The sequence below is a fragment of the Bacteroidales bacterium genome (assembly GCA_012519055.1).
In the GTDB taxonomy this organism is placed as follows: Bacteria; Bacteroidota; Bacteroidia; order Bacteroidales; family Salinivirgaceae; genus JAAYQU01.
The window spans coordinates 1-57,671 of record JAAYQU010000047.1 but is presented as its reverse complement, the minus strand read 5'-3'; the positions used below and the strand labels follow the sequence as shown (position 1 = coordinate 57,671).

Below are 57,671 nucleotides of genomic sequence, written 5' to 3'. Positions count from 1 at the left end.
GGTGATCGCCTAATGGAATTTTGCTCGATGTTATCGTTTCTGTATTTTTCTCCACAGGAACCGACTCACCGGTAAGGGCTGATTCTTGTATTTTTAGGTTAAATGCCTCTATCAGTCGCATATCAGCGGGGATAATGTCGCCTGTGTCAAGTACAACAATATCGCCGGGAACTATTTCTGTAGAAACAACTTCGTAAACTGAGCCATCACGTAACACCTTTGAGTGTGGGGAACTCATTCGATTCAATGCCTCAAGAGACGACTGCGCCTTTTTCTCTTGCCACGTGCCAATTATGGCGTTTACAAATAGGATAGCTAAAATTATAACGGCTTCGGTAATTCCTTCTCCCTCTTTTATCCCGATAAACGCAGAAACTATAGCGGCAATAATCAGAATAAGAACCATACTACTCTTAAATTGACTTAAGAATATGATAGTAAGAGACTTTTGTTTTTTTGAAACTAATTGATTTGGTCCTTTTTCTTTGAGGATTCTTTGGGCTTCGGACAAAGATAGCCCACTGTCGGTAGTTACGTTAAATTGTGCTAACGTTTCTTCCGCACTTTGGTTGAAAAATGGTTTCATCTACTATATTTTACTCGTGTTAATGTTGAATTAATTGTGGCTTTGGAAATCAGATTTTAAGGAGAACTGATTGTTTATTGAGCCATTCCTGGATCAACACCTGGAAGCCACATCAGTTTGTAGAGCCGTCTTATAGAATACATCTCTTTGAACTGTATATTCATTGTTTTGTAAAATAATATTGATTTCAACCAAAGTTGTTTTTTCTATTGTTATCAACTGTTATCAACAACTTTCAAGTTGATACAATGTTGAGGATTTTGTCAAAAAATATGCCAATGGTTATCAGCAAAATTACAATAAAATTAATAAAATGTATATACAATTACGTTTTATCTGAAAATATAATTTATGATTGAATTTATAAGATTTTTTTTTGAAGTTGTTTGTTTATTGCATAATATTTGCGCTAACGGATTGTAAAAATGATTAAATGCAGGATTCTTTAGCAGCATTGTGTAAAATTAACACAACGTTAAATTCGCTAAAAAATCCTGCAATAATAGTTTATAAAGTTTTAGGCTGATTTTTTATTCTGTAAATTCAATTACATGCCCTGAAACAGTCACCTTATAAAGTCTTATTACTGGGAAAAGTGAGTGTTTGATTTCAACAGTTTCGTTAATTATTGCCCTTGACCCTCCAATAATGTCGGCTTTTGACAACATATCAGCTTTTGCTTCTGCTATCAATGCCTCTTTTAAAAATCCACCAATTCCAAAAACATATATTGCTTCAGACTCTCCTCTTACACTATCAATAACCACGTAATTATTTTTTGATAACACAACTTGAGTTACATGATTGTTCGTATTAAACGTCAATCCTGAATGGACAGCACAACCTGAAAAAAGGAATGCAGTCCCGATTAATAATAAAAGAAGTTTTCTCATATAATTTGTTTTAATTTTCCTACTCATCTGGCTTTTCGGTTTCGCCCCGTTTCTAAGAAATGGTTTCTGGTCTCCATTTAAATTAGTTGTAATTATTTGTTTTTCAACACTTTAACATCAATTATTTGTCAGTTAATTTGCATATCCAAATATGAATGTTATTTTTATAATTTTAGCCTAAAAAGCTCTTTTTAACATTTTTTTAGGTTTAATCACTAGGTGGTGCAATAAAATTATTACTAGCCCTATTATTCTTATCGATAAAAGGGTTATTTTTACAGAATAAAGTTTATACATAAAAATTAGTTCAATTGCTAGTTGGTAAGCTTGATAAAAGCTTTAATATTGTTTAATGATAAATATAAAATCAAAAAAGTGAACTATATAGAAACTTCGATATCGCTTAGTAATCTTAAAGGGCTTGATCACGAAATAGTTATCGCTGAATTAGCAGAATGTGGCTATGAAAGTTTTATTACCGAAGAGGGTTATGTAAAATCCTATATTCCTGAGACAGAATTCGATGAAGCTACTGTTTTTAACGTGCTTGGAGCACTTAAAATAGATAGAACAGTTATAATTAATAAATTAATAGAACATCAAAATTGGAATCAGCAATGGGAAGCTGATTACGAGCCAATATCTATTGACGATTTTTGCCATATCAGGGCACCTTTCCACAATAAAACACAAGGGTTTGAGCATGAATTAGTTATAATGCCCAAAATGTCGTTCGGGACAGGACATCACCAAACCACAAGACTTATGATTCAGGCAATGCGTAAAATAGAATTCAAAGAACGTTTGGTGCTTGATATAGGCTCTGGTACGGGGGTTTTAAGTATATTAGCTAAAAAGTTGGGAGCTAAAAATGTTGTTGCTATTGATATTGACCCAAATGCAACCGAAAACTGTAAAGAGAACATTGAAATAAATCAAGTTAATCAGATAATTTGCAAGACAAGCGACAGTTCTGCTATAGAAGGAAATTTTGATATTATTCTTGCTAATATCAACAGGAATGTTTTGCTAAAAGATATGTCTATATATGCCAACCACTTGAATAATAACGGATTTTTGTTAATGAGTGGTTTTTTCCAATCTGATAATGAATTTATTTGTATCGAAGCAGACAAACACGCTTTGAAAGAGAGCTTTAGATTAGAGTGTCAACAATGGTCGTGTTTAGTTTTTAATAAATAACAAATTTTTAATAAGTAAATTGTTTTATATGAACTTGTTTAGAAAGCTTATTTTATTGCTGTTAGTTATACTTTCAATCAATGAAATGTTACTATCTCAAACAAATGATATGGTTGTATGCGATAGTTTGTTTTTAGTAAAAGTTAACGAATTGATTACTAATAATGAGGAGTCTAGAAGAGTAGGACGCGATTATTACTCTTTATTTCATAGCACTTGGAACAGTGGGTATTATAATCAACAAGCTCAAGCTGACATTTGTGCAATAAGCTATAATTTACTTGAAGTTAGAAAAGTCTCTTATGCGGCATTTAAAAATTATCTTGATGCTTTAATTCTTTTTACAAATAAGGTTGAACACCGAAAAAATTACAATGTTTTTAATAGCTTGTTAAAAGGGTATTGCGAAGATAGTGAGACAACACAAACTAAAATCAGTGCTTTTATATCTGATATCAGAAATCTAATAGGCATGGGGTTTCTGTTCGACACTCCACAGACAAGATGGTTAGCAACAAACACAAATTTTCAGTTTGAGATAAACGATGAGAACAATATAACTGTTGTTTTTCCGCAAACAACATTAATTTGTTATGCTCAGGACGACAGTATAAAAATTTTTGAAACAGCAGGCAGTTACGATTTAAACAATCGTAAGTTTTATGGTAATAGCGGTAAGGTAACATGGGAGCGGGCAGGATTTCCAAGTGATTCTGTCTATGCGACTTTTAAAAATTATAGTTTTGAAACTAGCCGTTCGTTAGTATTGGTCGATACAGTTTTATTTTATAATTATTACTATTTTGATAAGCCCTTGCAAGGCTCTTTACGTCATCAAGCTTCTAAAGTGGCGAATGTTGCGGCAGTTCGTTTCCCAAAATTTGAATCGTTTCAAAAGTGGTTTGTTATCAAAAATTTATACGAAAAGGTAGATTATAATGGAGGATACGTACAACACGGCAGCCAGTTTATTGGTGCAGGAACAAAAAGGGAGCCGGCCACACTTAACTTTTGGAAGGAGATGAAAATTGTTGAAAAAGGTGACACAGTACTTAGAGATATTGTTGTTATGAGAGCTGCAAGCGAGGAATATACCTTTACCAAGGAAAAAGTTGCTACCAATAATGCAGTTATATCAATATATCTCGATAAAGACTCAATTTATCATCCAGGTTTAAATCTTCAATATTTTGTGAAATCGAGAGAGGTTAACCTGTTGCGCAACAACGATTTGTCTAATATGTCTCGTAGCCCATATTTCGACTCGTATCACATGGTAGAAATTGAAGCTGAGTTGTTGAAATGGAATATGAATGACACAAGAATACATTTCTCTCGCATGTTAGGTTCCGAAGCAAGTGAAGCAGTATTTGAATCCTATAACTATTTCTCATCAGAGCGATTTTATAGGCTTCAAGGTATTTCGACAACAAATCCACTATTTCAAATTCGTGACTTCGCTGTAAAGATAGACTCAGAAGAGTTTTATGCCGAAGAATTAGCCAGATATATGATGTTTGCAGAATATAAAGTTCGTCAAATGTTAATAACGATGTCCTTTGAAGGATATGTTTACTATGACAAAGAAACTCAATTAGTTACAATACGGCAAAAATTATATGATTATATCATGGCTGTGACGCGAAGCAAAGATTACGATGTGATATCAATAAAGTCGAAAGCTTCGGGTATGCTCGATAACGCCGTGCTAGAACTGAGAAACCTTGATTTAATGGTAAATGGTATTGATTATTTTGAATTTTCTAAGGCAAACAGGGTTGCAACAAGACCCAGAGGTGGACAAATTATTCTTAAGAAAGATCGCGAAATACAGTTTGATGGTGAATTAAGAGCAGGGTTATATACCTATTTTGGAGAAAAATTCAGGTTTAATTATACAGATTTTAACATTGAATTAGAAAGTGTTGATTCCTTGTTGATGGAAATATCTATAGGAATTGATCTTACAGGACACCACGATCTTAGAACAGTCCGCAGCAAAATTGAAAATATTTCAGGTATTATTCATATTGATAATCCGGGCAATAAATCAGGTATTTATCTTATTAGTCGTTTCCCGGTTTTTGAGTCAACAAAAGATTCATATGTATATTACGATGAACCATCAATTCAAGGTGGTGTCTACGATCGTGACAGTATTTATTTTAAAATAGAACCATATACATTAGATAGTTTAAATAATCCAGAAGCGGAAAAAGTAAAATTGGAAGGAACATTCTATTCGGGCAATATTTTTACTGAGATAAAGCAAGAGATTACTGTGCAACAAGATTTAAGCCTTGGTTTTATACACGATCAAACACAAGAGCCGATTCTAACTTATGGAGGGAAGGGATTTACCACAGGATTAATTGGTGTTAGTAATCAGGGGATTAAGGTGCGAGGTAGGGTTGATTATATAAGGTCATCAACTTGGAGTGACGATATTACTTTCTTTTTGGACAGTATGAATACATTGTCAACACGGTTTGTAAACCAATCTACAAAAACTCCCTCATTCCCAATAATGGAGGGTAAAGAGATAAAAATACATTGGGAACCGTATAACGACAAAATGTATGGTCAAACTACATCTACTCCACTTGACATGTACAACGCTCAATCGACACTTAATGGCGGTTTTGTGTTAGAACCGCGAATAATTACCGGCAATGGCTCTATGGCTATAGAGCGAAGCACGCTCAATAGTGAAAGATTCAGATATGCTGAAACGACTATTGATGCAGACACATCGTCTTGGAGCTTGGCTTCAATGGACAAAAAAGGTATTTCAATTAAAACAGATAACGTAAACTCTCATATAGATTTTGAAACACGTACAGGTAAATTCCGTTCCAATGATTTAAATAATGTTATTTATTTCCCTGCTAATCAATATATGGCTTATGCTGATGAGTTAAATTGGAATATTGATAGCGAAAAGCTTTATGTTTCAAGTAGTTCGGTTCATTCATTTGATAATTTTGTTCATTCTATTGAAGCTGAAGCCTCAACCACAAACCCTGCAGGAAGTCTTTTTATTTCAACTCATAGTCAGCAAGATAAACTTAATTTTATCTCTCCAATTACCGATATTGATCTAAAAAATAATGTTCTGTTCACGCACGAGGTAAAATTCGTCAACGTTGCTGATGCTATGATAATTCCAACCGATGGAAATATAACAATCGACACCGATGCCAGGCACCGAGCCATACCGAATGCAGAAGTTATTGCTAGCAGAGACAACAAATATCATAAATTCTACGACGCAACAGTCAATATCTCAAGTCGTAAGTTCTATACAGGTAACGGATATTACGATTACGTAGATTTAGACAAAAATGTTCAAAAAATTAACTTCTTAGTTATTTCGGTTAATACAGATATTAATTCAACGTATGCTACAGGAAAAATACTTGCAGATCAATCTTTTACTCTAAGTCCCGCTTTTGGATTTATGGGAGATGTGAAACTTTTTGCACAAAATAAATATCTGCTGTTTGAAGGTAGTACCAAGTTATTACTATTACCTGAAGGATTGGCTAAAAACTGGGTAAAATTCAGTTCTGAAATTGTTCCAGATAACGTTATTATACCTGTTGACTCTGTTAATGAGAGTGCTAATAATAGGAAGCTGTATCACAGTTTAATAACCAATATGGATTCAGTTGTGACATATCCTGCATTTTATGCCGAAACAACAAAACCGAATTTCCACGCATACTCAGCAACACCAGGATATTTAAAATTTGATCGTAACAGTGAAAAGTATGAGACAAGTACACTAGAAAAGTTTGAGAATAAAGAATTGAAAGATAATTATGTCTCCATAAATACACAAACATCAGATTTCAATAGTACAGGTATTATAAATATAGCTCGCGATTTGGGACAGGTAAAGATTAAAACACGCGGAAATATTATATATACAGCTCAAAGAGAAGAGATATTGACAGATTTATTTATGACTTTCGACTTTTTCTTTAATGATCCCAATTTAACGTATATGGCTGACACTATTAACAAAATTAAATCTCTCGGTCCTGTAAATACACTACTTAGTGATTACGAGCAAGGCATGACAGACTTAATTAGCAATGAAGCATTTAAAACTCTTATAGAAGAGCAAAAACTATTTGGTGTTCCAAAAACAATTCCAGAGGGTTTTGTTCATAGTATAGTTTTTACAGATTTGAATATGATGTGGGATTCTGCAGACAATGCATTCAAGTCGATAGGAAGGATCGGGATAGGTAGTATTCTCGATAAAACAATTAATAAGTTCGTTGCAGGGTATGTTGAGTTTAGATACCTAAAATCGGGGACAGAGTTTTTCATATATATTGAACCAATGCCGAATCACTGGTATTTCTTCAAATACACTTATAATTCGATGCTTACAGTATCAAGCGACCCTGTCTACAATGATATGATTGGAAAAATTAAATTAAAAAATAGAAAACTTAAAACTGACGGACCAAAATATACCTATTATCTAACATACCCAAGGGTAAAAGACGAAACAATATTCTATTTTAAAGGTGGTAAAAAAGAAGATTTAAATCCTAGAGGTAAAAGATCAAGAAGATGATAAACAGCCAGGTTCCATTATTTATTAATGAAAACTTAGAAACCGAAAATTTTATCACAGGCGCTGAAGCACACCATGCAAGTGCTGTTTTGCGTTTGCGTGAAGGAACCAAAATACAGATTACCAATGGAAAAGGCAAGCTTATAAAAGTTGTTGTAACAAATATCTCTAAAAACAGAATAGATTATTCGGTAAATGAAATTTGTGAATTACCTAAACTCCCGTACAATCTGCATTTAGCTGTTGCTCCAACTAAAAATATTGAACGATACGAGTTTATGATAGAAAAATGCACCGAGTTTGGCTTTAGTGCGTTAACCCCCGTTATTTGCGAACATTCAGAGAGAAGTATTGTAAAAGCTGATAGGTTAAACAGAATTGTAATTGCAGCAGCAAAGCAATCGCTAAAAGCCTATTTTCCAGTAATTAACGAGTCCTGCAAACTTAAAGAGTTTATCTTGCAACATAAAAATATTGAGAAAAAATATATAGCAGTTTGTAATTTTGACGATAGGATTTCCGTTAATGAAGTTGCAGAGTTACACAAAGATACAATTGTGTTAATTGGACCAGAGGGAGATTTTTCTAATTCTGAGGTTGATTTTGCAATAGAGAGTGGTTTTATACCTGTAACGCTCGGTAGCAGTCGCCTTAGAACTGAAACAGCAGGAATAGCAGTTTGCCATTCCTTTTATTTGAAAAGTTGCTAACTATTTAAAAGTGAACTACTTATTATGAGAAATCTGTTTTTGATACTTATTTTAATTACAACATATTCATATAGTCAGGATTATCCTTTAAAAATTGCACTATTGAAGTATGGCGGAGGAGGAGACTGGTACGCTGACCCTACCGCCTTGCCAAATCTAATTGATTTTTGTAACAAAAATTTAGGTACAAATATTAATCCGCAACATGATGAGGTTGAGGTGGGTAGCTCTCAAATTTTCGAATATCCATTTGTTCACATGACAGGTCACGGCAATGTGGTTTTTTCTCCTTCCGATGTTAAAAATCTAAGGTTATATTTGGAATCTGGAGGTTTTTTGCACGTTGATGATAATTATGGACTCGACCCATTTTTTAGGCGCGAGATAGTAAAAGTTTTTCCAGACAATCCTTTAGTTGAACTGCCCATAAGTCACCCGATATACAATCAAAAGTATAAGTTTCCAAAAGGCTTGCCAAAAATTCACGAGCACGATAACAAACCTCCGCAAGGATTTGGTATATTTGTAAACAATAGATTAGTTGTATATTACACATATGAATCAGATATTAGTGATGGTTGGGAATCACCCGAAGTTCACAATAACTCTCCCGAAACGCGCGAAAAGGCTCTTAAAATGGGAGCAAATATTATTCAATATGTTTTTAATCATTAGAATATGAGGAAAAATTTCAATAAAATATTGATTATTCAGACAGCTTTTATCGGCGATGCAATATTAGCAACAGCTTTGATTGAAAAATTAAAATCTTTTTACCCAACAACAAAGATTGATGTTTTAGTACGGAAAGGAAATGAATCAATTTTCAATACCAATCCAAACGTAGGCAGAGTTCTTATGTGGAATAAAGCAAAGAAAAAATACAGGTCGCTTTTTACTGTTATTCGCAAAGTTAGGAGAAGAAAATATGACATTGTAGTAAATGTACAGCGTTTTTTTAGCACAGGTCTGATAACAACTATGTCAAGTGCACCAATAAAAAGCGGATTTAAGAAAAATCCATTGTCATTTTTCTTTCAAAACAAAGCTGAGCACGAGATTGCAGGAGAACATGAGATTGATAGAAACCAAAAACTTATCGAGTTTATTACTGATGGTCACGCTGCCAAACCTAAGCTTTATATAACTGAAAAAGCTGATTATAACGTTAGAAAATATAAAAATCAAAAATATATTTGTATAGCTCCAGCATCTGTTTGGTTTACAAAACAATTTCCCGAAAACAAATGGATTGAATTGATAAACAGCTTAAACAAGGATATTCGCGTTTATCTGATTGGTAGTAGCGGTGATTTTGAACTATGTCAAAAAATCGTTGAAAAAACTAATAGCAACGTTGTTAATTTATGCGGTCAACTATCATTGATAGAGTCGGCGGCGTTAGTTAAAGATGCTGTTATGAATTTTGTTAACGATTCGGCACCGTTGCATATTTGCAGCGCAACAAATGCACCTGTTACAGCTGTTTTTTGTAGTACTGTACCCTATTTTGGTTTTGGTCCGGTCGGTAACAACGGTAAAGTTGTCGAGGTTACCGAAAATCTTTCTTGTCGTCCTTGTGGACTTCATGGACGAAAGCAGTGTCCAGAAAAGCACTTTGATTGCGCTCAAAAAATATCAATCAAGCAGTTGCTTGATTGTGTTCCCGACAGTTAGGACTTAATTGATAATACTGTAAGACTATGTTTGATAATATTATAGAAAATTTACCAAATTTTTGGTCAAACATAGGCAATGTTATCACTTTAGTTTATGTAATTACAGTTATTGCTACGGCAATCATTATTATAAGTCAAAATCGTTCGCCACACAAAACAATGTCGTGGATACTGGTTTTAATTCTAGTCCCCGTTGTGGGAATAGTTTTTTACTTAGTGTTCGGACAAAACTACAGAAAACAGAAAATTTTTAGTCGAAAAGGATTGGTTGACTTTATTAAGCTCGAAGAACTCAGCGCTGAACAATTAAGCGACTTGGCTGAGAAAACCTATATTCACGATCCATATATTGAAGATAAAACCAAGATAGTTAGACTGTTACTTCGTAATAGCAAGGCGATTTTAACAAATATTAACAAGGTTTCGATTCTTAATAACGGGGACGAAAAGTTCAGGGCTATGTTTAAAGCAATGAAAAAAGCTAAACATCATATACACCTTGAGTATTACATACTGGAGTCCGACAATATTGGAAAAGAGCTTGGTAATATTCTAATAAAAAAAGCAGACGAGGGTGTGAAAGTAAAAATAATATATGATGATGTTGGTAGTTGGAAACTTAAAAAGCAGTTTATCAGAGAGTTGGAGAAGCATGGTATTGAGTTTGCCTGTTTTATGCCTGTAAGTTTCCCAATTCTTACAAGAAAAATCAATTACCGTAATCATAGAAAAATTACAGTTGTCGATGGTAGAGTGGGTTTTGTTGGTGGGATAAATATTGCCGACCACTATATACATGGCAATAGCAAAATACCATTTTGGCGCGATACACATATGATGACAGAGGGTCAGGCTGCTGTCGCACTGCAAATAATTTTTGCTACAGATTGGTATTTCTTGAAAAAAGAGCTGTTAGACGACCCTATCTATTTCCCCGAACCCTTGATAGACGACAAAACATTAGTTCAAATAGTTGCGTCAGGACCCGACTCTGACTGGGCTAGCATTATGCAGGCTTATTTTACTTCAATCACTTTGGCGCGAAAAAACGTATATATATCAACGCCATATTTTATTCCAAATGAAAGTATTTTAACTGCACTTAAAACAGCTGCTCTTAGTGGCATAGATGTTAAAATTTTAATACCAGGAATAAGTGATTCTAAGTTTGTCTATTTTGCAACACTCTCTTTTGTAAATGAGTTGCTTGAGGCTGGAATAGAGGTTTATATATACCGTAAAGGATTTAATCACAGTAAGATAATTATGGTGGACGACGCGTTTTGTTCAATCGGAACAGCCAATATGGATTATAGAAGCTTTAGCCAAAATTTCGAAGTTAATGCGTTGATTTACGATCCTGTTGTTACCTCAGAATTAACTTATTGGTTTTTTGAAGATTTGAAAGATAGCGAGTTGATATATCTTGATGAGTGGACTAAGAGACCAGTTATGAATAAGTTTAAGGCCAATATTGCTCGTATTGCCAGCCCGTTATTGTAACAATTATCAATTAACAATTAGCAATTAGCAATTAATGAGGTGATTGTCAGATTAATAGCAACGACTTTTAAGTTGTGGAATGGGTTGATGTATGTCCTGACTTGTATTTTTTGGTGTGGTTAAATGATATACCCCAATTAAGATAAAGGGCAATAAAACCCCGAAGGGGTGACAAAGGCAGGTGGAAGCAATTAACAATTATAAGACACCGCCATTAATTTTCTGTAATTTTAAACCTCAATCTTAAAATACCATTTTCCCACGAATATGTTGTAATTGTGAACGTTCTTATTTCGGAGGTGTTTGATACATGCGGTCCAATGCAGGCACAATGGTCGTAATCGCCGATAGATACTATTCTAATTGTCTCGCCAACATCTTCGGGAAGTTTTGATGTATCGACAAACTTTTTCGCCTCTTCAAGTGTTACGAACTGTTCGGTAACAGAGTGGTTTTTACTTAACTCCTCGTTTACAACTCGCTCTATCTCTTTAACTTGCTTATCTGTAATGGGAGAGGAGAGGCGATAATCGCATTTCGATTTTTTTCGCTCTATGTGTGCATTAAATGACCTACCACAATTAAACATTCTAACCATGGTTTGATTTAAAACATGCTCGACAGTATGCATTGGGGGATAATAGTTTTTCTCGCTCATAAATTGATAATTGTTAATTGCACATTGTTAATTGCTAATTGCCTATTAGTCTCTCTTTCAAAAAATGTCCCGTATATGATTTGTCACACATCGCAACCTGTTCAGGAGTACCACAAACAACAATATTCCCGCCCTTTTCGCCACCCTCGGGACCTAAATCAATAACCCAATCAGATGATTTAATTACTTCTAAATTATGCTCAACTACAACAATTGAGTGTCCGTGTTTTATAAGTGCGTCGAACGATGCTAACAGTTTGCTAATATCGTGAAAATGAAGACCCGTAGTGGGTTCGTCAAAAACAAATATTATGGTGTCGGAACCGTCTCCCAAATCTTTTGAAAGATACGAAGCTAGCTTAACTCGCTGACTCTCACCACCCGAAAGCGTCGATGATGATTGTCCTAAATGCACATAATCGAGACCAACATCGGCTAATGGTTGTAGGTTTTTTGCAATTTTTTTAGCTAATGAACTTTTTCCTTGACTGAAAAAATCAATTGCTTCGCTAACAGTCATTTCAAGTACATCGTAAATTGATTTACCTCTGTATTTAACGCTCAAAACGTCGTCTTTAAAACGTTTACCGCCACACTCCTCGCAAACTAGTTGGACGTCTGCCATAAATTGCATACTAACAGTAGTAATACCTTCTCCTTGACAGGCTTCGCATCGACCACCATCGGTATTGAATGAGAAATGTGAAGGTTTAAAGCGCATTTGTACAGCCAACTGTTGGTCCGAAAATAGTTTTCTTATATCATCGTAGGCTTTTATATAAGTAACTGGGTTTGAGCGCGATGAGCGTCCAATCGGGTTTTGGTCAATAAACTCAACCCTTTTATGAGTTTTAATATCTCCCTCAATTTTAATATGTTGTCCAACAAAGTCGGAGTGCCCGTTATATGCAATTTGCAGGGCAGGAACAAAAATACCTTTTATAAGTGATGACTTTCCGGAGCCACTAACACCTGTAATTGTTGTTAATACATTTAGAGGTATATCTACATCAAATCCTTTCAGGTTATTGTGCCTTGCGCCAACAATTTTTATGCTTTTATTAAACGGTCGCCTTTTTGCGGGAATATCAATTTTCAATGTTCTATTTAGATAACCAGCTGTAAGGCTGTTTTCTTGCTTCAAAATATCGGCTTTCTCTCCTGCAAAAATCAAGTTTCCGCCAAAAATACCTGCACCGGGACCAATATCAATTACATAATCAGCTGATTGTATTATCTCCTCGTCATGCTCAACAACTAAGACCGTGTTTCCCAAGTTTCTGAGTTTTTTCAGAACTTTGATTAAACGTTGCGTATCCCTTGAATGCAGCCCAATGCTCGGTTCGTCCAAAATATATAGTGCGCCGACTAAATTAGAACCTAACGATGCCGAAAGCCTTATCCTCTGGGCTTCTCCACCAGATAGTGTGTCTGAACGACGATTTAAGGTCAAGTAACCCAAACCTACTTCTTTAAGAAAACCAATACGGTTTCTAATCTCCAGTAGCACCCTTTCGCTTATTACCTGTTCGTGTTTATCTAGAACTAAATTGTTGAAAATTTTGTCAAGCTCTTCGATAGGTTTTTGTATTAAGTCGGGTAGGGAATAACCTCCAACTTTCACATAATTAACCTCTTTCCGTAGTCGTGAACCCAAACAGTCAGGACAAATTGTTTTTCCACGATAGCGACTTAGCATTACCCGATACTGTATTTTATACAGGTTTCTTTCAAGCATTTCAAAGAAACTGTTAATACCTTCAAAATATTTGTTACCAGTCCAAAGCAGTCGCTTTTGTTCGTCTGTAAGTTCAAAGTATGGTTTGTGAATTGGAAAATTGAATTTTGATGCGTTGCTAATCAACAGATTATTAAACTCTTTCATAACCTCGCCACGCCAGCAGGCAATAGCACCCTGATATATCGACAAGCTTTTGTCGGGTATTACCAAGTTTTCGTCTATTCCGAGTGTTTGTCCGTATCCGTCACAACGTTTGCATGCGCCCATAGGACTGTTATAACTGAAAAGATGTTCGGTTGGAAGTTCAAACTCTATCCCGTCAAGTTCAAATCGGTCTGAAAAATGCTGATAATGAGATGTTTCTGGAATATAGATTGAACATTTGCCGTGTCCCTCGTCGAAAGCTGTTTGAACAGAATCGGCCATGCGCGACATATTGTCCTTTTCTGTTGAAGCAACTACTCTGTCAACTACGACGTAACTATCTGTCTTTTTGTTTATTAGGCTATAATCTGTAAGATCTTCGATATTAATTACCTCATTTGCCGATAAAATTCGCTGGAACCCATGTGCTAAAACCAATTTCAAATCCGCCTCAACATTTTTAATTTGAATAGGAGTGAGTATCATAGCTCTCGTTCCCTCATTCAGAGAGGTTATATAATCGACAACATCAGTAACTGAGTGTCTTGAAACCTCTTTGCCCGAAATAGGGGAGAATGTTCTTCCTATGCGTGCAAACAGAAGTCTTAGATATTCATATATCTCCGTTGATGTCCCAACTGTAGAGCGTGGATTGCTCGAACCAACTTTTTGTTCAATGGCAATTGCGGGCGGAATGCCTTTAATGGAATCAACGGCGGGCTTATTTATCTTTCCAAGGAACTGTCGGGCATAAGCCGATAAAGATTCTACATATCTTCGCTGCCCCTCAGCATAAAGTGTATCGAATGCTAACGATGATTTTCCACTTCCCGAAACGCCTGTAACAACAATAATTTTATCTCTGGGAATTTCGAGGCTTATATTTTTAAGATTGTGAACTTTTGCTCCCGAAATTATTATGTAGTCGTCTTTATGACTCATTAGAAGTTATTGATTTGCAATAAAAAGTAACTCAATATCAAATATCAGATTAGTTTTTGGTTCGATAACAGGGGGATTTCCCTCTTCACCATAAGCCAAATCCCAAGGTATAAGTATTCGAGCTTTTTCGCCAATATGCATCTCTTTTATAGCTTCATTTATCCCTGGAATTACGTGCCCCTCATCAACAACAAACATAATATGTTGATCCCGTAACACACTGGAATCAAATATCTTGCCATCTTCGAAATATCCCGTATAATGAATACCAACAATACTGCCAGTGGTTGGTTGTTTATCGTTAGTTGTGAGAAAAGGGATATATCTTAAACCATTTTCTAATGTAATAGTGTCGTTATCAGATATATATGGAGTGATTATTGGAGGTTGTTTTACTTCAATCATCTCAATATCGTATGTCAAATCTGTATTTGGTGGTATCAGGGTGTAATAACCCTTTTCGCCATAAGCCAATGCTGATGGAATGACAAAACGCGCCTTAGAACCTTGACTCATCAACATAAAGGCTTCATTCAGACCTTTTATTGCTGATATTGTTCCAACTGTAAGTTTTTCAGGTTCTTCAGATAGTATCGATGAGCTAAATATCTTTCCGTTAGGCAGATAGCCAGTGTAATGAAATGTAACAATGTAATTGCTGTCGGGTTTGACACCATCGTTGTTTTCAATAAAGGCGTATTTAATCCCCGATTTGGTAGTCTTAAATTCCTTTTTATCAACTTTAAAAGGTTCAATTGGTGTTTGTGGCACAACTTTAAATAGCTCAATCTCAAAATATAGGGTTGAGTTGGCAGGAATAGGACCGTTGTCACGACTGCCATATCCAATGTGTGGAGGAACAATAATCCACATTTTCGAGCCTTCGTTCATCAATAAAATGGCTTCGTCCCAGCCATCAATAACTTGTCCTACGCCGATGTTAAATTCTAATGGTCTTCCATGATTTGCAGAGTTATCGAACTCCGTGTTGTCTTTGAATAGGCCCTTGTAATTAACAACCACTAAATCACCAGCTTTTGGTGTTTTGCCATCTCCTTGAATAATGGTTTTATGATAAAGCCCGCTTTTTGAACGTTCAAACGTTTTTAACCAACTGCGATACTCTTTTTTGTTTTGTGGAATTGATAGTGTATCTGTTGTTACGTTTGCTTTTGTTAAAATTGGAAGATTGATATTAAGTACTATTATCAACAAAATGAGAATAGGTATAGGTTTGCCATTGATTTTCATAAGCTTTTATTTATTTTCTGTTTTTTGAGACTGAAATAATCTCAATATCAAATACTAAAGTAGAAAACGGTGGTATCATGTCCTTAATACCTGTTGAGCCGTATGCAAGATAAGAGGGGATAACGACGCGTCCTTTACTGTATTCTTGTAATCCTATAAGTGCTATTTCTAGTCCGGGTATAAGAGCCTCATCGCCAACAATGATTGTAAAAGGAGAATTATTGGCATATGTGTTTGCAAATATCTTACCATCAATAAAATAGGCGATGTAATTCATTGTAATCAGGTCGCCCTTTTCGATTTTTGGACCTATCCCGTTGCGTTCGGGCAGATAGTAAAGCATTGAGTCAAGTTCAACTCTGTTTTTTGATACTTTTTCAAGGAAATCCTCTAAAAACTCTCTCTCTTCCAAAAATCCTGATGATAGTTTTGTACGTCGTATCTCTTCAAATTTTTTAACGCTCATAACATCAACCAATCCAATATCAAATCTTAATAAATCTTTTTCTTTAAAGTGCTGTGGTGCAGGGGTTTGCTTAGAATAAGTATAAAAATCTATGGCATTTATAAAAAATGATATAGAATCCCCGCGGTGCATAAACATAAGCGCATCTTCTATTGAGCCACCCTTGTGTGCAGGTTGTTGTACTTGCATTGTTATGTTTGTAGCCTCTTCTAGGATAGAGTCGTTTGGTGCGGTGATTTTTAGATTTAATATTACAATGTCGGTGGGTCTTGGACTTAGCCCATATTCAGATTTTATGTGGTTTATATATTTAAAACCTTTATCGTGAGTTCTTTTTCTATTGCTGTTGTTGCAACCTGCAAAAACCAAAAGTGTTGATAATAAGATAATTAGTGAACGCATAAGCTTATCAATTGATTTATAGTTATTTTAATCTTCTTTCGTTAAGAAATTAACCTACGAAAATACTCATTTTTGATATACATGGAAAATTCAAGCAATACAAATGCATGGATAGGTTGAGCAATATGTAAAAGAGTGTTGTTTATAAACGGTTTGCTCTTTGTTGAACAGATACCAAATCTATTTCATATATAACAGAAGTGAACGGTGGAATAATTCCTGTACTTGAGCCTTTAGACCCCCAAGCTAATCCTGAAGGAAGAATAATTGCTGCTTTATCACCCTCTCTCATCATTCCTATAGCCTCTTCCAAACCTTTGATAACCTGCCATTCAGTACCATATACACACTCAAATGGTTGCTGTCGTTCAACTGTAGAGTCGAAGAAATCACCGTTTAAAAATTTACCTTCATAGTTGACCGTAACAATATCACCGAGTTCAACTTTTTTACCGTTGCCACTTTTTAGTGGAATAAAGTACATGCCCGATTCTGTGGGTTTTATTTTAATATCGCGTTGTTCGATAAAATTCTCTAAAACGGTACGCTCATACTCTCCAAAATCTTTAATCCATGCTAAAAACTCTTCTTTTTCGCGTTTGTATTGATCTTCTGTTCTTTTGATTATCATTTTAATATCAACTTTCAAAACATCTCCGGGGCTTAAAAATGAAGGAAGTTCTCCGCTTAATGTTTTTTCGAATAATCCTTGTGCATCGATTATAAATGAAGCACTATCATGTTCTGAAAGTGCAAAAAAGCAGTAATCTATTGAGCCCGGAAATTCAGGTTCAGATAATTGCAGTGTACGACGACCAATAAAAAATAGACTATCATTCATTGTCCTGTATGCAATGTCAATAGTAACAAAGTCACTTGCTTTAGGAAAACTGCGTTCGTCTCCAAACATTATTAGTTTGTAATAAACATCTCCGTCAATTAAAGAGTAATCTGGATAAGGACTTTTTTTTGTGCAACCTGTAAGTAAAAGGGAATAAATAGTTACTGCAAGAATTGTTGCTATATATTTGTGGATAAATGTTTTAAACATAGCGTTTGATTAAAAGAATTTTTAAATATGTTAACATAATGTTAATTTTACGAAAATAGTAAAATTCTTTTAAAAAATGTTATTTGAAGTAATAAAAGTTTTAGACTAACTTATTTAAAACTATTAAATAGTGGTTGCAAACAGATCGAAAGCGTGTGCATCAACAATTTTCACGTTTATAAAATCGCCAACTTTTATTTTTGTATCGTTTGAGTTTGTGATTAAAACCTCATTGTCCACCTCGGGTGAGTCGTATTGAGTGCGCCCAATAAATATATTATCCTCTTTTCTGTCAATAATAACCCTTTGGATTGTTCCTATTTTACTTTGATTTATTTCGGTTGATATTTTTTCCTGAATGCTCATAATATGTTCAAGTCGCTGTAACTTAACCTTTTCTGATATGTTGTCTTTCAGTTTCTTAGCGGCAGGTGTATTCTCTTCGTGAGAATATGTAAACGCTCCAAGTCTCTCAAAACGAACGGTTTTAACAAATTTGACTAACTCGTCGAAACGTTTGTTAGTTTCGCCAGGAAATCCAACAATTAAAGTTGTTCGGATAGCTATATCAGGAACAGCCTCCCGCAACATCTCAACTATTTTGATATTATCCTCGTAGGAGTGGTGTCGCTCCATTTTTTGAAGTATAACATTGTTGGCATGTTGAAAAGGGATATCAACGTAATGGCAAATTTTGGGATTATTAGCCATTAGTTTTGGCAGTTTTTTTGGGAATCCTTGGGGATATAGATATTGCAATCTAATCCATTCAATTTCAGCGATATCAGACAGTCTATTAATAAGCTCGTAAAGTGTAGTTTTACGAGCTAAATCGCTGCCATATTGGTTTAGGTCTTGTGCTACCAAAATAAGCTCTTTTGTGCCTTGTTCTGCTAAAAAACGTGCCTCTTTTACTAAATCTTCAATTTCCACCGATTTATGTTTTCCCGTTATAAGCGGAATAGCACAAAATGCACATTTTCTGTTACACCCTTCTGAAATTTTTAGGTATGCGTAATGTTTTGGGGTTGTAATAGTTCGTTGATATAGTTTCTCAGATACAGTGCTTTTATCAATGCTTTTAACTATATCGTCAATTGCAAACTTGCCGAAGAAATTATCAACCTCTGGAATCTCTTTAATCAGTTCGTTTTTATAACGTTCACTTAAACAGCCGAAAACAACTATTTTCCCAACTACACCTCTATCTTTTAAATTCACGTAATGAAGTATCGTTTCAATTGACTCCTCTTTAGCATCGTTTATAAATCCGCACGTATTTATGGCAACGATATCAAGATGTTCTGCTGTTTGATTCTCTGCAATTAGTTCAATATCATTAAGTTGTAACTGACGTATGAGGCGTTCACTATCAACAAGGTTTTTGTAACAGCCTAAGGTAACTACTTTTGCTTTTGCTTTCATTTAAGTAGTTCTCAAAAGTTTAATGTCAGTCCAATTCCGTTTTCTGTAAATGATAGTTTTAGCTTATTTTTATCCCAAAACGAACTTGTTCGTAATCCACTGTTATAGGTTTCAACTGCTTGTATTGATTTTTTATTACAACTTTTAACAATTGGTATAGAAACAACAATTATTCCTCCACCAATACCAGCCATTGTCCAGTTTGGTTCTCCGCCACCTAATGCTGCCCCTATAGGCCATCCTATCAAAAAACCACCAACTCCGCACATTATAGTTGCTATGGTATGTTTTGTTTTAGCAGATTTGATTTGTTGGTAGGCTTGTTCATTTGATTGCATTGTGCTTACAAGTTGATTTATATCCAATTTTTTGTCGCCTTGGTAAAACTGATATCCTCCAAATACTTTTTTTACTGAAATCGAATCAGATACAGATTGTCCATAGGTAAGTGAACAGACAACTGTAAGTAAGGTCATAATAATTGTTACTCTTTTCATTTTTAAATCAATTTAAATTATTGTGCATAAATAAATATCTATATGAGGCATAACGCTTGACAAAATGAAACGGTCGTGTTTTCGGAGTTTGCCTGTATCCATCGAGGAAAACGTTGGTATGAGAACCAAAACCACGCAAAACCATTGAATTCCAACTGTTTTATATTGACAGATGTATTTTATTCATCTTGTTTCTCCATTCCTGTCATTATCGATATAACTCTACCCGTTGAATCTATAACTTTAATTTTGAAATCAATGAGATATGGCTCAATTATCGAATCTGATTTTACTTTTAACATCCAACTTTCTTTAACTATTTTTTTTGATAAATTTTCTAAATATGAGGTCTTTGTCCAACCTAGTTTTAAAGAATCTACTGAATACGGAAACATAGAAACTGTGTCAAAATTTTGCTTACAGTCATTAGTCCATGGCAATATCCAATTATTTGTTATTGTCCCAATGCTTTCTTTATATTCTTTTTTCTCTGAATCTGTAAATTGTGTTGAATCAATTGAGTTTTCCATGTTTATATAATTCAATTGGTCAAGGCTTTCAGGAAACTTTTGTTCAGTAAATCGCTTAGCTATTACTAGCGAAATCAAAGTTTGCTCACAACTATCAATTTCCATTTCTTGTGCACAATCCACGAAAGAGTCAGTTATCTGTTCTACAATCGGGTTAATTAAAATTCCACAGCCGGGAATCAAAACAATCAATGCAATTATGTAAAAGTTTTTTTTCATTTATTACATATAGCAATAACTCGATTTATTGAAAGGTTTATCAGTCTTACTATCAGCTTTTAAACAGCGAATCCACAAACTCAGCTTTGTTAAACAGCTGCAAATTTTCAATTCCCTCACCCACACCAATATAGCGTACCGGAATTTTAAATTGGTCAGAGATACCAATAACAACGCCACCTTTTGCTGTTCCGTCTAACTTGGTCAGTGCCAAGTCGGTAACTTTTGTAGCAGCAGTAAACTGTTTTGCTTGTTCAAAAGCGTTCTGTCCTGTGCTACCGTCTAAAACTAACAAAACCTGATGAGGTCCCTCTGGAACAATCTTTTGAATCACTTTCCTTATTTTGGTAAGTTCGTTCATTAGGTTGATTTTGTTGTGCAGTCTTCCTGCAGTATCAATTAAAACAACATCTATATTGTTTGCTACGGCAGATTTAACTGTATCGAAAGCAACAGAAGCAGGATCAGCTCCCATTTGTTGCTTAATAACCGGAACCCCAACACGTTCGCCCCAAATAACAAGCTGTTCAACGGCTGCCGCTCGAAAAGTGTCAGCTGCTCCTAACATAACCGAGTTACCACTCTGTTTGAATTGGTATGCCAACTTCCCGATAGTTGTTGTCTTGCCTACACCATTAACGCCAACAACCAGTATTACGTAAGGTTTTTTGTTTTCCGGTGGATTAAACCCCATTTCATCTTCGTTGTCGTTTTCTTCTAATAGAGCAGCTATCTCTTGCTTTAAGACATTATTCAGCTCATCAGTGTTAACGTACTTATCTCTTTTGATGCGCTTTTCTACTGACTCAATAATTCTCAAAGTGGTGTCGACACCAACATCAGATGAAAGCAGCACTTCTTCGAGATTGTCAAGTACTTCATTATCAACTTTTGATTTGCCGAGTATTGCTCTACCGAGTTTATACAAAACACTTTCTCGTGTTTTATGGAGCCCTTTATCAAGAGTCTCTTTTTTGTCTTTTGAGAAAAAGAACATAGTATTATTTTTAGTGAACTAATTTAGACGAACAAAGTTATATAAAAACATCAAATAAACAACGTGTTTGACAATTTACAAAGTTGCGAGTTGCAAGGAACAAGGTGCAAGGTAAAAGGTACAAGGTAAAAGGTGCGTCTTGCGTGGAACGAGTTGTGTCTTTTTTGAAATAGGCTTCGACTTTTCGTTTTTCTGTCTTCTGACTTCAGACTTCGGTCTTCCGACCATTAAATTAAACCAATTAGGAGTTAAGGAATATTAAGGAAAGACTACGTCTTTAAAATATGATTGATTTTCACCACTTACCATTCACTACTCACCATTCACCATTCACCATTCACCATTCACCATTCACCACTTACCAACCACCAACCACTTTCAACTTTTAACTAAATTGCTAATTGTTCATTGCTCATTGTTAATTGCTTAGTTGTTAATATAACGCAAAAAAGCCTCCCAAGGAAGGCTTAAATGCATAAAAGTATGAACAAAAAACTATTTTTTGCTAAAGAAATTTTTTATCTCTTCTTGTGGTACAACATCTTCTTTAAACTGATAAGATCCAGTTTTTGGAGATTTTACCATTTTAATAACTTTGGCGTAACCTTTTGTGCTGCCACCTTTTCTCAATGTTGCTACTGCTTTCTTTGCCATGACTAATATTTATTTAATTTCGCGATGTAATGTCATGCGTTTTAATATTGGGTTGTATTTTTTTAATTCCATTCTTCCGGTTGTGTTTTTCCGGTTTTTAGTGGTTATATACCTCGATGTTCCAGGCATTCCACTCTCTTTATGCTCAGTGCACTCAAGAATTACTTGTATACGATTGCCTTTTGCTTTCTTTCCCATTGTAATCTAAATTAATAACTTTTAATAAAACCTTTTTTTTGGGCTTCTTTAAGGCTATTTAATAGCCCGTTTTTGTTGATTGTTCTAATTCCATTGGCTGATACTCTTAGAGTAATCCAACGATCTTCTTCAGGAATGTAGAATCTTTTCTTAAATATGTTGGGGTAAAAACGTCTTTTTGTTCTACGGTTTGAGTGCGAAACATTATTACCGACCATCATCTTTTTTCCTGTTATTTGACAAACTCGTGACATCTATAATTATGTTTAAATCTTTTGTTTATTTTTCGGAGTGCAAATATCGGGTAAATTTTTTATTTACACAACTCTTTTGTTGTTTTTTTCGTAAAAAGTTTTAGTTCACAACAATTTGCTGTTTATTTAAATTTAAACTAAAGGTTTATATAAATTCTTTAAAACCTTGTATAACAAATATATTGCACTATTAGTAGTTCGCTCTATGTTTATTTCTCTTGTTTTTCCAAATAGATACTTCTCTGTAAAGAACTTGCCCTTAAAATATACTGATATCCAAACTGTGCCAACTGGTTTCTGTTCAGTTCCACCAGTGGGACCAGCTATACCTGTTGTTGATACTACGATATCGCAATTAAGTATTTTTTGTGCCCCTGCGCTCATCTGTTCCACAACCTCTTGGCTAACAGCACCAAACTTTTCTATAGATTTCTCATCAACTTTTAGGATGTTGGTTTTAATCTCATTCGAATAGGATACAATCGAGCCTTTAAAATAGTCGCTTGCACCGGCTTTTTGGGTAAAGACTCGTGCAATATTTCCTCCGGTGCAACTCTCGGCAGTTCCAATGGTTAATTTATTGGATACTAGTAATTTAGCAACTGTATCAAGAATTGTATCCTGGTCTTTTGCAATTAGTTTTTCACCCAAAAGATTTTTCAAAGTGTCAATGCTCTGTTTATAGTGCTCTGTAACAGGTTGTGGGCGAAAAACTCTCAATTTTATAATTCCTGCGGCGGGCAAGTATGCGGGCTTCCATTCATCGGGCAACTGTTCTTCCCAATCCTCTAACAGATGGGCAAGAGCTGATTCTGAAATACCCATTACATGAAACAGGTCGTAGGTTTGTGGGATTAAGTCGAATTTGGAATTGATTATCTCCTTTAATCTATTTTCATATAACCACTTCATCTCAAAAGGAACTCCCGGCAGAATTGCAAAGATAGTTTTGCTATCATCCTTTGAGAATACCATACCGGGTGCGGTGCCAACTTCATTCCTTAGAACAGTGCAACAGTCGGGAACCATTGCTTGATCGTGATTTCGTTGGTTAAGATTTTTATTTCCGTGTCGTCTAAAATGCATTTCGGAGATATCAGACAAAACATCATGGTTTAAAACCAACTTAGCTCCAAACCAATTGTTTAGTATAACCTTAGTTCTATCGTCATTAGTAGGACCTAAGCCACCTGTAAATACAACAAAATCAAAACGGTTGTTGACATATTCCAAAACTTCGATAAGCTTTTCGGCGATGTCGCCAATGCTTATTATTTCAGCGATAGTGAAGCCTTCAGAAAAAAGATTGTTCGCAAGCCACTGGCTATTAGTGTCTAATATTTGACCTATTAATATTTCATCGCCTATAGTGACAATTACAGCAGAATATTTTGACATGATAATTTTATTTTCCTTTTCTTAATCTATTAAATGGACTTCTATATCTTTTGTTTTTCAATGATGGTGTCGGAAATATTCCATGCTTAACCTGTTTTATATCTTCAATAGAATAAAATGATTGAGGATTGTGAGCTTCGATTATATTTTCAACTTTTGGTAAATCTTTTCTGTTGATTATTACATACACAACATCAACTTTGCCGCTGTGACCTTCACCCCCTAAAACAGTTGCTCCGAAACCAGCGTCGTGGAAATTATTAAGCAGTTGTTTAGTACCCTTTTCGGTAATTACCCTAACAATATGTATTCCCATTGCCAACTTCTCTTCTAAGAGAATACCTATATAATTTCCTGCAGCAAAGCCCGCTGCATAGCCAAGATAGCAACTCCAGTTATTTAGGTTTTTCATTATCTCGCCAATTGCTAAAATCCAGATTAAAACCTCAAAAAAACCCATTATGGGTGCGGTCTTTTTAAATCCTTTTGACAGGAAAATAATCCGTAGCGTACCTATGCTAACATCGATAACGCGTGCCACAAATATAAGAAGTGGCAATACTACATAAGAAAACAGATTTGAGTCGTAAAAAGAGTCCATATCATTAATGATTTATCGTACAGTATCGAAATAATATTCTCGTTTATCAAATTTAAGGTCTTGTAAAATACTTGATTTAACTCCAATTGTAAAGAAGTAGCTTTGTCGCTCTCCAAATGGAACCCACTCGAAGCGCATTATCCAACAGTGTAAATCTCTCGTTATTCCCAAGTTCGTAAGTGAAATTTGTTTCCTTTCGATGTCATAACCAGTTGAATAGCTTATTTTCCATTTGTTTGTTACACTAAAGTCTCCCGAAATGTTAACGTTCTGAATAACACGCTTTTTTGTATCAGGCTTTGCGTATGAATATGTGTACCCAACGCTAATTGACCAGGGGATATCAAAATAGTTATAATAGTAATTGTAGTCATATGGATCTAAACTAACGCGTTCGTTTTTATCGCCAAAAGATGTTGAATTTAGGCTAAAATTAGCGGTAAAGTTAACAGAGGTCAGTCGTCCTAATTTTTTGTCGACTTTGTATTGAAATTTATTGATACGCCGCATAGCAACCTCATCAAATGTGTACCAATCCATGCTTCCGCTTAAATTAAAGTTCAAAAAATCGAATAGTTTAGTTCGGGCATTAAAACTAAGTGGTGACCAGTTTAGACTATCTATAGCTGCGTTGTAGTTTGTTGACAACCCAATAGCATCGAAAATAGTGATTTTTTTTGAATCATTTAGGGAATCTTTTCTGGTTCGAACTTTCATTTCAACATTATTATTAAGGCTGAACGAAATAGACTTTGATTCTCCTACCGACGGAGTTCCAAAAATACTACCTGCATACCTGTTGTAGTTTAAAGCCGCAATAGTGTCATGATTGTAATATCCGTACTTTTGTTCGCCAAAATCGGGCTTATACGATAATGAAATTGATGGTTTATGTACAACTCTTATGGCTTTTACGGGTAGTTTTGGATGAAACTTGAACATACCATATATCATGGTGCTCATGCTTACTGATGTGTTATAATCCCAAACACGGTAAAAACCTTGCGAAGTATCAGCAATAACTGTGTCTCGTATTGGAGGGTCTATCATTAGGCTATCATGCATTGTTCCCTTGATAAATTTCTTGTTAAATTGCTCAAAATACCAACGTTCTTTATACGATGCTTGCGGCGTTATATTAATATGCTTTAACACTTTTAGTGACGCATTTGAGTTTATGTTGTGATTGACACCATATTTGAATTTGTCGTTCATTCTGTTGGTAAAAAAGTCACGCTCGTGCATTTTTGCAGTGTTTTGCAAGTTTGCATTATAGGTTATCCCAATTGTTTCGTACCATTTTTGTTTTCCAATTCTCTCTTTTCGTGCAAAGGGAGTTTGTCGTGTCATATTAAGTGTTGCTGTTGGTAGAGTAAGTGTAACACTTGTATCAATTGTGTTTAAAACGTGCTTAGCATTAGCAGATAGAGAAAAAGGTGTGCCCGAGAATGTTCTCTGGTAAGAGATATCGCTCGACACAGTGTTTTGAATATAGTTATTAAGGTTTGTAGAGTAGATATTAGATGAGGTTGACCTTAAATTAACATTAGCTCCAAAACGTTGGTAGGGGTTAGCCTTAGGGTCTTGGTTATGGTTCCATGTAAATACATATCCATCACGCACTTGTCTGTCAGACGTCCCTTTTTCGCCTATCACTATTTTCTCGGTTTTGAATGCCAAAACACCTCCAAATTTGTAACGTAGTTTGTATCTTGATCTTGCTTCCAAATCCCATGAACCCTTTGTGTAAATTGAGCCTAAAATTCTAAAGTCGAAGTAATCAGTGCCCGCCCAATAATATCCGCCATTAGTAAGGTAAAAGCCTCTTTCACGACTATCACCATAAGATGGAATAATAATTCCAGAGGCTTTTTCTTTAGTAAATGGGAAATAACCGAAAGGAATAGCAACGGGTGTAGGTATGTCTTCGATAACCAAGTAGGCTGGTCCGGCAACTATCTTTTCGTTCTGGATAATTCGAGCTTTTGACAAAGCGATGTAAAAATGTGGATGCTCATTCTCGCAGGTTGTATATTTACCCTTTTTAATATCAATAATATTGGCAGAGTGTTTTTTTGTAGTAGAGCTATGTAAAAACCCCCCATCTTGTTCTGTCACAACATCGTGAATCAAACCTTTCTTTGTGTTGAAATTATATCTAATAGAATAAGCCTCAAATTGGTCCGGACCCTCTTTAAATACCGGAAAACCAGACATTTGCCCTGTGCTGTCGGGTTTGCAAGTTGCAAACACTTCTCCCTTTTCGAAGTCGATTTCAATGTAATCAGCCGTAAGTTCCATATTTTGATATGTTACCTTTGCATTACCTATCAAAACCTCCTTTTTTTTCCTGATAAAAACTTTTATTGTATCTTGAGCCTGATAATCTATTGGCATTTCTAGCATTGATTTGCTTTTTTTCTGTACAGAAGGTTTTGGCTTATCAATAGACTCATCTTGAGACCATAATAATTCTATCGGAAATGTTAATAGTAATAAAAGTAATATGTAAAAATATCGATTCACTTATGAAAAACGATTAATAAATTATACTTTTGTATTCTATAACGTTGGATTTGCAAACTTATCCTAATTTAGCTAACAATAAAAAGTATAATATTGAGTTTCAAATATATACAGTTTACAAAACATTAAAATCAAACGCACATGGAAACATGCTCGTCAAATTTCGTGTCAAAACTAACGAAATTCTCGCTAAGAATATCAACCCTTTCGTTAATGTCTCGATTTTTTTTATTATTAATCGTTTTTTTATTGGGGTTGCAGAGTGCGATTTCTCAAGATAGTAAAATAGGAAAGCAGTCATTTACTGTTGTGATCGATCCCGGACATGGAGGCAAAGACTCAGGTGCTTTAGGGTCTTCTACACAAGAAAAAGATATTGTTCTTAGATTAGCTTTAAAATTAGGAGGACTTATCAACGAAGGATTACCAAATATTAAGGTTATTTATACACGTGATACAGATGTTTTTATTCCATTGGATCAACGCTCAAAAATTGCAAATGAGAATAAGGCAAACCTTTTTATTTCATTACATGCCAATTCATCCAAAAATGTTAAAGCCCATGGAACAGAGACCTTTGTAATGGGGCTACACAAAACCCAGGAGAACTTAGAAGTAGCACAAAAAGAGAACGCAGTTATTGTTCTTGAGCAAGATTATAGCGAGAGATATGAAGGTTACGATCCATCATCTGCTGAATCGTTTATCATTTTTTCATTGATGCAAAATGCGCATCTTGATCAAAGTCTCCAATTTGCAAATCTTGTACAAAACGAATTTACTCAAAATGTTAAAAGGCATAACCGAGGCGTAAAGCAGGCGGGTTTTCTTGTGTTATGGAATACTAGCATGCCCTGTGTATTAGTGGAAGTAGGATTTATTTCAAATAGAGAAGAAGAAGCTTATATCAATAGCCAAAAAGGTATAGAGCAGTTAGCATCAGCTATTTACAGAGCTGTTGATTCATATTTTGAGGAGTTAAGTATAAAATTAGAAAAACTAAGTGAGAGCCAAGATGGTCAGGCTAATGATAATACAACCATAAAGTTACCTCAAAAAGGAATTGTATTTTCTGTTCAGCTAACGGCATCAAAGGCAACACCCGACTTGGGTAAAAAAGAGTTTGTTGAATTAGGAAAAGTCTATTATTTATGGCTAGACGGGTTTAATAAATACTATCACGGTACATTTAGTACGTATGCAGAAGCTAAAAATGCAATAGAAAATTGTAAAATATATTTTCCAGGAGCATTTATTACAGCTTTTGAGGATCAAAAACCAATACCCGTTGATGTAGCTATTAGAAAGAGCTCAAAATAAGTAAATATTTGGCTTACAAAACATAAATTACATAGCCAACTATTGATTTTGAATAATTGAAAAAACAGTATATTTGCATAAAAAATAGAGTATGGCATTAGGTCATAAATCAAAAATTGCCTTAATAGGCTTACTTGTCTCAATTGGTATATTTATACTAATATGGGGGATTAACTTTTTAAAAGGTAGAGACGTATTTTCAAATGAAAATTTTTATAAAGTTACTTATCAACATGTTAGTGGATTATCCGAATCGTCTTCAGTTTTATTTAATGGTTTTAAAGTAGGAACTGTTCATTCAATAAAAATCAATTTTGAACAGATTGGCAATATAGATGTAGTAATAGGAGTTAACCCTAAGATAGATATTCCTGTTGGCACTATTGCGCGTATTGTTAGTATTGATTTAATGGGAACAAAAGCCGTAGAGCTTGAGTTTACCGAAAATAAACAGTTTCATAAATCAGGCGACACGTTGATTTCAGACACGGAAGAGAGCTTAAAAGAGCAAGTAAGTATACAAATGTTACCCCTAAAACATAAGGCAGAAGATTTGTTAAATGAGATGGAGGAAGCTATAAGAATGGTAAGATTGGTTTTTAATGAAGAGACACGAGAAGATATTCAAAAAGCATTTACTCATATTAACTCTTCAACTAAAAACATACACAGTATTACTAATAAACTAGATACTCTACTTGTTAATAAATCTGATGATATACAAGCTACGGTTGTAAATATCAGAAGTTTGACAGACAACCTAAATAAAAGCAATAAAGAGATACGACAAATAATTAACAATTTAGATAAAACCACAGACTCTATATCAAACATCTCATTTGTAAGTTTAACCGATAATATCAATAAAACAACGGCTTCTGTTAAATCCACAATGGAAAGAATTGAAAAGGGCGAGGGCACAGTTGGAAAGATGATGCAAAATGACACCTTATACTACTCACTTGTCGAAGCGGTTGAAAACCTGAGCAAACTGTCCGAAGATATAAATAAAAATCCTAAGAGGTATTTTAACTTTAGTATCTTTAGCAGAGAAGTTAAAAAATAAGCTCGGTTAGTAAAAAAATCACACATTTAAGTGTACCAACGTAGCAGCTTCTTATAAATGCGTGTGTTACGTATGTGTCGAAAATATATCTATTGTCCTATATTTACAATATGCGGACTATAATAAATCTGTCCTTAGGGATAATACATGGTTAACCGTAAGTATTATTTTACAAAATTGTAAACTTTTACATGAACAATTGTTATTATAACTTTAATAATAATTTTGAAGTTTTTTTTAATTTAATGTGCAAAAATTTTATAAAAATATCAAAAAAATAACAATAATATAACAACGTTTAAATAAAAATATTAGAACATATAATTAACCATAAAGCAACTATTTACACCAATAAAATTTGCTTGTCACTTGCATGATTTTAATAAATAATTGCAAATCTAGTTAAAAAATATAAATTATAAATTACTGAAATATAGATAAATATATAATATATAAAAAATATTCTTCAAAGCACTTGATAGTGAAGTTCATATCAAAATATCCAAAAAAGCAAGAGGAAATTCATTTTTTTATATAAAAATAATTCACAATATTGCAGGTACAAATGCCATTTTTCTTGTGTACTGATTTTTAAGTGAAAGGAGTTTTTTTTAATGAAATTTAATAGTCATGATCAAATATGGGAGAGGTGTCTTAATATAATTCGAGACAATGTACCAGTACAAGCATTTAAAACTTGGTTCGCTCCAATAAAACCACTACATTTTGAAGGAACAGATTTGCGACTACAAGTCCCATCAATGTTTTATGTAGAGATTTTAGAAGAACACTATATTGGACTATTAAAATCAACACTACGCCGAGTTATTGGACCCGGTGCTAAATTATCATACGAGCCAGTTATGGTCCAAGATTTAACCAACGAAAACTCTAAAACTATTGCTATGCCCGCACAAGGAAAAGTAAACACTGTGAACAAGCTTGTTGAAATACCAATTAGTGTCGACAGAAGGCACGAAATAAAAAACCCTTTCGTAATACCTGGTTTACAAAAGCTTAAAATAGATTCACAATTAAATCCACAATACACATTTGATAATTTTATAGAAGGCGATTGCAATAAATTAGCTCGCTCGGCAGGATTAAATATAGCTGCAAATCCGGGCAAAACAGCATTTAATCCGTTGTTTATTCACGGTGGCAGTGGATATGGAAAGAGTCACCTTGCTCATGCCATAGGTCTTCAGGTTAAAGAACAGCACCCTGACAAAATGGTTTTATATGTTCATGCACATCAATTTCAACAACAATTTGTTGATGCAGTACAAGCTAATGAGACTAACGATTTTATCAACTTTTATAGAATGATAGATGTATTGATAATTGATGATATACACTCATTTGCACAAGGAAACAAGCCCAAAACGCAGGAAGCATTCTTTCATATTTTCAACTATTTGCATCAAAACTTTAAGCAACTTGTGTTAACATGTGATAAGTCGCCAGCCGAACTACAAGGTTTAGAACAACGACTTTTATCGCGCTTTAAATGGGGATTAATTGCCGAGCTACAAGCACCCGATTACGAAACACGATTAGCTATATTAAAACATCGTTTATATAGAGATGGAGTTGAACTTAACCCAGAAATACAAAAGTATATTGCTAAAAACGTAACTACAAACGTTAGGGAAATGGAGGGTGCTTTAGTTTCACTCTTAGCACATTCTACTTTAAATAAAAATGAAATAACTTTAAGTTTAGCTCAAGATTTAATAGATAAACTTGTTAAAAACACGCGTAAATCAATTACAGTTGATTTAATACAAAACACAATATGTAGCTATTATAAAGTTTCTCTCGAACAACTTAACAGTAAAACACGCCGTAGAGAAATTGTCCAAGCGCGACAAGTTGCAATGTATTTTGCTAAAGCGTTGACTAAGGAGTCATTAGCCTCAATTGGCACATCAATAGGAGGGAAAGATCACGCAACTGTCCTTCACGCCTGTAAAACAGTCAGAAATTTAATGGAAACTGACAGGAGCTTTAGAGAGGATGTGTTAGAGTTGGAGAAAATATTTAAAGGTTAATTACTTTTTTTAATGGCAATAGTTTCCAAAGCGATGTTTAATTGTTAGCTTTGGAAACTATTTCATTTTGTGAATTTAAACAATATTTGTAATGTCCATAATAATTAAAACACCCGAACAAATTGAGGGTATTCGTAAAAGCTCTCGTTTAGCAGCTAATGTTCTGAAATACATTGAACCTTACGTAGTTGCAGGCGTTTCCACAGAGCATTTAGACAACTTAATATTAAAGTATATAGAAGATAACGGCGCAATATCAGCAACGTTGGGTTACAACGGTTTCCCAAAAGCTTCGTGCATATCTCTTAATGAAGTTGTTTGTCATGGAATTCCTTCAGAATCAATTATCCTAAAAGAAGGTGATATTGTAAATATAGATGTAACCACAATTTTGAACGGATATTATGGCGATACAAGCACAATGTTTTTGATAGGCAATGTATCAGATGAGGCAATGAAATTGGTTGAAGCAACCAAACATTGTTTGAACTTAGGGATTCAACAAGTAAAGCCTGGTGCATATTTTGGTGATATTGGATTTGTTATTGCACGTTATGCACACAGCAAAGGATACAGCGTCGTTTACGAGTTTTGTGGTCACGGAGTTGGAATTGATTTTCATGAAGAGCCGCAGGTTGAACATATTGCACGCAGAGGCTCCGGAAAAAAGATGCGCGAAGGAATGATTTTTACAGTAGAGCCAATGATAAATATAGGAAAACCAAGAGTAACAATAGACACCAAAGATGGTTGGACTGCCAGAACAATTGACGGAAAGCTCTCTGCACAATTCGAACACACGGTTTTAGTTACCCCAACAGGCTACGAAATATTAACCTTACCCGATTAACATCAGAGAGTTTGGACATAATTTTGAAAAATCAATCTCCTTTTGTAAATTTGACACGAAAAGGTCAATATACTTTGTATTGATATTATAACAGATAAAATTGTAATTTATGAAACTATTAGAAGGTAAAACAGCAATTATTACAGGAGCTGCACGAGGAATAGGAAAAGCGGTTGCGCTCCGTTTAGCATCAGAGGGATGTAATATAGCATTTACAGACCTTGTTATCAACGATGTAGCTCTTGAAACCGAAAAAGAGATAAAAGCTCTAAATGTCAAGGCAAAAGGCTATGCTTCAAATGCAGCAGACTATGAGCAAACGCAAAAAGTTGTTGAAGAGATAGCAAAGGACTTTGGACGCGTTGATATTTTAGTTAACAACGCAGGAATAACAAAAGACGGTGCTCTAAAGCGCATGACCGAAGATCAGTGGGATGCAGTTATTACCGTAAACTTAAAATCAGCGTTTAACTTTACCAAAGCTGTTCAGCCAATTATGTGGAAACAGGCCTCCGGAAGTATTATCAACATGAGTTCTGTTGTTGGAGTAGGCGGAAATGCCAATCAATGTAACTATTCGGCATCAAAAGCCGGAATGATTGGTTTTACAAAATCAATTGCCAAAGAGCTTGGTGTACGTAATATTCGTTGTAACGCTGTTGCACCTGGATTTATCATTACCGACATGACAGGACAACTGCCAGAGGAGATAGTTAAAGGTTGGTACGAAAAAATTCCACTAAGACGTGGTGGAGAACCTGACGAGGTTGCTAAGGTGTGTCTATTCCTAGCATCAGACTTATCTTCGTATGTTAGCGGACAAGTAATTAGCGTTTGCGGAGCAATGCAAACCTGATTGTAAAAATAGAACTGAAAATATACAATCATAAACCATTAGAGCTTTACATATATTTGTAAGGCTCTTTTGTTATAATATTGTATCTAAAAACACCGAAAAATCTCGTATTTTTGACAATTAAAACATGGTAATTACGACATGAGTAGCACACTTCAATTTATATTCTATTTTTTATTGGCTTTAGCCGCTGGAGCTTTAGTTTCATACTATTTTTACTATAAAAAATCATCTAATCAGTTTTCTAAATCAGTAACTTTTTATCTTTTTGCGTTAAGAGCATTAACTATCGCGCTGTTAGTTTTTATTTTGCTAAATCCTCGCATATCATTTACACTTACAGAAATTCAAAAACCAAAACTTATTTTCGCCTACGATAATTCAGAATCAATAAAATACTTGAACGATTCCATCAGACTACAACAGAATATTGATATTATAAATAATCAAGCCGAACAGTTAAGCAAAAAGTTTGATATACAGAACATTACATTTGGCGAAAGAGTTTGTGATACTTGCCCGTTGCAACACAGTGAGAATGAGACAAATATATCGGCACTGTTCGACCATATTGATAGCTATTATCAGGTAAATAAGCCCAACGCTATTGTTTTAATTACAGACGGATTGGTTAATACAGGCGAGTATCCTACAAGAAAAGCTGAAAAGAGTGGCATACCTGTACTATCGGTTGTAATGGCTGATACTGTGGCAGTTATTGATTATTGGATAGCTTCAATTCAAAATAACCCAATGGTATATTCCAACAATAAATTTCAAGTTGATATTGAGGTCAGAAGAACTGATAATAATATAGTTAACTCGGAAATTGAGATTTACCGCAAAGGAACTCTTGTTGAAAAAATCCCAATCAATTTTCAAAAAGATGAACAGAGAATAAAAACTACTGTAATGCTTAACGCTCCAAAAGCTGGTGTTTATCAATACGAAGTAAGATTAAAAGCCGACCAAAGAGAGAAAAATATTGAAAACAATAAAGCCTATTTTGCGATAGAAGTTATTGATGCAGAAACAGATATACTGCTACTTTATAATGCACCTTCTCCAGATATTGGTTTTTTACGACAAAGCATTGAGCAAAATAAGGCTTATAGACTTGATGTGCAGCATGTTAGTTCGTTTTCTGGAGATTTTAATAAGTATTCTGCTATAATTTTCATGCACCTTCCCGATGGTGATTTCGGTGCTGATAGGTTTGTTGTAGAGGCAGTTAAGCAAAATCGTTCGATATGGTTTTTCGTTGGCTCCAAAACAAATACAACAATATTGAACCAACTAAATTTGGGGTGGAACTTTAGTCGTACAGGCAAAAAGTTAGATTTGGTATATCCTGTTGAAAACCAATTCTATAATTACTTTATTATACCTCAGTTGCTTCTTTCAGTGATCGATAAATTGCCACCGTTATATGCTCAATTTGGACGTTGGAATGTAGTAAATAGTTCTGAAATTGCTATATTTCAGCGTATTGGGTCAGTTGAAACAGAAAACCCGTTGTTACTAACTACAATTGTAGGAAACAGACGTATAGCCCTGACAACAGGAGAGGGATTGTGGCGTTGGAATATATTTTTAAATAAAAACTACGGAAACGCCTCGGCTCTAAACGATTTAATTGGACAAGTAATTCAGTTCCTGTCAGTTAAGCCGGCAACATCGCCACTAAAAATTAGCGTAAAACCTATATGGGCAAAAACAACAAATATATACGTTGATGCGTTTGTATATAATATGAACTTTCAGCTTATCAACGATAAAAAAGTCGATTTACTGATTGAGGGCGAAGACACTCAAAACATAAGTTTTAGTATGAAACCTTATGAGCAGTACTATCGAACATATATTGGGACTTTGCCGGTTGGAACATATTCTGTAACAGGATATTATAAAACAGATAGTGCTACATATACAGATAAAAAGACATTTGCAGTTGCCGATATCAACATAGAAAAGCAAGTTTCAATTCCTGATATCACGTTCTTGAAAAACATTTCAGGAAATTCAGATGAAAATATCTTTTATAATACCGATTTAGACGAACTTTCCGACAGGATTGGCAAGCTCATAGATTCAAAACCGCGTCAAATATCAAATCGCACAATATCAGACATTGTTGTTTATACATTTTTACTATTTTTGGTTATTAGTTTCGCAACAATTGAATGGTTTTTGCGTAAATATCATGGTCAACGTTAATAAATTTAACCAGTAAAACAGGAGGATTTCAATCATGCAATCGAAAAGTTTAATATTTGTTTTTGGTACCTTACTGTCAACACTAATATTTTTCAACTCTTGTACAGTGGTTGACAGAGTATATTTTGAAGTGCTAAGACCTGCCGACACAGTTATAAATCTTAATGTTAGAAATGTTGATTTAGTAAATAAGCACTTTATTACTAATCCAAAGCCTGTTTCAAACAAGCAATATGAGAAATGGCAGTTAGATAGTTTACTCTCTTTTGAGTGTGTTAGAGCAGCTTATAATATTTTAGCAGAATCGGAAAGATTTGAATTTGCCCGTGTTGATACAACTTTCAATTCAAATCTCAGCAACAATAATCGCATAGAGCTAAAATTGGTGGATTTAAAAACAGAAGTACTTCAAGAACCTACACGCGACTATTATACAAGACTTTACGTATCGGCTGTAATGGTTGAATATAAGGTTGCATGGGAAATATTGAATAGTAATAACCAAACAGTTTACCAACGCTACTATCACGATACCGTATGGGTTGAAGGTGTAAAAACTTCTTATAACTCTTTGTATGATCTTGTTGATTTTCACAAGGCTGTAAATCATATAGTTAACAGGTGTGGCAAACAATTTGCTAAAACTATTTCTCCGCATTGGAATCAAACCTATCGTTATATTTTCACTTCGGGAAATAATGATTTTGTTGTGGCAAAAAGCTATGTTAGTTCAAATCAATGGGATAAAGCCGAGGACTTATGGAGTAGGTACTCGGATAGTGGAAATAAAAATCTTGCAGGAAAAGCAAATTACAATTTAGCAGTGAAATGCGAAAGAGAGGGAGTTTTACTCCAAGCCCTTGAATTTGCTCAAAAATCTAAAGAGATAGGATTTGCCCCAGCTTTAGAGTATATACAAATTTTGCAAGCACGAATTAGCAATATAGCAATAATTGAGAGTCAAATTCCGTGATAGAATATCAATTGCCGTGCCTTTTAAGGCACGGATAATAAATGAATTAAAAATGGCTTTAGCCTAAATCTATAAAAAACGGCTTACATGGTCAATCAGGAAGAGCATCAAAAAAGAAAAACTTTTGCAGATGAATACAATGAGTTTATTAAGGCTTATGACTTTCAAAACCTGAAAATAAAGTAAGTTTGGGCTAAAGCCTATTTTCTGTGTGTAACCTATTCCACGACTTAAAAGTCGTGGCAATTGAGTGAAAATCAGCCATTTAATTATTCATTGCTAATTGCACATTGTTAATTGCTAAAGTCAGAATCTATACAAATAGTAAAATCCGCTGTTTGTAACTCGCTAGTATCAACAGAGTTTATATCCAAAACCGTAATTGTGCTAATAGTTGTAATTTTCACCCCTTTTAGTTGATTGTTAATATACCACAAAATACCCTCGTTGTTTTTCGTATGGTAAATGCCGTTGATATGGAAAAACAAGCCTCTGTCTTTGAGGTTTTTAAGTATAAAATGCGCCATAGTTGCATCTTTCAATGCCTGAGCTTTAGCTAAGTTCTCTACATTTATTTTCACGCTTTGCATTGGGGACATTTCTGTCATCAATTTATATCCTGGTAGCTCCGCATCAAAAGCAAATGGGAGAGGGACGATTAATTGTTTTGCCTCATCGGTTAGATTATCTAAAGCCTCAAACCCACCACGATTAACCATTGCAGCGTATCTGCGGGGAGTATTTGTTGCAATAACAGGTATTTTATGCTCTTTAGCAACCAAAACTATAGGTTTATAGTCAGTTTTGTAGTTTGACCATAGTTTAGCTTCCTCTTCAAAGTTCCGTTCCGGAATAATACCGTTTAAATACTCATCAATAAGTGTCTGATCATCAGATTCAAACATCTCCATTCCAACAACTATTTGGCGGTCGGTAGCCTCTATGAATGATTTAAGCATTTTTATTTGTAGCCAGTGGGCAATCGAGTTATTATGCAACTCACCAAAGAAAACCAATTCCGATTTAAGGGATACGTTTACCAACTCTTCAAAATCAAGCTCTTTTCCAGTTTTGTCATAAATGGTATATGTCCGCATTTGACACATTAAAATATTTGAGCTTAATAGCATAATTATCAACAATATAGTAGTTCTCATAGTGTGTTTTTTTAGATTGATTGCTAAGTTTTACAATTCAAATAATCTCTTGTGATGCTTATTTAATAAATAAAGCCAACTACGCCATGATATAGTTGGCTTCTTGACAACCCCGTTATATAACAAAACGGGGACAACCAAATAAAAATTTAAAAGCTACCGCAATGTTACAAAAAAATAACAATAATAGCAAAAGAAATATTGTATTTAATTATCGAAATACATTATATTTGACAGTAATAGAACTAATTAAAAATAATTAACAGTGAAACACTTAACTTTTGTAATATTTGCCTTTTTCTTCTCTAATCTTTTCTCGCAGGGACAGCAATTTACGTCTGTTATTCCTAAAAAACATAGTGCTGCTGAAAAATTCTCACTTTTAAATAGTACAAACGATACAATTATTACGTTTGTTAGAGAAGATAATATCAGAAATATTAAAATAAATGAGAATAACTACATTTTAAAGAAAAGTAAAATACTATTTAACAGTAATGAAGATACAGTTGCCTTTTATAAGGGCAAAAGGATATTTTTTCCTTCACAAAATATTGTTGTATCAGAAAAGAAAAAGAAAAACGGTTGGGATTACTATTTAGATAACGATAAGATTCTTGAAATAAACTATACTTATGATAAAAAGGAAAAGAATTATCATATTACAGCTAGTACAGAAGAGCTAAATGAGCTTACAGCAGGTCTATTGCAATTGGGTTTAGGCAGGTTTGATAAACGAGTTTCCATAGAATATGATAACGATGATAATGATTTTACAACAATGTTGATAACTATCTTGGTTTTAACATTATAGCTATAAGACTTAGGCAATTAAAGACTAATAAAACAAAGCCAACTATGCTATTAGTAGTTGGCTTTTTTATTGCATTAATGGGAGTTTATGAAAATATTTTTCTTAAATCACTACAAGACTGCAAAAACTTAATTACAACCAAATAAAAATTAAAATTTTTATTAAAATGTAGTATCTTGATTACTGAATTACGTTTATTAGTTCTATATTTATAAATTAAAAATTTTAAATATAAGAAAATGAGAAAACACTTTTTAAAATCAATTTTAGTAGTTGCCACTTCAGTCTTGTATATTTTGCCGGCCTTCGCGCAAAATTTGTATGTGCGCAACACCGATGATACTCAGGATATTTATACCCTTAGTAGTATCAGCAAGTTGAGTTTTTCTGATGGCAATGTTACTGTACATAAAACAGATAACAGTACTGCTGTACACGCCATTAACGAAATAAGATATATAAGTTTTATCAACTTTATAGGAATTGATATGCCAGATGAACAGGCAAATATGCTAACGGTGTACCCAAATCCGGCAAATAACCTGCTAAACATTATCCTGCCGAGCGATAAACTTGGTGGAGAAATGCAGGTATTTGGCATCGATGGCAAAACGTTGATAAGCCACAAAATTACCAATAGCCAAACGACTCTTGATTTAAACGCTTTGCCACAAGGCATTTACCTCTGCCGTTACGTACACGGCACATATACTGAAACAGTAAAAGTTATTAAACAAAACTAATAACAGGAGAATTAATATGAAAAGAATTATCCCAATAATCAGTTTTTTAATAGCAATTTTTGGCTTATCGTTAAACAGTACTTTTGCTCAGATTGACACAATGTATATCATGAAAAACGGAGCGATTTTGCAACAATACAATATTAACACACAAACAGATAGTATTGTGTTTTATGGAAATAGTGGTTCTGCTTCCAATGATACCCTCTATATTATAAAAAACGGAGTGGTTAATGGTCGATATAGCGTTAATACAGATATAGACAGTATTATTTTTTATAGACCGGAAGTAGAAGACTCAACAGCCGGGACCTTTACAGATCCCAGAGATGGCAATGTATATCAGATAGTACAAATTGGCTCTCAAATATGGATGGCAGAGAACCTAAAATATTTGCCGAGCGTAGTTGGTCCGGAAACAGCCTCAAACAGTGAACCATATTATTATGTCTATGACTATTATGGAACAAGTGTAACAGAAGCCAAAGCTACAGCTAATTACGCCACTTACGGTGTATTATATAACTGGACAGCAGCAATGGCAGGATCGTCAAGTAGTAGCTCTAATCCAAGCGGAGTACAGGGAGTATGTCCTACAGGCTGGCATTTGCCAAGCGATGCAGAATGGGTGCAATTAATAGATTACCTTGGTGGAACAGATATAGCAGGTGGTAAACTTAAAGAAGCCGGAACAGAACACTGGGAAAGTCCAAACGAAGGAGCAACCAACGAATCAGGCTTTACAGCTCTTCCGGCTGGCGACCGATACAATAATGGAAGTTTTATGTACATTGGGTATGTTGGAGACTGGTGGACTACCACAGAGCGTAGTGGCTTTGGTGTACGTAGTTATGGCATGAACTTCTATGCCACTGTAATAGGTGGAGTTTATTACGACAAGGATTGGGGTTTTTCAGTACGCTGTTTGAAGGATTGATTAGGGATGTTTAAAACTTAATAAATATAAGAGGCTGTCTTTACTTTTGAGACAGCCTCTTTTTTAATTGTTCAGTTGTTTATAGAACGTAGTTATATTTAATCTATATCTATCTCATCAATAAAAATAAACGCCTGACCACCAGCACCCAAATGCCAAGATGGAATCTTGCCAAAATTAGTAGCTTTAACCTTTACGTATCGTACAGTTGCATTAACTTTTGCGCTCATATTTTGCGTTTGAATAGTGTAATCGTGAATAGGAACAAGGTTTTTAACTGTAGCCAATTTCTGATACGTTTTACCGTCTTTTGAGCCGTAAAAGGTAACATCCATAGGCATCCAAATCCATGACCTGATATCCTGTACAAATCCTGCGCTTATATACTTTATGGCTTTTACTTTTCCTAAATCAACAATAGCCTCAAAATCAGTACCTTGATAACCTTGCCAATTGCCTAAACGCCAGTTGTCTTGACCCTTTATACCATCAATCAATGCTTCGGCACCGCCTGCATGGTAGCTACTACTCCATTTCGAGAGAATCTCTATCTTTTTATCCAAATCAATCTTTACAAAACCTGCTTCCGTAACAAAGCTGTATCCAAGCTCTTGGTTGTATGCAACAGCCTTTACGGTTGTTGTCTCTTTTAGCGCAAAAGGAGAGGTGTATTCTGTAGAACTTGTATCAGGTTCCGATTCGTCTAAAGTGTAAAATACGTGACAATCCGAAACAACTTTTACAATTTCTACAACCATGCTGTCACGAATTCGTCTATCTTTTGAGTTTACTACAGGAACAGGTAGTATCAGATTATCGGATATATGCGTTACAGGAACATTTTCATCGGCAGTAGCCCATGTTTTATTGGGTTTATCGGTCATGTAAAACTCTAAATGACCGCCAGAAATAATCTCATTATGAGAAATATACGACTTGGGATAATCCACATCATTTAGCTTCACCGAATTGATGTATTTGTTTTTCTCAGTGAGGTTCTTCGCAGTTATTTTAAACCTGTTTCCGTTCTCTAAGTTTATCGACATCTCTGGGAACCATGGTGTACCTATAATATATTCCGGTGCTCCGGGAGTAACAGGATAGAACCCCATAGCACTCATAACAAGCCACGCCGACATTTGACCGCAATCTTCGTTGCCAATCGAGCCATCTGGAGTAGGGGTATAAAACTCGTCCATAATCTTTTTAACGTAGTGTTGAGTCTTCCAAGGTTCGTTTGCGAATACATATAAATAAGCCATATGATGACTCGGTTCGTTGCCGTGTGCATACTGTCCTATAAGACCCGTAATGTCCTTCATATCACGCCCTGAGACATCGGCATTTGTAGTAAATAGTTTATCTAATTGTTCTATCATTCTCTCTTTACCGCCCAAAAGTGAATAAAAACCAGTTATATCGTGAGGCACGTAAAAGCTATATTGCCATGAATTGGCTTCCGTAAAATGCCAATCCACTTTTGTAGGATCAAAAGGCGATAACCAGCCACCGTTAAGTTTGGGGCGCATAAATCCAGTTTCGGGGTCTAAGATATTTTTATAAGACTGTGCACGTTTTATATATTTCTGATAAATATCCTCTTTTCCCATTTTCTTTGACATTACGGCTATACACCAGTCGTTATATGCGTATTCCAATGTTTTGGAGATAGATTCATGCTCCTTATCTCCGGGGATATAACCGTGCTCTCTGTATGGTTTTAGCCCAAAATGGTCTTGTTCGGCACTGTTTATCATTGCTTTTAGAGCCTCCTCGGCATTAAAACCCTCAATCCCTTTCATATAAGCATCGGCAATAACAGAAATAGCGTGATTTCCAATCATACAGTAGGTTTCGTTAGCCGATAGCTCCCAAATTGGCAGCAAACCGCCTAAACGATACATATTTAGCATTGTATTGATAAAATCGGCAGTACGTTTTTGCTCAATTATGGTCATTAGTGGGTGATATGTTCTGTATGTATCCCAAAGTGAGAAAACTGTGTAATTTGTAAAGTCGGTGGCTGTGTGAATATTTTTATCCATTCCCCTGTATCTACCGTCAACATCTTGATAAACATTGGGTTGCAAGTATGTTCTGTAAAGTGCAGTGTAAAAAGCTATATTCTGAGCGATAGAGCCTCCGTTAACCTCTATTTTGCTCAATTCGTTGTTCCACGTGTCGAAAGCCGATTGTTTTACTTTGGCAAAATCCCAATCAGGCAGTTCTGACTCCAAATTTTTCAAAGCACCCGATTCATCAACTGCCGATAATCCTACTTTTATCTCAACAGCTTCGTTATCAGCAATATCAAACTTTATAAAGGCTTTGATATTAGTGCCTTCAACTCTTTTAGTATCAGGTTGTTCTAAGTTGTCTTTAGCTAATATTGCCTGTTCAAATGGTTTAGAGAACTTGATATGAAAATACCAAACCATATCCTTAGCCCAATTAGATGATTGGCGCAAACCTCTGATCTCCGTATCGCTAACAACCTCAATCCATGAGTTAAGGACTTTGTCGCGATGTTCCAAATCGATAATAAACCCCGATTTACCGCCATTTGTAAATGTATATCTATGATAACCTGCTCTTTGCGAGGCTGTAAGCTCAGCCAAAACAGATGGTTTTGTTAGATAAACACTGTAATATCCTGCTTTTGCAACTTCGCTTTTTTTGTCAAATTGTGAGCAATAGTCTTGATTTAAAAACTGCGGTTTCTCTCCCGAAATAGGCATAATCAGAATATCGCCATAATCGCTACATCCAGTGCCGTTTAAGGCAGTGTGCGCAAACCCATAAACAACCGAATCGCTGAAATGATAACCCGAGCAGCCATCCCAACCAGTAAGTCGTGTTTGCGGACTTAACTGAACCATTCCAAACGGCAAACTTGCCCCGGGATACGTGTGCCCATGCGCATCCGTGCCAATAAACGGATTTACATATTCAGCAGGTTGAAGCTTTTCTTTAGTTTTCAGACAAGCGACAAACGTTAACGACAGAGCTGTCAGTAGTGATAATTTTACAAGTGTTTTCATGTTTATTGAGTTAAAAGTTAAAAGTTCATAAAGTTAAAAGTAATTGGAACGCAGATGACACAGATTTAACGGATAATCACAGATTTAACGTAGGGGCGACCCTTGTGGTCGCCCAAAACCTCAATGTTTCTTTTAGTTGAGAGTTCATAAAGTTAAAAAAAATTAATTACCTGAAATTCAAATACATTATAAAGACGAAGTCTTTTCTAAATTTTCTAAACTTTTTAATATTTACTTAGCGCAGTTTAAAAAGTTAAAAAACAATTAATTAACTAAAAATCACCCATATCATAAAGACGAAGTCTTTCCTAAACTATCCTTAACTCCTTAATGGTTATTTAGTTAACGTTCACTAATAACCAACCACAAATCCAAAAATCCGTGTAAATCCGTCTAATCAGTGTGTTCTGTGTTCCAAAAATCCGAAATCCGAAATCACAAATCCGATATCCGTGTAAATCTGTTAAATCTGTGTTTTCTGTGTTCCAATATCCGAAATCAACAAACACTTAACTGTCAACAAACTCTCCACCTCTTCTTTACCCAAATCACATTCCAAAAATACCACAATTTTCTCATTTGGTAAAAGAGTAAAATGGTTTTTGCTAAACTTGCCCTGTTTGTCCCCAAGCGAAAGATGAACATAAGCCATTAAAGTTTTCGCCTCTAACAAAAGTTCGTAACCGTTTTTAATTGGCTTTATATTAATATTATACTCAGCTTTAGGCACTTTTATAGTTCCTAACGGTGCCAAAAACTTCCGATTTGTATATACGTTATCGTCATTTTTAAATGTTGCTTCAAAAAGCGTCGTTTCGGGTGGAAACTTTTCAAACAGATCTGTTGCTGACAAGGAAATAGCATGAACAGAACTGTTAGTCGGAACTGTAATTGTTTTATTAAAAAGAGTCTCTCTTTTCCCCGAAAAGTCAATTGCCGAGAGGGTTACCTCGCCCTTAATATCCGATAATTTATCAGAAACGACAAAAACATCAATGCTGTCATTATGTTTTAGCAATGAAACTATAATGTTGTCAAACAGCTCTTTAATTTTATATTGCAACATTTTGGGAGTGCCGTAAAAATCGGTGCTGCTCCAGCTTGTTACGGACCAACAGTCGTTCAATTGCCAATATAATGTTCCCATACACAGCGGTTTAGCTCTTCGGTGTGCCTCGATAGCCAAGCCAATGCCCTCGGCTTGAATTAGTTGGCTCATATAAATAAAGTCATCAAGCGTTTTAGGATACAGTTTTTCATACTCCAAATATTTTGTAATTGTCTGATAACCAATGCGGTGTTTCTGATGACATAGTAGAGTGGGCGAGAAGAGGCTATCGCATGTTTCCGGCTGAAACGTTCTAATCGTGGATTTAGCTGGCATAGCCTGAAAACCGTATTCGCTCATAAATCGGGGCACTTTATCCAAATATTTACTAAATGGTTGCATTCCCCACCATACGCCCCAGTAGTGCGAATCGTAGTGTGTCATACTCTTGTCGCGCCCCCAACCATAAATGGGCGATGTGGTTGTGTAAAACCTATCCCTGTCGTTTTCTAAAACAAGATTTGGTAAGATATTGTGAAACAGATGTTTATATCCGTTCCAAATATCAGATGAATCGGCTTTTGAAAACTTAAACTCTCTTTGCCAACCCCAATTGTGCCAACCCTCATCAATTTCGTTATTGCCACACCACAGAGCTAACGAGGAATGATTTCGCAACCTTTTTATTTGCTGTTCCGCTTCAACTGATACATTGTCAAAAAACTGAATGTCAATAGGATACATGGCACAAGCAAACATAAAATCTTGCCAAACCATAATTCCGTTTTGGTCGCAGAGGTCGTAAAAAATATCGTTTTCGTATATTCCACCGCCCCAAACACGTAACATATTCATATTCGACTCTTTAGCAAGCGAAATTATATTGGCGTAATCGTTATCGGTTACCTCAGTGACAAAGCTATGTTGTGGTATATAGTTGGCTCCTTTGATAAAAACAGGTGTTCCATTTAGTTTTATATACATCGACTGCCCAATGCTGTCGGGTTCAGACACAACTTCAACTGTCCTGATACCGTATTTTATTTGTTTTGAGTAAATTAGCCCTGCCGTAGAGGTTATTTGCACATCAATATCATAAAGATACGGTTCGCCCAAATCATTACACCACCAGAGTTTTGGCTTATTAATCTCAAGACTAAAGTTATATGTTTTACGCAACGAGTTGATACAGAAATTCGACTGCAAATGCTTTTTGCTATTAACCTTAATTTCAATTTTTGCATCTTCGTTTTTTCTGTTTGCAATATCGAAGCTAATATCAACCGTTGCTTTGTCGGGTGTGACGGACTCTGTTTTGATATAAAAATTTTCGACCAAATTGTTGTCCCAAGCCTTTAAATAAACAGGTTTCCATATACCCGATGTAATAAAAGTAGGACCCCAATCCCAGCCAAAATGATATGCGGCTTTGCGCGCAAAAACATACTTTCCGCCGGGCAATGTTACTCTGTAAGATGCTGAATCACTGTATGTTTGGTTGTAAGCAGATTTAAAAACTATATTTAGCTCATTTTCGCCACTACGAACAATATTACTAATATCGAATGCCCACTCTCTAAACATATTATTTGTGTTTCCTAAAACAGTATTGTTTAGCTTGATTTCAGCGTAAGTATCTAATCCTTCGAATATTAGATAAATATTCTCTTTTTCAAGCAGAGCTTTATCAGCAATAAAAGTTGTTTTATACTCCCAATCTTGTTTATCAATCCACTGTAGTGAATCCTCGTTGCAAGCGTAAAAAGGGTGGGGAATAGCCACATTTTTAAATAAATCGGTGTGAACAATGCCTGGTACAGTAGCAGGAAGCCATTTTTCTTCATTCGCTTGCGAAAATTGCCAATTCTGGTCTAAATTCTTAATTATCAGAGTTTGCTTGTTGTTACTCTTGCACGATATTAATATTACTGCGAGTAGCAAAAAAATAGAAGTAAAGATAGCTGTTTTAATTTTTTTTGAGGGATAATTTGACATATTGCAATAATTTATCAATGGTCGAGGCTATGTGGAGTAGCGGATTTGCAGTATATAACTTTCGATATTTTATTTTAATTTTTGAAAGAACCGTCATTGCATATTTTATGTTAGCGATTAGTTTTATTTCAATTTTTTCATTGTGTTGCTTGCAAGTAATGATTTCATCTGTGTAATAGCCACTTTGTTGAGCTGCATAAGTCTTTCGCTTTGAGACAAACCTTGTCTAATAAGTAAAGCGTTTACACTCTCCATATTGCTCAATACAACAAGTTGTTCCAATGTAGCATAATCCCGTATGTTTCCTGTCTTGTCTGGATTGCTGTCGCGCCACTCTTTCGCCGTAATTCCGAAAAGAGCGACATTCAGCAAATCGGCTTCATTAGCATAAATAAAGTTTATCTGCTGCTTGGTAATTTCTTGCGGGATAAGGTTTTCCTTGATGGCATCAGTGTGAATTTGGTAGTTTACTTTTGCAAGTGTACGTTGCAGGTTCCATTCTAATTTTAGGTGGTCGTTTTCTTCGCTTTTGAGGCGTTGGAACTCTTTCACAAGATATATTTTGAATTGTGGGCTAATCCACATTCCAAATTCAAAGGCGATGTCGGGATGGGCGTATGTTCCGCCATATCTGCCTGCGGTTGCCTTTAGCCCTATTGCATTGGTTTTATCAACCCATTCTTTTACGCTAAGTTTGTAACTATTCAAACCTGCTTGACTTTTAATTATGGCAAATTCGCCATAATTAAAATCAGGGTTATAAACCGATTCCCAAATACCAAGATATTCAATCGTATTTCGATTACGAAGCCAATCGGAAATAAAAAAGTCACCATCTTTAGCTTTCAGCATATCGGTTAACGAAATGTATTCTTGTTCTTTTTCAAGAATAATAGATATCTCTTTACCTTCAACCGTTATTTTTTTTGCCATAGTTCATTGTTGCTTTATATTGCGTGAAATTATAAATTACAAAATTATCATTATTTATTGATAATTTTGTTACTTCGATTCCTCGAATTTAAAAGTAAAGAAAAGGCTGAACGAAGACTCAAAACTGTTGCAAACCACCAAATAACGGCTAACACAACTCTTTATGCCTAAAACAGCTTGTTAAATGGTCGTTAACCATTCCTGTTGCCTGCATAAACGAATATATTATCGTGGCTCCAATAAAAGACATACCTCTGCCTTTTAAATCCTTGCTTATCGCTTCGGAAAGGGGTGTCTTGGCGGGAACCTCATCCATTGTCTTAAAGTGATTGATAATAGGTTTTCCGTCAACCCAATTCCAATAGTAGTTCGAGAATGAACCATATTTTTCAACAATATCAATAAAAACCTTAGCGTTTTTAATGGCAGAGCTTATTTTCAATCTGTTACGAATAATTCCACCTGTTAACATAAGAGTCTCCACGTCATCATTGGTCATTCTCGCAACCTTTTCGGGATTAAATCCAAAGAAACAGCTTCTATACTCGTCGCGTTTGTGAAGAATAGTGCGCCAGCTTAACCCTGCCTGTGCGCCCTCTAATACTAACATCTCAAAAAGTCTGTTGTCATCAAACAGAGGCACACCCCACTCTTTATCGTGGTATTCCACATATTTCTCGTCGCTTAATATAGCCCATGGACAACGTTTTTTGTTCAAATTCATGATTGTTAACTATTTGTTTATAACGCTTTTATAGGTAAAAGGTAAAAGGAGCAAGGTAAAATTTTTTAACGCCTTGAAAGGCGTTATAGTTGTTTATTTCAACAAGTTACGAATTGTTAATAACACTCTTCTGTCTTTTGTCTTTAATTTTCAATCGTTTTTATCGAGCGTTCAAAGTTTTTCATGTAGTGTATCATGTACAAATGATGATTAGCATAACCTGTTCCGCTTTTTGTCTGTTTCATATCGAAAAACATATGGAGAAGTTCCGGTTTGTATTTGTCTAAACAGCATCTAAAGTCCTTACCGTATCTATGAACAGCCCCAATAAAATATTTTGCAATATCGTATCCTTCAAAAGCTCTGTTTGAGGGTTCAGTATTATAAAAAGCTCTGTATTGTCTGACAAAATTAATTACGTTCTCTTTAGTGTAGTCACAATAGGAGAGAGAGAACAGATGTGTGTTTAGATTGTGGAAAAACTCAAGTTTAATATTATCAAATCTGGACCATCTCGGCTGTCCAAATAAAATAATACTCTTTTCTGCAGTTAAAGTATTGAGACGTGCAACAATGTCGCTTACAAAAGCTTTATCTCTTGACGGCATTATTATAACCACCGAATCATTGTTTGTAAACAGATCCATTAATTGGGTCTCCATGCCTTTATGGTACGTAAACTCAGTGTATTTTAACTTCCCAATGGTTTCAGGAGTATATTTATTAAAAATATGTTGCTTAAGAGCAGGAATATACGTTGAGTCATATTGATTACCGTCAAATATTACTACATAACTATCACTTTTAATGTCATTTATATGTTTTATAGATTCGTCATCCTGTATTTTTTGAGATGGACTGACCATAAATGCATTTTCATTATCCTCAAGAAACTTATCATCGGTGGAGAGGGGGCTGACTATAGGAATATTATACTTTTTGGCTTCCTGCGACACGATTTCAATGTTTTTGCTGAATGCAGGTCCAATTATTAAATCTAAATTTTTAAAGTCCTCAGAATTACATATTTGACGGACAACATATTGACTGTTTTGTGTATCAAATACATGCAACTCAGCCAAAAGATTTTTCTCCTTTAAGTCGTTCATTGCTAGCAATAAACCCTGATAAAACTCAACGAATTGTCTCGAGCGCTCAAATATTTGGGGAATAGTTCTTGTTTGTGTCAGAGTGTCGTTAATGTTTGTATAAAACGGCAACATTAATCCAACCTTTACAGTGCGATATATATTTTGCTCTTTACAAGGGCATGGAGCGACAATAGGTTCTTGAGTAGGCTCATGTCGGGTTGTCTCTTCTGACAACTGTTTTATTGGAAGTTTCAACAATTCGCCAGCCATAAGCTCTCGGCTGTTTAGTGCGGGATTAATTGTTTTTATTTCATCAATCGACACCTCGTAAAGCCTTGATATACTGAAAAGTGTCTCTTTAGGTTTTACTTTATGATATTGAAATGTTGTATCGGTTTGTGTTGTGCTAACTTGCGTTATTACTTCCACCATATCGCGAGGAACTCTTATTTTTTCTCCAACACTTATAATGTCATTATCCTTTAGTTTTGAGTTATTTTTTTTCAGGTCTTCAAGTTTAACCCCATATTTTCTTGATATAGCCATCAGTGTCTCTTTCTCTTGCACTGTGTGATATATAAACTGTTTATCTTGTTCTATATCAACAATTTCTACATCATCATTTGCTTGTAGTAATAGTTTCTGACCTACACTAATGCTAACCTCCGAACCCGGATTTAGCTTATAAATATCACTCGGTTTTAAATTATATTTCAGTGATATTCTGTAAATATTTTCACCTTTTTGAACCACATGGTATAGAGGTATAGAGTCTTTAATCTCGGAGGCTGTTTTTTTGTCAGCTTCTAAACAGGGGATTTTCAGTGCAGAGCCAATTTCCAATGATGTTGGTAATACTAACGGATTTGCAGCCGTTAAACTGTCGTATGGGATATTGTATGTTTTTGAAATATTATAGAGGGTTTCGCCACGTTTTACAATGTGGATAATATAGGATTTTCCTGATATAATAACTCTGTTTTGTCTCCCTGCAGGTTGTGCCTGAGCGTAACAGCAAGCTACTGATAACAAGAAGATAATGACAATTGAATAATACCTCATTATGTTATTTTTAGTTTCTGACCTTATTCCAATCATACAAAAATATAACTAATTTTTGATTTTTACAGATTGATATGATATAACATCACAAACTTTTAATTTCAGATTGCATAAAATTGAAAAGCATCCGAAGATTACTCAACGGATGCTTTTACTAAGCAAATAACTGCATATGAAAAATAGCCATGAATCGTTATTAACTGTTCAAATCTCGTGCCATTATTCGTATAAACTGCTATCGAGATAAGTATTTTCAAAATAAAATGAGTTTGTGATATTTAAAATACCTCTTATAGAGGATATTTTCGACTGAGCCTCAACGTTATCTGGTTCTATTTCCAAGACTTTATAAAAAAAGTTCAGCGAATCGCCGTACTTTTGTTGCATCATAGTGATTTTTCCGCCTAAAAGGAGGTTTTTAACACTTTTGTTAGACTCTAAACGGGCATTAAGTGCTTCTAATGCCTCATCTAATCTATGTTCTTCAATCAGTTTTTCTATATTAATATTTTCCATTGTCGCTAATTTTATCACTACTAACACTTAAGTAGCTTATTTGTTTATTGAATTGCTATTGAAACATTGCGACAAACATTGAGCCAAAAGTTATAGAGAGACACCATAAATACAGTGTCTCTGCAATACACTGATATTCAATAGATTAATTAATAATTGCTCATTGCTCATTGCTGAGACGCCATAATATGACGTCTCTACAACACACTGACATTCAGTCAACTAATTGCTCATTGTTCATTGCACATTGCTAATTGCCTTAAACGATTCCCGCAAATCCCATAAACGCCATAGCCAAAATGCTTGCTGTTATCAAAGCAATAGGTATGCCTTTCATACCTTTGGGGATACTTACTAAGTCAAGCTGCTCTCTGATACCTGCAAAGAGTACCAACGCAAATGCAAAGCCTAATGCTATTGAGAATGCGTAAACTGCTCCTTCTAATAACGTGTACCCTTTTTGAATGGTCATAATGGCGATACCAAGTACCGCACAGTTTGTTGAAATTAACGGCAAATAAACACCAAGTGCCTGATAGAGTGGTGGGGCAACCTTTTTCAAAACTATCTCGACCAACTGTACCAATGAGGCGATGATTAATATAAAGACTATTGTTTGAAGATATCCAATTCCAAACGGGTCAAGCGCATACTTTTGAACTAAAAATGTAACTACGGTCGATAGAACCAATACAAAAGTTACAGCACCGCCCATGCCAACTGCTGTGTCAATTTTTTTGGATACTCCCATAAATGGGCAAATTCCAATTATTTGGCTCAACACTATATTGTTGACAAAAATTGACGATATGATTATGGTTATATATATCATGTTGATTCCTCCTTATGCTTTACGTAATCTGTTAATTATTGCAATAACGTATCCTAACACCATAAATGCACCTGGTGCAAGTATAAATATTAGCGTTGTTACGGGGTTTCCCGACTCATCTACAGGGTAAATCGGTACGTTAATACCAAATATCGAACCAGCCCCCAAAAGCTCACGAATTGTGCCTAAAATGGTCAGAGCCATTGCGAAACCAAGTCCCATGCTTATACCGTCAATCATTGAATCAAAAACGCTATTTTTTGATGCGAACGCTTCGGCGCGCGCCAAAATTATACAGTTAACCACAATCAGCGGGATATAAATTCCTAATGCTGCATGCAAGCTGGGCAAATAAGCCGACATAGTTAAATCAACCAAAGTAACGAACGTAGCTATAATAACTATAAACGAGGGTATTCGCACTTTATCGGGGATAAGATTCTTGACTAATGATATAGCCATGTTTGACGACATCAGAACAAACGTTGTTGCGAGTCCCATACCTAATCCGTTTATTGCCGAGTTTGATACGGCAAGGGTAGGACAGAGCCCTAATAGTAGGACAAAAACGGCATTCTCCTTAAAGAAACCTTTTGTTAGATTTTGTTTGAAATTCATTTGTCACCTCCTTCTGTTAAAGTCTTATCTGCTTGTTCTTCTGTATCGTTAGATGCTTGTGAACTTGTTGTGGCTGACGTAGTTCCGTCAACGCAGCCTGTTAAAGCCCTGTGGGCGCGTTCTACCGCATCGCAAAATGCGCGTGAGCTTACTGTGGCTGCGGTTATAGCGTCAACATCGCCACCATCTTTTTTAACTCTTAGTTTAAACGTTTCAGGATTTTTGTTCATAAACTGATCCTTAAAACTTGGATCGCTCATTTTTGTACCCAATCCCGGAGTCTCTTGATGTTCGAGTACCGAAATATTGTATATCGAGCCATCAGGTGTAAAACCAACCATTAGCCAAACTTCGCCGCTAAATCCGTTGTTGGTAAAAGTCTTAACGGCTGTTCCTACTATTGAGTCTCCCATTTTTGCATGATACGCATCTAAAGTAACGCCCTCATCTGTAGTTAGTTGGCATTTGGATTCGTTTAAATCATTATCAAACTCAGGAACGACCTGTTTTACAGCTTCAAGATTTTTATTTTGTTTTGCCAGTTCAATCGGTTCTTTAGTAAGTTCGTAAACATAACCCAAAGCTGTTGCCGACACCAATGTTATTACTAACAACGTGATCAGCATATTTAAAAATGTAGATTCTTTTTTAGCCATGTTTAACCTCCTTTCCAAAGCGTTTAGGTTTTATATATCTGTTGATTAGTGGTACAAATGCATTCATTATCAATATAGCAAATGATACTCCTTCGGGATATGCGCCCCATGTACGAATAATTATCGTAAGTGCGCCAATACCAATACCGAAGATTATCATTCCTTTGCTCGACATGGGCGAAGTTACCATATCCGTTGCCATATAAATTGCTCCCAGGAACAGACCTCCAGTAAGTAAATGAAACATCGGCGAGATATATTGCTCTGGGTTAACCAAATGCAGTATTCCTGAGAAAATAAAAACAGTAGCAAATATTGATACTGGAATATGCCAGGTAATAATTCTACGATAAAGCATATAAAGACCGCCCAATAGGATAAACAGTGCCGAAATCTCACCTATACAACCCTCCATATTTCCTACAAAGTAGTTGAATATATGTCCCATATCAGCCAGGTTTGGCATAACTTCATTCAGGGGTTCGCCACTTTTGAAAGCAGCTTTGGCAAGTCCAAGCGGTGTAGCTCCTGAATATCCATCAATCAAAGTAAATCTGTTGGCGGGCCACGATGTCATCTCAACAGGAAATGAAATCAACATAAAAACCCTACCAACAAGTGCCGGGTTAAACGGATTATTGCCCAATCCACCGAACGACATTTTTGCTACCCCAATAGCTACAAGAGAGCCTATAATTATCATCCAAATTGGAATTGATGATGGTAGGTTGAAAGCTAAAAGCATTCCCGTTATTATTGCAGAGCCATCGAATACAGTGAGCTTGCCCTTTAATATAAACTTCTGAATTAAAAATTCAAACACCATGCACGATACAACAGCAGTGAGCGTTACAATAAGCGCCGATATACCAAAAAAGTAAACCGAAACCGCTAACACCGGTATCAAGCTGAATATCACGCCATACATTATTGACGAGATAGAGTCACTACCTTTGGCATGGGGTGAAGGTGAAACAATTAATTTACGATTCATTAGTACGATATTTAATTGATTATCAATTACTTTCTATTGCGAATGATTTTTCCAACAGTCGATTTTCCAAGTCTAACATAATCCAATAGCGGACGACTAGACGGACACGTAAAACTGCACGAGCCACATTCGATACAATCCATTACTTTATCTTTTTCTGCCTCGCTCCACATCTGTCTCTCGGAGTATGCCATAAGCAGATATGGCTCAAGCCCCATCGGACAAACAGAAACGCAGCGAGCACAACGGATACAGTTGTTTTGTTCTTTTCTGTAGCCCTCTTTTTTGCTTAATACAACTATACCACTTGTGCCTTTCGTTACAGGGATATCTAAATTGCTTATCGCTTTGCCCATCATAGGACCGCCACTTATGACTTTGGTGGCGTTTTCATCAATGCCGCCGGCATAATCGAGCAACTTTTGTACAGGCGTGCCTATTCTAACTAACAGATTTGACGGTTTTTCCAGCGATTTTCCTGTTACGGTTACAACTCTTTCAATCAGTGGTTTGTTCTTTACAACAGCTTCGTAAACTGCAAATGCAGTTCCGATATTCTGTACTACTGCGCCTACCTCTATCGGGAGCTTTCCACTTGGTACTTCACGATTTATGATTGCTTTAATAAGCTGTTTTTCAGCCCCTTGTGGATATTTTACTTTTAGAGGTACAACTTTGATACCCGGGTAGTTCTTAGCCGTTTCGGTCAGTTTTTTAATTGCATCGGGCTTATTGTTCTCTATCCCGATAGCTGCATCGCTGACATTCAGGGCTTTCATAAGTATCGAGGTGCCAATCATTATTTCGTTATCGCGTTCGAGCATCAACCTGTGGTCTGATGTTAAGTAAGGCTCGCACTCAACGCCGTTAATAATCAGAATTTCAGCCTTTTTGCCCTGTGGGACGGTCAGTTTGACGTGTGCGGGAAAGGTTGCACCGCCAAGTCCAACGATACCAGCCTCGGCAATCTTTTGTATAATATCTATTGAAGTGTCGTAATCTTTCTTCAGGTCGGTCGAGCGGTCGATGAACTCTTCCCATTCATCGCCCTCGACTGCGATTGTGATAGCCATTCTGCGGTATCCAGATGTATCGAACACCTCTTCAATTTTTTGCACCGTACCCGATACCGATGAGTGAATATTTGCAGATACAAAGCCGTTCTGTTTGGCAATCAGAGTTCCAACTTTTACTTTATCATTTTTCTGCACTAAAATCTGTGAGGGCACACCAATATGTTGTGATATTGGTATCGTCACAGTCTCAGGTAACGGAAGAACCTCTATTGGAGAGTTTGCCGAAATTTTATTTTCCGGTGGATGAACACCACCCATTTTAAATGTTTTAAGCACAGTATATCTCCTCAATTAAAGTGTGTTAATGTTAATTTTCGTTAGTAACACCGCTTGTTTCAGCGTTTTTATTCTCTTTCCTTGGTGGAAAATTTAATTCTGTAATTGCGTTAGTTGGACAAACCTCAACGCATTTCCTACATAGCTTGCACTTGTTGAAATCAATGTATGCAACATTGTTTTGAATGGTAATTGCTTCGTGGGGGCACTCTTTTGCACATTTGCCACAGCCTATACATGCAACCGCACACGCTTTCTTTGCTATCGCACCCTTGTCGCAGTTAACGCAACTAACATAAATGCGACGGCTTTTAGGTCCTTTCTTGCGCAGTTCGATAATATTCCGCGGACAAGCCTTTACACACGCTCCACAGGCGACACAATGTTCTTCGTCTATCACAGGCAGTCCTGTTGTTGGGTCGATGTGTATTGCATTGAACTTACAAGCGTCAACACAGTCGCCATAGCCGAAACAGCCGTATGCACAGTCAGTTTCTCCTATATAGACTGATTGAGCAATTGCACAGTTCTTTGCTCCTTGAAAAACTGATGTTCTTGGTCTGTTCTCTAGTGTGCCGTTGCATCGTATGACAGCAATCATAGGCTCCGAGGTCTTAACCTCTTGTCCCAAAATCTTAGCAACTGCACTCATAACAGAGTCACCGCCGGCAGGACATTTCAGTTCCGAAATATCGTCAGCCTTGACTAAAGCTTCGGCTAATCCACGACAACCGGGATAACCACATCCTCCGCAGTTTGCCGATGGCAATACGGCTTCAACCTCATCTATCCGAGGATCTTCATATACCTGGAACTTTTTGGCTGCATAATAGAGCATTATGGCTGCAATAGCTCCGATAGCACATAGTGTAATAATTGATAATAAAACTATCTGACTCATAGATGTTTATATATTATTTAACTTCTCAATTTTAAATGTCATAGATTGCGACAGCTGTTTCCCGAACAGTTTAAGCGCAATATAATAAAGGACTGTTACGCAAATCGCTGCTACAGCCGACTTCCACTCTGCGAGACCAAGCGTTTCTCCTAAAACCAATACCGCAATAATCAGTATAAATGGGATTACGTAAGCAATAAAGACAGCTTTATATCCCTGTGTGGTTTTAAGTGTTACCTGAACCTCTTCTCCAACTTCGTAATTTTCGGGGGTAATGTTTGCCGTTATTCGTCTCTCTTTCGTATCTACAGAAAGGCACGACCCTTTTACTTGACACGAAACGCAGGCTGACGTTTGCTGAATCGATATCTCAGCGATGTTTTTATTTATTGAAAGTATAATTCCCTTGTGTTGGATCATTATATTTTAAATAAGGAACAGCAAAGTTAAAATATGTTTTTAAAGATTGTACAGGTTTTTATTAAAATTTATCAACAGAGGGGGGAATTCAATTAGCAATTAGCAATTAACAATTAGCAATTTAGTAAAAAGGTGCAAGGTGAAAGTTAAAAGTGTCGCCCTACGGGCGAAAGTCGAGGGGGCTGGTAATATATATATGTTTTGTAGGCTTTAGCACAAACAGGAAAAGAAGTTAGTAATTGAGTTAATAGCAGAAGGTTAAACATCAAGCACATGTTATAGCTTGTTTGTCATTTTATACAAATTTATTTACTTTATTTTCAATAGTTTGCTTTACAATTTCCCAGTCAGTATCAAGTAAAGTTATTGGGTCAAAATCTTCTTCTGCATCATCAAAATATGTTAGACTTTTTAATATGTGAAAATGTGCGGTGTCTGGATATTTTTTTGAAAACAGCTCGAACATATCAGATAATGAGTATGTTTTCATTAATTCGTAAATATCAAAGAAATCTTTTTTTGCTCCTCTGTTAGCAATTGCAGAAAGTTTCATCGGAATTATATCTTCAACTGATAATAAACGTATTCCGTCTTCATTTTTTAACTCTTTTAAAAGAGGATAGGCGTATTTTACAAAATCCACTTTTACAAATTCATTATTCGTATTTTTCTTTCTGGCATTGATTATCAAAGAGTTTTTCTCTTTCTGTATAATCACTTGCAGTTCTAAATCTTGACGTAATTCCGACAAAATCTCATTTGTATCAAAATCAGTTTCAGAAAACAAATCAATATCGACAGAGATACGATGTCCTAATTGCAAGGCTAATGCAGTTCCTCCGACTAAAAAAGTCTGTCTCAAACTATCATATTTCATCAGAATTTTTAGTAATTCCAAAGTTTCTGGATAGACGGCTCTGTATTGTAACATCTGAATTGTTGTTTGGGTATTTTAAAGTATTTGCTACAAAAATTTAACGTTACTTTGTCTAAATAACGAATTTTCAATGTTTCATTTTTTATACGTTCAAGTCCGTAATATTTTTTAATCTCGAACCAATCATTTAACGTTCCTCGCATTAAAACCCGCTCGATAATAAGCCTTGAATGTTTTTCATAATCAAGTTTATTGATGTCGGTATCCCAAAATAATGTTTTTGATAACTCCATAAACCTTACTTTTTCCCAGTTTTCGCAAATTCAGTGCATTTTTCTTGTTCTGCAATTCTTAGAACAGAGAAACCTAATTTAATTGTTTTACTAAACTTGAGTGTTTTACTTTTGTAAGCTCATATAAAAGCCAGTCAAATATAGCAAATAAATCTGATTAAAAACATTTGCATTTGCGGATGTTTTTTGCTTTACAAAAAGTACTTTTT

The 57,671-nt window shown here is 35.4% G+C and carries 49 protein-coding genes (1 of these 49 running past the window's edge); 16 read left to right on the top strand and 33 right to left on the bottom strand.

Annotated features, from left to right (window positions below):
* Positions 1–586, bottom strand: the 5' end (the start) of a protein-coding gene (locus GX311_10215; protein NLK16759.1) for a calcium-translocating P-type ATPase, PMCA-type. It extends 2,087 nt beyond the left edge of the window; the window shows 586 of its 2,673 coding nt (coding positions 1–586); the start codon lies at positions 584–586; its stop codon lies off the left edge, out of view.
* A 530-nt stretch (positions 587–1,116) separates the two neighbouring features.
* Entirely contained in the window at positions 1,117–1,479 is a 363-nt protein-coding gene (locus tag GX311_10210; GenBank protein ID NLK16758.1) for a hypothetical protein, read from the bottom strand.
* Positions 1,480–1,854: 375 nt separating this feature from the next.
* Here GX311_10210 and prmA point away from each other — a divergent pair, with 375 nt between their 5' ends.
* Genes prmA through cls form a run of 6 tightly spaced genes read left to right on the top strand, consistent with a single transcriptional unit; the run spans position 1,855 to position 11,168 of the window.
* Positions 1,855–2,682, top strand: coding sequence for a 50S ribosomal protein L11 methyltransferase (gene prmA / locus GX311_10205; protein ID NLK16757.1), 828 nt, complete (start codon positions 1,855–1,857; stop codon positions 2,680–2,682).
* A 28-nt stretch (positions 2,683–2,710) separates the two neighbouring features.
* The gene (locus GX311_10200; protein NLK16756.1) at positions 2,711–7,276 is read left to right on the top strand and encodes a hypothetical protein; all 4,566 of its coding nucleotides are present in this window, start codon (positions 2,711–2,713) and stop codon (positions 7,274–7,276) included.
* A complete protein-coding gene (locus GX311_10195) occupies positions 7,273–7,986 on the top strand; it encodes a 16S rRNA (uracil(1498)-N(3))-methyltransferase (protein ID NLK16755.1) in 714 nt (237 codons plus the stop codon). The genes GX311_10200 and GX311_10195 overlap by 4 nt, the downstream gene beginning before the upstream one ends.
* 24 nt (positions 7,987–8,010) lie before the next feature.
* On the top strand, positions 8,011–8,661 hold the full coding sequence (locus GX311_10190) for a DUF4159 domain-containing protein (GenBank protein ID NLK16754.1): 651 nt from the start codon (positions 8,011–8,013) through the stop codon (positions 8,659–8,661).
* A gap of 3 nt (positions 8,662–8,664) precedes the next feature.
* A complete protein-coding gene (locus GX311_10185) occupies positions 8,665–9,663 on the top strand; it encodes a glycosyltransferase family 9 protein (GenBank protein ID NLK16753.1) in 999 nt (332 codons plus the stop codon).
* Positions 9,664–9,689: 26 nt separating this feature from the next.
* Positions 9,690–11,168, top strand: coding sequence for a cardiolipin synthase (gene cls / locus GX311_10180; GenBank protein ID NLK16752.1), 1,479 nt, complete (start codon positions 9,690–9,692; stop codon positions 11,166–11,168).
* A gap of 214 nt (positions 11,169–11,382) precedes the next feature.
* Here cls and GX311_10175 read toward each other — a convergent pair whose 3' ends face one another.
* The 15 genes from GX311_10175 to GX311_10105 all read right to left on the bottom strand — a co-directional run bounded on the left by GX311_10175 (position 11,383) and on the right by GX311_10105 (position 27,122).
* Positions 11,383–11,826, bottom strand: a complete 444-nt coding sequence (locus tag GX311_10175) for a hypothetical protein (GenBank protein ID NLK16751.1) — start codon at positions 11,824–11,826, stop codon at positions 11,383–11,385.
* Between the two features lie 34 nt (positions 11,827–11,860).
* Positions 11,861–14,653, bottom strand: a complete 2,793-nt coding sequence (gene uvrA / locus GX311_10170) for an excinuclease ABC subunit UvrA (protein NLK16750.1) — start codon at positions 14,651–14,653, stop codon at positions 11,861–11,863.
* 6 nt (positions 14,654–14,659) lie between these two features.
* Positions 14,660–15,904, bottom strand: a complete 1,245-nt coding sequence (locus GX311_10165; protein NLK16749.1) for a hypothetical protein — start codon at positions 15,902–15,904, stop codon at positions 14,660–14,662.
* A gap of 10 nt (positions 15,905–15,914) precedes the next feature.
* Positions 15,915–16,772: a hypothetical protein gene (locus tag GX311_10160; protein NLK16748.1), complete on the bottom strand. Its 858-nt coding sequence runs from the start codon at positions 16,770–16,772 to the stop codon at positions 15,915–15,917.
* Between the two features lie 142 nt (positions 16,773–16,914).
* Positions 16,915–17,823 (bottom strand): hypothetical protein, encoded by a 909-nt coding sequence (locus tag GX311_10155; GenBank protein NLK16747.1) that lies wholly within the window; start codon positions 17,821–17,823, stop codon positions 16,915–16,917.
* 123 nt (positions 17,824–17,946) lie between these two features.
* Entirely contained in the window at positions 17,947–19,248 is a 1,302-nt protein-coding gene (gene rimO / locus GX311_10150) for a 30S ribosomal protein S12 methylthiotransferase RimO (protein NLK16746.1), read from the bottom strand.
* 11 nt (positions 19,249–19,259) lie between these two features.
* The gene (locus GX311_10145) at positions 19,260–19,745 is read right to left on the bottom strand and encodes a hypothetical protein (GenBank protein ID NLK16745.1); all 486 of its coding nucleotides are present in this window, start codon (positions 19,743–19,745) and stop codon (positions 19,260–19,262) included.
* Positions 19,746–19,924: 179 nt separating this feature from the next.
* Positions 19,925–20,494, bottom strand: a complete 570-nt coding sequence (locus tag GX311_10140; GenBank protein ID NLK16744.1) for a hypothetical protein — start codon at positions 20,492–20,494, stop codon at positions 19,925–19,927.
* A gap of 52 nt (positions 20,495–20,546) precedes the next feature.
* Positions 20,547–21,491, bottom strand: coding sequence for a signal recognition particle-docking protein FtsY (gene ftsY, locus GX311_10135; protein ID NLK16743.1), 945 nt, complete (start codon positions 21,489–21,491; stop codon positions 20,547–20,549).
* Positions 21,492–21,986: 495 nt separating this feature from the next.
* Positions 21,987–22,145: a DUF4295 domain-containing protein gene (locus tag GX311_10130; protein ID NLK16742.1), complete on the bottom strand. Its 159-nt coding sequence runs from the start codon at positions 22,143–22,145 to the stop codon at positions 21,987–21,989.
* Between the two features lie 9 nt (positions 22,146–22,154).
* Positions 22,155–22,343: a 50S ribosomal protein L33 gene (rpmG, locus tag GX311_10125; protein NLK16741.1), complete on the bottom strand. Its 189-nt coding sequence runs from the start codon at positions 22,341–22,343 to the stop codon at positions 22,155–22,157.
* A gap of 11 nt (positions 22,344–22,354) precedes the next feature.
* Positions 22,355–22,597: a 50S ribosomal protein L28 gene (locus tag GX311_10120; protein NLK16740.1), complete on the bottom strand. Its 243-nt coding sequence runs from the start codon at positions 22,595–22,597 to the stop codon at positions 22,355–22,357.
* A 132-nt stretch (positions 22,598–22,729) separates the two neighbouring features.
* Positions 22,730–23,995 (bottom strand): CinA family nicotinamide mononucleotide deamidase-related protein, encoded by a 1,266-nt coding sequence (locus tag GX311_10115; GenBank protein ID NLK16739.1) that lies wholly within the window; start codon positions 23,993–23,995, stop codon positions 22,730–22,732.
* A 7-nt stretch (positions 23,996–24,002) separates the two neighbouring features.
* On the bottom strand, positions 24,003–24,596 hold the full coding sequence (locus GX311_10110; protein ID NLK16738.1) for a DUF2179 domain-containing protein: 594 nt from the start codon (positions 24,594–24,596) through the stop codon (positions 24,003–24,005).
* Between the two features lie 12 nt (positions 24,597–24,608).
* The gene (locus GX311_10105) at positions 24,609–27,122 is read right to left on the bottom strand and encodes an LPS-assembly protein LptD (protein NLK16737.1); all 2,514 of its coding nucleotides are present in this window, start codon (positions 27,120–27,122) and stop codon (positions 24,609–24,611) included.
* A 213-nt stretch (positions 27,123–27,335) separates the two neighbouring features.
* Between GX311_10105 and GX311_10100 the strand changes: the two genes are divergently transcribed.
* The 7 genes from GX311_10100 (at position 27,336) to GX311_10070 (ending at position 36,458) form a co-directional block, all read left to right on the top strand.
* Entirely contained in the window at positions 27,336–28,442 is a 1,107-nt protein-coding gene (locus GX311_10100; protein NLK16736.1) for an N-acetylmuramoyl-L-alanine amidase, read from the top strand.
* Between the two features lie 91 nt (positions 28,443–28,533).
* On the top strand, positions 28,534–29,508 hold the full coding sequence (locus GX311_10095; GenBank protein NLK16735.1) for an MCE family protein: 975 nt from the start codon (positions 28,534–28,536) through the stop codon (positions 29,506–29,508).
* A gap of 614 nt (positions 29,509–30,122) precedes the next feature.
* Entirely contained in the window at positions 30,123–31,562 is a 1,440-nt protein-coding gene (dnaA, locus tag GX311_10090; protein NLK16734.1) for a chromosomal replication initiator protein DnaA, read from the top strand.
* 91 nt (positions 31,563–31,653) lie between these two features.
* Positions 31,654–32,412 (top strand): type I methionyl aminopeptidase, encoded by a 759-nt coding sequence (gene map / locus GX311_10085; protein ID NLK16733.1) that lies wholly within the window; start codon positions 31,654–31,656, stop codon positions 32,410–32,412.
* Between the two features lie 109 nt (positions 32,413–32,521).
* On the top strand, positions 32,522–33,268 hold the full coding sequence (fabG, locus tag GX311_10080) for a 3-oxoacyl-[acyl-carrier-protein] reductase (GenBank protein ID NLK16732.1): 747 nt from the start codon (positions 32,522–32,524) through the stop codon (positions 33,266–33,268).
* Between the two features lie 141 nt (positions 33,269–33,409).
* The gene (locus tag GX311_10075; GenBank protein NLK16731.1) at positions 33,410–35,485 is read left to right on the top strand and encodes a VWA domain-containing protein; all 2,076 of its coding nucleotides are present in this window, start codon (positions 33,410–33,412) and stop codon (positions 35,483–35,485) included.
* 106 nt (positions 35,486–35,591) lie between these two features.
* A complete protein-coding gene (locus GX311_10070) occupies positions 35,592–36,458 on the top strand; it encodes a hypothetical protein (GenBank protein ID NLK16730.1) in 867 nt (288 codons plus the stop codon).
* Positions 36,459–36,751: 293 nt separating this feature from the next.
* Here the strand turns inward: GX311_10070 and GX311_10065 are convergent, their stop codons facing one another.
* Entirely contained in the window at positions 36,752–37,615 is an 864-nt protein-coding gene (locus tag GX311_10065) for a ChaN family lipoprotein (protein NLK16729.1), read from the bottom strand.
* 265 nt (positions 37,616–37,880) lie between these two features.
* Between GX311_10065 and GX311_10060 the strand changes: the two genes are divergently transcribed.
* The 3 genes from GX311_10060 to GX311_10050 all read left to right on the top strand — a co-directional run bounded on the left by GX311_10060 (position 37,881) and on the right by GX311_10050 (position 40,109).
* A complete protein-coding gene (locus tag GX311_10060) occupies positions 37,881–38,429 on the top strand; it encodes a hypothetical protein (GenBank protein ID NLK16728.1) in 549 nt (182 codons plus the stop codon).
* Positions 38,430–38,668: 239 nt separating this feature from the next.
* Positions 38,669–39,172 (top strand): T9SS type A sorting domain-containing protein, encoded by a 504-nt coding sequence (locus GX311_10055; GenBank protein ID NLK16727.1) that lies wholly within the window; start codon positions 38,669–38,671, stop codon positions 39,170–39,172.
* Between the two features lie 16 nt (positions 39,173–39,188).
* Positions 39,189–40,109 carry a hypothetical protein gene (locus GX311_10050; GenBank protein NLK16726.1) on the top strand — a complete coding sequence of 307 codons (921 nt, stop codon included), beginning with the start codon at positions 39,189–39,191 and terminating at the stop codon, positions 40,107–40,109.
* Positions 40,110–40,207: 98 nt separating this feature from the next.
* On the opposite strand, the gene GX311_10045 is transcribed toward GX311_10050, so the two are convergent.
* From GX311_10045 to GX311_09975, 15 genes are all read right to left on the bottom strand, one after another.
* The gene (locus tag GX311_10045) at positions 40,208–43,150 is read right to left on the bottom strand and encodes a glycoside hydrolase family 92 protein (GenBank protein NLK16725.1); all 2,943 of its coding nucleotides are present in this window, start codon (positions 43,148–43,150) and stop codon (positions 40,208–40,210) included.
* A gap of 463 nt (positions 43,151–43,613) precedes the next feature.
* On the bottom strand, positions 43,614–46,193 hold the full coding sequence (locus GX311_10040; GenBank protein NLK16724.1) for a glycoside hydrolase family 2 protein: 2,580 nt from the start codon (positions 46,191–46,193) through the stop codon (positions 43,614–43,616).
* A 123-nt stretch (positions 46,194–46,316) separates the two neighbouring features.
* Positions 46,317–47,126, bottom strand: coding sequence for a KilA-N domain-containing protein (locus tag GX311_10035; protein ID NLK16723.1), 810 nt, complete (start codon positions 47,124–47,126; stop codon positions 46,317–46,319).
* A gap of 148 nt (positions 47,127–47,274) precedes the next feature.
* Positions 47,275–47,850: a DNA-3-methyladenine glycosylase I gene (locus GX311_10030; GenBank protein NLK16722.1), complete on the bottom strand. Its 576-nt coding sequence runs from the start codon at positions 47,848–47,850 to the stop codon at positions 47,275–47,277.
* A 143-nt stretch (positions 47,851–47,993) separates the two neighbouring features.
* On the bottom strand, positions 47,994–50,003 hold the full coding sequence (locus GX311_10025) for a LysM peptidoglycan-binding domain-containing protein (protein NLK16721.1): 2,010 nt from the start codon (positions 50,001–50,003) through the stop codon (positions 47,994–47,996).
* Positions 50,004–50,222: 219 nt separating this feature from the next.
* Complete coding sequence (locus GX311_10020) at positions 50,223–50,519, bottom strand: hypothetical protein (protein NLK16720.1); 297 nt, start codon at positions 50,517–50,519, stop codon at positions 50,223–50,225.
* A 259-nt stretch (positions 50,520–50,778) separates the two neighbouring features.
* Entirely contained in the window at positions 50,779–51,351 is a 573-nt protein-coding gene (locus tag GX311_10015) for an electron transport complex protein RnfA (protein ID NLK16719.1), read from the bottom strand.
* Between the two features lie 12 nt (positions 51,352–51,363).
* Entirely contained in the window at positions 51,364–51,969 is a 606-nt protein-coding gene (locus GX311_10010; protein NLK16718.1) for an electron transport complex subunit E, read from the bottom strand.
* The gene (locus GX311_10005; protein ID NLK16717.1) at positions 51,966–52,625 is read right to left on the bottom strand and encodes an RnfABCDGE type electron transport complex subunit G; all 660 of its coding nucleotides are present in this window, start codon (positions 52,623–52,625) and stop codon (positions 51,966–51,968) included. The genes GX311_10010 and GX311_10005 overlap by 4 nt, the downstream gene beginning before the upstream one ends.
* On the bottom strand, positions 52,618–53,619 hold the full coding sequence (locus GX311_10000; protein ID NLK16716.1) for an RnfABCDGE type electron transport complex subunit D: 1,002 nt from the start codon (positions 53,617–53,619) through the stop codon (positions 52,618–52,620). The genes GX311_10005 and GX311_10000 overlap by 8 nt, the downstream gene beginning before the upstream one ends.
* 26 nt (positions 53,620–53,645) lie before the next feature.
* Positions 53,646–54,971 carry an electron transport complex subunit RsxC gene (gene rsxC / locus GX311_09995; protein NLK16715.1) on the bottom strand — a complete coding sequence of 442 codons (1,326 nt, stop codon included), beginning with the start codon at positions 54,969–54,971 and terminating at the stop codon, positions 53,646–53,648.
* A gap of 31 nt (positions 54,972–55,002) precedes the next feature.
* Positions 55,003–55,863: a Fe-S cluster domain-containing protein gene (locus GX311_09990; protein ID NLK16714.1), complete on the bottom strand. Its 861-nt coding sequence runs from the start codon at positions 55,861–55,863 to the stop codon at positions 55,003–55,005.
* Between the two features lie 15 nt (positions 55,864–55,878).
* Positions 55,879–56,292, bottom strand: coding sequence for a SoxR reducing system RseC family protein (locus tag GX311_09985; protein NLK16713.1), 414 nt, complete (start codon positions 56,290–56,292; stop codon positions 55,879–55,881).
* Between the two features lie 295 nt (positions 56,293–56,587).
* Entirely contained in the window at positions 56,588–57,223 is a 636-nt protein-coding gene (locus tag GX311_09980) for a nucleotidyl transferase AbiEii/AbiGii toxin family protein (protein NLK16712.1), read from the bottom strand.
* A complete protein-coding gene (locus tag GX311_09975; GenBank protein ID NLK16711.1) occupies positions 57,178–57,462 on the bottom strand; it encodes a hypothetical protein in 285 nt (94 codons plus the stop codon). Before GX311_09975 ends, GX311_09980 begins: the two co-directional genes overlap by 46 nt.
* Between the last annotated feature and the right edge of the window lie 209 nt (positions 57,463–57,671).

What these genes read in the sequence shown, in the direction of transcription:
- GX311_10210 (NLK16758.1), bottom strand. Translation starts at nt 1,479, where the DNA reads ATGAGAAAACTTCTTTTATTATTAATCGGGACTGCATTCCTTTTTTCA.
- GX311_10200 (NLK16756.1), top strand. Translation starts at nt 2,711, where the DNA reads ATGAACTTGTTTAGAAAGCTTATTTTATTGCTGTTAGTTATACTTTCA.
- GX311_10195 (NLK16755.1), top strand. Translation starts at nt 7,273, where the DNA reads ATGATAAACAGCCAGGTTCCATTATTTATTAATGAAAACTTAGAAACC.
- GX311_10190 (NLK16754.1), top strand. Translation starts at nt 8,011, where the DNA reads ATGAGAAATCTGTTTTTGATACTTATTTTAATTACAACATATTCATAT.
- GX311_10185 (NLK16753.1), top strand. Translation starts at nt 8,665, where the DNA reads ATGAGGAAAAATTTCAATAAAATATTGATTATTCAGACAGCTTTTATC.
- cls (NLK16752.1), top strand. Translation starts at nt 9,690, where the DNA reads ATGTTTGATAATATTATAGAAAATTTACCAAATTTTTGGTCAAACATA.
- GX311_10175 (NLK16751.1), bottom strand. Translation starts at nt 11,826, where the DNA reads ATGAGCGAGAAAAACTATTATCCCCCAATGCATACTGTCGAGCATGTT.
- uvrA (NLK16750.1), bottom strand. Translation starts at nt 14,653, where the DNA reads ATGAGTCATAAAGACGACTACATAATAATTTCGGGAGCAAAAGTTCAC.
- GX311_10165 (NLK16749.1), bottom strand. Translation starts at nt 15,904, where the DNA reads ATGAAAATCAATGGCAAACCTATACCTATTCTCATTTTGTTGATAATA.
- GX311_10160 (NLK16748.1), bottom strand. Translation starts at nt 16,772, where the DNA reads ATGCGTTCACTAATTATCTTATTATCAACACTTTTGGTTTTTGCAGGT.
- GX311_10155 (NLK16747.1), bottom strand. Translation starts at nt 17,823, where the DNA reads ATGTTTAAAACATTTATCCACAAATATATAGCAACAATTCTTGCAGTA.
- rimO (NLK16746.1), bottom strand. Translation starts at nt 19,248, where the DNA reads ATGAAAGCAAAAGCAAAAGTAGTTACCTTAGGCTGTTACAAAAACCTT.
- GX311_10145 (NLK16745.1), bottom strand. Translation starts at nt 19,745, where the DNA reads ATGAAAAGAGTAACAATTATTATGACCTTACTTACAGTTGTCTGTTCA.
- GX311_10140 (NLK16744.1), bottom strand. Translation starts at nt 20,494, where the DNA reads ATGAAAAAAAACTTTTACATAATTGCATTGATTGTTTTGATTCCCGGC.
- ftsY (NLK16743.1), bottom strand. Translation starts at nt 21,491, where the DNA reads ATGTTCTTTTTCTCAAAAGACAAAAAAGAGACTCTTGATAAAGGGCTC.
- GX311_10130 (NLK16742.1), bottom strand. Translation starts at nt 22,145, where the DNA reads ATGGCAAAGAAAGCAGTAGCAACATTGAGAAAAGGTGGCAGCACAAAA.
- rpmG (NLK16741.1), bottom strand. Translation starts at nt 22,343, where the DNA reads ATGGGAAAGAAAGCAAAAGGCAATCGTATACAAGTAATTCTTGAGTGC.
- GX311_10120 (NLK16740.1), bottom strand. Translation starts at nt 22,597, where the DNA reads ATGTCACGAGTTTGTCAAATAACAGGAAAAAAGATGATGGTCGGTAAT.
- GX311_10115 (NLK16739.1), bottom strand. Translation starts at nt 23,995, where the DNA reads ATGTCAAAATATTCTGCTGTAATTGTCACTATAGGCGATGAAATATTA.
- GX311_10110 (NLK16738.1), bottom strand. Translation starts at nt 24,596, where the DNA reads ATGGACTCTTTTTACGACTCAAATCTGTTTTCTTATGTAGTATTGCCA.
- GX311_10100 (NLK16736.1), top strand. Translation starts at nt 27,336, where the DNA reads ATGTCTCGATTTTTTTTATTATTAATCGTTTTTTTATTGGGGTTGCAG.
- GX311_10095 (NLK16735.1), top strand. Translation starts at nt 28,534, where the DNA reads ATGGCATTAGGTCATAAATCAAAAATTGCCTTAATAGGCTTACTTGTC.
- dnaA (NLK16734.1), top strand. Translation starts at nt 30,123, where the DNA reads ATGAAATTTAATAGTCATGATCAAATATGGGAGAGGTGTCTTAATATA.
- map (NLK16733.1), top strand. Translation starts at nt 31,654, where the DNA reads ATGTCCATAATAATTAAAACACCCGAACAAATTGAGGGTATTCGTAAA.
- fabG (NLK16732.1), top strand. Translation starts at nt 32,522, where the DNA reads ATGAAACTATTAGAAGGTAAAACAGCAATTATTACAGGAGCTGCACGA.
- GX311_10075 (NLK16731.1), top strand. Translation starts at nt 33,410, where the DNA reads ATGAGTAGCACACTTCAATTTATATTCTATTTTTTATTGGCTTTAGCC.
- GX311_10065 (NLK16729.1), bottom strand. Translation starts at nt 37,615, where the DNA reads ATGAGAACTACTATATTGTTGATAATTATGCTATTAAGCTCAAATATT.
- GX311_10055 (NLK16727.1), top strand. Translation starts at nt 38,669, where the DNA reads ATGAGAAAACACTTTTTAAAATCAATTTTAGTAGTTGCCACTTCAGTC.
- GX311_10050 (NLK16726.1), top strand. Translation starts at nt 39,189, where the DNA reads ATGAAAAGAATTATCCCAATAATCAGTTTTTTAATAGCAATTTTTGGC.
- GX311_10045 (NLK16725.1), bottom strand. Translation starts at nt 43,150, where the DNA reads ATGAAAACACTTGTAAAATTATCACTACTGACAGCTCTGTCGTTAACG.
- GX311_10040 (NLK16724.1), bottom strand. Translation starts at nt 46,193, where the DNA reads ATGTCAAATTATCCCTCAAAAAAAATTAAAACAGCTATCTTTACTTCT.
- GX311_10035 (NLK16723.1), bottom strand. Translation starts at nt 47,126, where the DNA reads ATGGCAAAAAAAATAACGGTTGAAGGTAAAGAGATATCTATTATTCTT.
- GX311_10030 (NLK16722.1), bottom strand. Translation starts at nt 47,850, where the DNA reads ATGAATTTGAACAAAAAACGTTGTCCATGGGCTATATTAAGCGACGAG.
- GX311_10025 (NLK16721.1), bottom strand. Translation starts at nt 50,003, where the DNA reads ATGAGGTATTATTCAATTGTCATTATCTTCTTGTTATCAGTAGCTTGC.
- GX311_10020 (NLK16720.1), bottom strand. Translation starts at nt 50,519, where the DNA reads ATGGAAAATATTAATATAGAAAAACTGATTGAAGAACATAGATTAGAT.
- GX311_10015 (NLK16719.1), bottom strand. Translation starts at nt 51,351, where the DNA reads ATGATATATATAACCATAATCATATCGTCAATTTTTGTCAACAATATA.
- GX311_10010 (NLK16718.1), bottom strand. Translation starts at nt 51,969, where the DNA reads ATGAATTTCAAACAAAATCTAACAAAAGGTTTCTTTAAGGAGAATGCC.
- GX311_10005 (NLK16717.1), bottom strand. Translation starts at nt 52,625, where the DNA reads ATGGCTAAAAAAGAATCTACATTTTTAAATATGCTGATCACGTTGTTA.
- GX311_10000 (NLK16716.1), bottom strand. Translation starts at nt 53,619, where the DNA reads ATGAATCGTAAATTAATTGTTTCACCTTCACCCCATGCCAAAGGTAGT.
- GX311_09985 (NLK16713.1), bottom strand. Translation starts at nt 56,292, where the DNA reads ATGATCCAACACAAGGGAATTATACTTTCAATAAATAAAAACATCGCT.
- GX311_09980 (NLK16712.1), bottom strand. Translation starts at nt 57,223, where the DNA reads ATGTTACAATACAGAGCCGTCTATCCAGAAACTTTGGAATTACTAAAA.
- GX311_09975 (NLK16711.1), bottom strand. Translation starts at nt 57,462, where the DNA reads ATGGAGTTATCAAAAACATTATTTTGGGATACCGACATCAATAAACTT.